General features: G+C 61.9%; 33 protein-coding genes and 1 pseudogene. 22 read left to right on the top strand and 12 right to left on the bottom strand.

The annotated features are described in order from the left end of the window. Nucleotides 1–2,980, bottom strand: a 2,980-nt coding sequence (locus tag QZL63_RS01840; RefSeq protein WP_290585565.1) for a ligand-binding sensor domain-containing protein, incomplete at its 3' end; no start/stop codon positions are given. A 290-nt stretch (nt 2,981–3,270) separates the two neighbouring features. On the opposite strand from QZL63_RS01840, the gene QZL63_RS01835 reads away from it, so the two are divergent. The 13 genes from QZL63_RS01835 to QZL63_RS01775 all read left to right on the top strand — a co-directional run bounded on the left by QZL63_RS01835 (nt 3,271) and on the right by QZL63_RS01775 (nt 27,158). Beyond that, a complete protein-coding gene (locus tag QZL63_RS01835; protein WP_022307653.1) occupies nt 3,271–3,984 on the top strand; it encodes a GDSL-type esterase/lipase family protein in 714 nt (237 codons plus the stop codon). A gap of 36 nt (nt 3,985–4,020) precedes the next feature. Beyond that, nucleotides 4,021–5,211, top strand: a complete 1,191-nt coding sequence (locus QZL63_RS01830; RefSeq protein WP_022307652.1) for a glycoside hydrolase family 76 protein — start codon at nt 4,021–4,023, stop codon at nt 5,209–5,211. A gap of 49 nt (nt 5,212–5,260) precedes the next feature. Next, nucleotides 5,261–6,784, top strand: a complete 1,524-nt coding sequence (locus tag QZL63_RS01825; protein ID WP_022307651.1) for a glycoside hydrolase family 125 protein — start codon at nt 5,261–5,263, stop codon at nt 6,782–6,784. 73 nt (nt 6,785–6,857) lie between these two features. After that, nucleotides 6,858–8,798: a glycoside hydrolase family 97 protein gene (locus tag QZL63_RS01820; protein WP_022307650.1), complete on the top strand. Its 1,941-nt coding sequence runs from the start codon at nt 6,858–6,860 to the stop codon at nt 8,796–8,798. Between the two features lie 142 nt (nt 8,799–8,940). Continuing rightward, complete coding sequence (locus tag QZL63_RS01815; RefSeq protein WP_290585559.1) at nt 8,941–10,362, top strand: ligand-binding sensor domain-containing protein; 1,422 nt, start codon at nt 8,941–8,943, stop codon at nt 10,360–10,362. Further along, complete coding sequence (locus QZL63_RS01810) at nt 10,352–12,985, top strand: hybrid sensor histidine kinase/response regulator transcription factor (RefSeq protein ID WP_290585555.1); 2,634 nt, start codon at nt 10,352–10,354, stop codon at nt 12,983–12,985. Before QZL63_RS01815 ends, QZL63_RS01810 begins: the two co-directional genes overlap by 11 nt. A 423-nt stretch (nt 12,986–13,408) precedes the next feature. Further along, a complete protein-coding gene (locus QZL63_RS01805; RefSeq protein WP_290585550.1) occupies nt 13,409–16,267 on the top strand; it encodes a SusC/RagA family TonB-linked outer membrane protein in 2,859 nt (952 codons plus the stop codon). 20 nt (nt 16,268–16,287) lie between these two features. Next, nucleotides 16,288–17,694 carry a RagB/SusD family nutrient uptake outer membrane protein gene (locus QZL63_RS01800; protein ID WP_290585547.1) on the top strand — a complete coding sequence of 469 codons (1,407 nt, stop codon included), beginning with the start codon at nt 16,288–16,290 and terminating at the stop codon, nt 17,692–17,694. 21 nt (nt 17,695–17,715) lie between these two features. After that, entirely contained in the window at nt 17,716–18,954 is a 1,239-nt protein-coding gene (locus QZL63_RS01795) for a basic secretory protein-like protein (protein ID WP_022307645.1), read from the top strand. A gap of 18 nt (nt 18,955–18,972) precedes the next feature. Further along, nucleotides 18,973–21,249, top strand: coding sequence for a hypothetical protein (locus tag QZL63_RS01790; protein WP_022307644.1), 2,277 nt, complete (start codon nt 18,973–18,975; stop codon nt 21,247–21,249). 66 nt (nt 21,250–21,315) lie between these two features. Beyond that, nucleotides 21,316–23,655, top strand: coding sequence for a GH92 family glycosyl hydrolase (locus QZL63_RS01785; protein ID WP_441293884.1), 2,340 nt, complete (start codon nt 21,316–21,318; stop codon nt 23,653–23,655). A gap of 64 nt (nt 23,656–23,719) precedes the next feature. Next, complete coding sequence (locus QZL63_RS01780; RefSeq protein WP_290585596.1) at nt 23,720–26,014, top strand: GH92 family glycosyl hydrolase; 2,295 nt, start codon at nt 23,720–23,722, stop codon at nt 26,012–26,014. Between the two features lie 28 nt (nt 26,015–26,042). Further along, complete coding sequence (locus QZL63_RS01775; RefSeq protein WP_022307641.1) at nt 26,043–27,158, top strand: basic secretory protein-like protein; 1,116 nt, start codon at nt 26,043–26,045, stop codon at nt 27,156–27,158. A gap of 147 nt (nt 27,159–27,305) precedes the next feature. On the opposite strand, the gene rnr is transcribed toward QZL63_RS01775, so the two are convergent. The 5 genes from rnr to QZL63_RS01750 all read right to left on the bottom strand — a co-directional run bounded on the left by rnr (nt 27,306) and on the right by QZL63_RS01750 (nt 36,194). Then, entirely contained in the window at nt 27,306–29,597 is a 2,292-nt protein-coding gene (gene rnr, locus QZL63_RS01770) for a ribonuclease R (RefSeq protein WP_022307640.1), read from the bottom strand. Next, nucleotides 29,594–30,709 carry a M20 family metallopeptidase gene (locus QZL63_RS01765; RefSeq protein WP_022307639.1) on the bottom strand — a complete coding sequence of 372 codons (1,116 nt, stop codon included), beginning with the start codon at nt 30,707–30,709 and terminating at the stop codon, nt 29,594–29,596. Before QZL63_RS01765 ends, rnr begins: the two co-directional genes overlap by 4 nt. Before the next feature lie 18 nt (nt 30,710–30,727). Further along, nucleotides 30,728–31,684: a methylenetetrahydrofolate reductase gene (locus QZL63_RS01760; protein ID WP_022307638.1), complete on the bottom strand. Its 957-nt coding sequence runs from the start codon at nt 31,682–31,684 to the stop codon at nt 30,728–30,730. Between the two features lie 71 nt (nt 31,685–31,755). Beyond that, entirely contained in the window at nt 31,756–35,373 is a 3,618-nt protein-coding gene (gene metH, locus QZL63_RS01755; RefSeq protein ID WP_022307637.1) for a methionine synthase, read from the bottom strand. After that, nucleotides 35,370–36,194: a glutaminyl-peptide cyclotransferase gene (locus QZL63_RS01750; RefSeq protein WP_308653971.1), complete on the bottom strand. Its 825-nt coding sequence runs from the start codon at nt 36,192–36,194 to the stop codon at nt 35,370–35,372. Before QZL63_RS01750 ends, metH begins: the two co-directional genes overlap by 4 nt. 147 nt (nt 36,195–36,341) lie before the next feature. On the opposite strand from QZL63_RS01750, the gene QZL63_RS01745 reads away from it, so the two are divergent. From QZL63_RS01745 to QZL63_RS01710, 8 genes are all read left to right on the top strand, one after another. Then, complete coding sequence (locus QZL63_RS01745; protein ID WP_022307635.1) at nt 36,342–37,637, top strand: S28 family serine protease; 1,296 nt, start codon at nt 36,342–36,344, stop codon at nt 37,635–37,637. A gap of 193 nt (nt 37,638–37,830) precedes the next feature. Further along, complete coding sequence (locus QZL63_RS01740) at nt 37,831–39,156, top strand: trigger factor (RefSeq protein WP_022307634.1); 1,326 nt, start codon at nt 37,831–37,833, stop codon at nt 39,154–39,156. Nucleotides 39,157–39,239: 83 nt separating this feature from the next. Then, a complete protein-coding gene (gene clpP / locus QZL63_RS01735; protein WP_022307633.1) occupies nt 39,240–39,911 on the top strand; it encodes an ATP-dependent Clp endopeptidase proteolytic subunit ClpP in 672 nt (223 codons plus the stop codon). A gap of 11 nt (nt 39,912–39,922) precedes the next feature. After that, on the top strand, nt 39,923–41,194 hold the full coding sequence (gene clpX / locus QZL63_RS01730) for an ATP-dependent Clp protease ATP-binding subunit ClpX (protein ID WP_022307632.1): 1,272 nt from the start codon (nt 39,923–39,925) through the stop codon (nt 41,192–41,194). Between the two features lie 53 nt (nt 41,195–41,247). Further along, complete coding sequence (locus QZL63_RS01725; protein WP_022307631.1) at nt 41,248–43,281, top strand: transketolase family protein; 2,034 nt, start codon at nt 41,248–41,250, stop codon at nt 43,279–43,281. Between the two features lie 343 nt (nt 43,282–43,624). Continuing rightward, entirely contained in the window at nt 43,625–44,929 is a 1,305-nt protein-coding gene (metK, locus tag QZL63_RS01720) for a methionine adenosyltransferase (protein WP_022307630.1), read from the top strand. A 174-nt stretch (nt 44,930–45,103) separates the two neighbouring features. Continuing rightward, nucleotides 45,104–46,591 (top strand): Do family serine endopeptidase, encoded by a 1,488-nt coding sequence (locus tag QZL63_RS01715; protein ID WP_022307629.1) that lies wholly within the window; start codon nt 45,104–45,106, stop codon nt 46,589–46,591. A 168-nt stretch (nt 46,592–46,759) separates the two neighbouring features. Beyond that, nucleotides 46,760–47,620, top strand: coding sequence for a sigma-70 family RNA polymerase sigma factor (locus QZL63_RS01710; RefSeq protein WP_022307628.1), 861 nt, complete (start codon nt 46,760–46,762; stop codon nt 47,618–47,620). Between the two features lie 175 nt (nt 47,621–47,795). On the opposite strand, the gene QZL63_RS01705 is transcribed toward QZL63_RS01710, so the two are convergent. Next, a complete protein-coding gene (locus tag QZL63_RS01705) occupies nt 47,796–48,293 on the bottom strand; it encodes a flavodoxin (protein ID WP_022307627.1) in 498 nt (165 codons plus the stop codon). A 178-nt stretch (nt 48,294–48,471) separates the two neighbouring features. Beyond that, on the bottom strand, nt 48,472–49,134 hold the full coding sequence (gene ung / locus QZL63_RS01700) for a uracil-DNA glycosylase (protein ID WP_022307626.1): 663 nt from the start codon (nt 49,132–49,134) through the stop codon (nt 48,472–48,474). A gap of 83 nt (nt 49,135–49,217) precedes the next feature. On the opposite strand from ung, the gene QZL63_RS01695 reads away from it, so the two are divergent. After that, nucleotides 49,218–50,309, top strand: coding sequence for an alkaline phosphatase (locus QZL63_RS01695; protein WP_290585541.1), 1,092 nt, complete (start codon nt 49,218–49,220; stop codon nt 50,307–50,309). Nucleotides 50,310–50,400: 91 nt separating this feature from the next. Here the strand turns inward: QZL63_RS01695 and QZL63_RS01690 are convergent, their stop codons facing one another. The 4 genes and pseudogenes from QZL63_RS01690 to QZL63_RS01675 form a co-directional block, all read right to left on the bottom strand. Then, nucleotides 50,401–52,725, bottom strand: coding sequence for a M56 family metallopeptidase (locus QZL63_RS01690; protein ID WP_022307624.1), 2,325 nt, complete (start codon nt 52,723–52,725; stop codon nt 50,401–50,403). 27 nt (nt 52,726–52,752) lie between these two features. Next, nucleotides 52,753–53,142: a BlaI/MecI/CopY family transcriptional regulator gene (locus QZL63_RS01685; RefSeq protein WP_022307623.1), complete on the bottom strand. Its 390-nt coding sequence runs from the start codon at nt 53,140–53,142 to the stop codon at nt 52,753–52,755. Between the two features lie 155 nt (nt 53,143–53,297). Continuing rightward, nucleotides 53,298–54,044: a tRNA (guanosine(46)-N7)-methyltransferase TrmB gene (trmB, locus tag QZL63_RS01680; protein ID WP_022307622.1), complete on the bottom strand. Its 747-nt coding sequence runs from the start codon at nt 54,042–54,044 to the stop codon at nt 53,298–53,300. A gap of 81 nt (nt 54,045–54,125) precedes the next feature. Next, nucleotides 54,126–54,398, bottom strand: a pseudogene (locus tag QZL63_RS01675) (hypothetical protein); the annotation flags it as partial.

Here is a 54,398-nt window from a genome sequence, read left to right as displayed (position 1 = left end):
GCTCGAAGTAGTCGAGGGCCCGATGGCGGTCGAAGATCATCTCGATCTCCTCGAGATTGACTCCCGCACTGTCGTTGGTCGTCGCGATGAGCAGCATGCCGCCCTCGCTGCGGACGGTCAGGTGTACCGTGCCGTTGTAGGGCGTGTGCTTGAAGGCGCTGGCCAGCAGGGTGTCGAGGATCGTCGAGAGCGCTTCGCGACCCGTCGGCCAGACGAGGTTTTCCTCGATTTCGGCTCGGTCGTGGAGGCTGTTCTGCCGGGCGTACTCCTCGTATCCCTTCAGGATGTTGCGGGCCATTTCGGTTACCTGCACCAGCTCGATATGCTCCTGCTCGTCGTTCTGCGAGTGGGTGCCGCGAAATTCGTGGAGCATGTAGATCAGGTTGTGGAGCCGGGAGACGTTCTGGCGGATCATCCGGGCGTAGCGGAGGATGTAGGCATCCGAGCGGTCGTAGGCGATGATCTGCTGGCAGGGGCCCGAGATCATCGTCAGCGGCATCGACAACTCCTGGGTGATGTTCGAGAAGAAACGCAGCTTGGATTCGTAGATCTCCTCCCGGCGGCGGGTCTTCAAGCGCTGCTGCTCCTCGTCGCGGCGGCGGCGGTACTTGCGCAGGTAGTGCAGGACAAGCCCTGCTGCAAGGGCTGCTCCCAGCAGCACGTAGAGCACCCGGGCGGTCACCGTGGCATACCATGCCGGCCGGAGGTGGATCGGAAGCGTGTAGACGGGGCTCACTGCTCCGGTGATGTTGTTGCGGTAGCGGACCTCGAGGCGGTAGTGCCCGGCCTTCAGGTCGGCGAACGTGAGGTCATTGCCCGTCACCGACCATTGGTCGTTGTAGTTCTCGAGCCGGCTGGAGTAGGTGTAGTTGCTGCCGTTGATGTAGTCGAACGCGATGAAACTGATTCCCCGGAGCCGCTGTCCGGGCCCGAGCGTCAGCTCCCCGTCGTCCGAGAGCAGGGCATCGACGCTGCGCAGCTCGTCGCCGAGGCGCACGTCGCGAAAAAGAACCGGCGGAGCGTAGGGCTCCTCCTCGAATCCGGTTTCCTCGACGGTCACCAGTCCGTCGATGCCGCCGAAATAGAGCATTCCGCTCCGGGGGTCGGCAAAGGCGGCTCCGTCGCTGTATTCGATGGTGCTCAACCCGTAGGAGTAGCCGTAGGTCACCACGTCGCCCGTGCGGGGGGTGTATTGCTTCAGTCCGCGGTTGGTGCTGACCCACAAGTCGCCGCGGCGGCTCTCGAGGATGCTGTGCACGGAGCCCTCCATCCCCTCGACGAAGGTGACCGAGTCGCCCGCGAGGCGGATGAGCCCGCGGCTTGTGCCGAACCACAGCGTGTCGGGCGAGCTGCAGTGGATGGCGAAGACGTCGTTGGCGATGGCTTCGCCGCCCTGGTCGAAGCGGTAGATGCGCGACGTGTCGCGTTCCACATCGTAGCGCACGGCCCCTTCGCCGCGGTTTCCGAACCAGATGGTCCGCTCGTCCTCGGGGCAGAGCGCGAAGAAGAAGTTCTTGATCTCCAGTACGTCGTTGAAATGGAGCTTCGTGCAGTCGCGGATCGTGGGGCAGGGTCCTTCGCCGCCGAGCACGAGGCGGAAGACGCCGCAGCCCACCGTGGCCACCCACAGCGTGTCGGGCGAGCTCTCGTAGAGGGCGTGGACGTATTTCAGTTCGTCGGGCGTGCGGAGCGTGTGCAGCGAGCGGTCGCGGTAGGAGTAGTAGTTCAGCCCCGAACCTTCGGTGCCGATCCAGAGCAGGTCGCGCCGGCTCCCGGCGAAGACGTAGACCGAGTTGTCGATCAGCTGGCTGTTGCGGGTGGTGATCTGCGAGGTGTGGTCGGAGCCGAACCGTTTGCGGGCATGGAACTCCTCGATGCGGAGGATGCCCTCGCCCTTGGTGCCGATCCAGAGCGTCCCTTCGCGGTCGCAGTGGATGGCCCGGACGGGTTTCGAGAGGTTGTAGGGCAGGGCTGAGAAGGGAACCGAGCGGAACGAGTGTGCGTTGCGCGTACGCTGGAAGAGCCCTTGTCCGTCGGTGCCGATCCAGACGATCTCCTGTCGGCTGTCGCGCAGCAGCGAGAAGACGCCGCAGTCGATGTTGATGTGTTCGGAGATGAACTTCTCGCGCTGTTCGGGGGTGGTGCGCAGACGGATGACGCCGTTGGTCTGGAACGAGACGATGTAGTCCCGGCCGTCACGGATGATGCTCGACACGCTGCCCATCCCGGCGATCTCGTCGTGCATCTCCTTGAGATAGACCGACTGGCACCCGTCGGGAAGGAACTCGTAGAGTGTTCCGGCCTGATCGATGTAGTAGATGCGGCCGCAGTCGGTAAAGGCGTATTCGGGAAGGCCGGGTGTCGGGATCCGTTCGGGGAGTCCGAATCGGAGCGCACTGTCGCCCGTGGCGAAGTGGGTCGGAATGCGGAAGATGCCCCGGCGGGAGAGTAGCCAGAGGTTGTCCTCTGTGTCGAACTGCAGGGCGAGCAGCTCCTCGTAGCGGATGCCTGCGGGCATGCCGACCCGCACGAAGCGGTGCTGCACGGGATCGTAGGCGTTGCACAGCTCTTCGGGCGAAAAGACGACGATCTCGTCGCTGCGGCGCGTCACGATGCGGTACAACCCCTGGAAATCGGGATGCCGCTCGACCCGCTTGGTATCGGGATCGAACAGGTCGAGTCCGTAGTTGGTGCGGAGCCAGAAGAGCGAGTCGGTCGTCACGGCGATCTCCTCGATGAGGTTTCCCGAGAGCGGCTCGTTGCCGCTCCAGTCGTTCGGGTACAGGTGCATCCGTTCGCCGTCCCACATGTTCAGTCCGTCGCAGGTGCCGACCCAGACGTATCCGTGACGGTCTTGTGCCAGTGAGAGTATGGCGTTGTTCGAGATACCCTCGCGGCTTGAAATCTGACGGAGGTTGTCGGCGGCCGCAGCTGCAGCCGACAACAGCAGACAGGCGGAGAACAGGATTTTCCGTATCATGTGCAGCGGTGTTGGTTCGAGTTGGTTTCGGATAGTGCAAAAATATGAATTTTTACCCGAAAAACGGACAAACATCCGCGAAAATGGTCCTGAATTCAGACACGATGATCCGGCCGTCTGCTTCGGTTTTGTGTGTTTGAGCGTCTTGAAAGGCCTTTTTTTGTCTTCAGGATGTCCAATTGACGGGTTTGGCATAAAAACATACTATTTCTTCATGGATACGGACTGCGGTTTCTCCGGGGTTTCCTACTTTTGTTCTCGCAAAACCTGAAACCGACAAACAACCTGATATGAAGAAAATCCTTTTGTTGTCGCTGGCGCTTTTCTGCGCCGCGGCGCTCCCGGCTCAGGAGAACCGGGACTGGGCACAGTACGGACGCTACGAGCGTCAGAACGCCGAACTGGCGGGACAATCCGTCGAGGCGGTCTTCATGGGCAATTCGATCACCGACAACTGGGCTTCGATCGATTCCGAATTCTTTACCCGGAACAACTTTGTGGGACGCGGCATCAGCGGCCAGACGACGCTCGAGATGTTGGCCCGTTTCCGCCGCGACGTGATCGACCTTCACCCGCGGGCGGTGGTGATTCTGGCCGGCATCAACGACATTGCGCAGAACCAGGGCCCGATCTCGCTTGAGAATACCTTCGGAAACATCGTTTCGATGTGCGAGCTGGCCAAGTACAACGGCATCCGCGTGGTGCTCTGCTCCGTGCTGCCGTGCGACCGTTTCTCGTGGCGGCCCGAGATCGCGCCGGCCGAGAAGGTCCGCGCGCTCAATGCCCTGCTCAGGGAGTATGCCGCCCGACAGGGAATCGTCTACGTCGATTACCACTCGGCGTTCGATAACGGACAGGGCGGCCTCGACGCACGTTTTTCGGAGGACGGATGCCATCCGACCCTCTACGGCTACACGCTCATGGAACCGATGGTGGTCAAGGGGATCAACAAGGCGCTCCGTACGCGCAAGGAGCGCTATACGACTCCGACCCCTGCCCTGTAGCAAATCCGGACATAATCCCAATATCCCATAGAACCGATGAAGCAATCTCTATTTCTGGCTGCTGCGGCAGCCTGCCTGCTGACAGCCTGCAACGGTACGGCCACGCAGGATGCGGCTTGTGAACTGGAGCGCGCGAAGGCGACGCTTGACACGATCTACGCCCGCTACGGGGTCCCCGAAAACTGTCTGCTGCGTGAGAACCACCCGTTCAACGCCGATTACAAGGCCGGTTACCTGGCCTCGGAGGATCAGGCCCGTCCGAATCCCTATTCCTATTTGTGGCCCTTCTCGGGCACGCTGTCGGCCGCGAGCGCCATTCTCGAATCCGACCCCTCGTACCGTACGGTAGTCGATGAGCGGGTGCTGCCCGGACTGGCCGAGTACCTCGATACGGTGCGCATGCCCGCGGCCTACTCCTCCTACATCCATTCGGCTCCCGCTTCGGACCGCTTCTACGACGACAATGTCTGGCTGGGCATCGACTTCTGCGACCTCTACGCCACTACGGGTGACGAGCGGTACCTCGAAAGCGCACGGATGATCTGGCGTTTCATCGAGAGCGGCATGGACGACGTGCTGGGCGGCGGCATCTACTGGTGCGAGCAGAAGAAACATTCGAAAAACACCTGCTCGAACGCTCCGGGCACGGTCTATGCGCTCAAGCTCCATGCCGCGACAAAGGACCCGCACTACCTCGAGCAGGGCAAGGCCCTCTATGCGTGGACGCGTGAGCGGTTGGAGGATACCACCGACGGCCTCTATTTCGACAACGTGTCGCTCGACGGCAACATCTCCCGGGCGAAGTACGCCTACAACAGCGGACAGATGGTCCAGGCCGGCGTGCTGCTCTACAAGGCTACGGGCGAGGAGCACTTCCTGAAAGAGGCGCAGCGTACGGCGGCGGCCTGCTACGACTTCTTCTTCGAGGAGTTCACGCCCGAGGGCGGCGAGGCGTTCCGCATCCTCCGCAAGGGCAACGTCTGGTTCTCGGCCGTGATGGTGCGCGGTCTGATCGAACTTTACGGCGTGGACGGCAACGCAACCTATGTCGATGCCGTGCGTCGGAGTCTCGACTATGCGTGGAACCATGCACGTGACGAATACGGGCTCTTCGAGACCGACTTCACGGGTGCCGACCGACAGTCGGAGAAGTGGCTGCTGACGCAGGCGGCGATGGTGGAGATGTATGCACGCATCCACCGCCTCGGACTGACGTCCGGCAAGTGACGGACAGAACAGAAACTAAGAAAACCGATAAAAACCAAAAAGCAAAACGATGACGAAAACCGATTTATCCCGGATTTGCATGGCAGCCGCCGCGCTGCTTGCCGCCGGAACCGTAACGGCTTCGGAGCCGGCCCCCCGCCGCATGGCGGAGTGCACGCAGGTTATGATGGAGGCCGACAATACGCGGGTGGCCCGTCCTGCGGCGAAGAAGTATGCCAAGACAAACCGTCCGGCCAAGGGCGACCGTCTCTTTACGTCGAAGGCCGTCGAGGCCGAGATCGCCCGCGTGAAGAGCGTGCTGACCAACGCCCGCCTGGCGTGGATGTTCGAGAACTGCTTCCCGAACACGCTCGACACGACCGTGCGTTGGACGCGCAAGGACGAGAACGGCAAGGACGACTCGATGGTCTACACGGGTGACATCCATGCCATGTGGCTCCGTGACTCGGGCGCCCAGGTGTGGCCTTACGTGCAGCTGGCCAACAAGGACGAGGAGCTGCGCCACATGATCGCCGGCGTGATCCGCCGCCAGTTCAAGTGCATCGAGCTGGATCCCTACGCTAACGCCTTCCTCGACCCCGAGGACCTGAATCCCGATCACCAGTGGATGAGCGACCAGACCGACATGCGCCCCGAACTTCACGAGCGCAAGTGGGAGATCGACTCGCTCTGCTACCCGATCCGTCTGGCCTACGAGTACTGGAAGGTGACCGGTGACACGTCGATCTTCGACGAACACTGGATGGCCGCCATCGAGAACATCCTCCGCACGTTCCGCGAGCAGCAGCGCAAGGAGGGCGTGGGCCCCTACACCTTCCTGCGCGTGACCGACCGGCAGCTCGATACGGTCTGCAACGCCGGCAAGGGCAATCCGGTGAATCCCGTGGGACTGATCGCCTCGGCGTTCCGTCCGTCGGATGATGCCACGACCTTCCTGTTCCTCGTGCCGTCGAACTTCTTCGCCGTGACGTCGCTGCGCAAGGCCGCCGAGATCCTGACGGAGGTGAGCGGCAAGCCCGAGATGGCCGCCGAGTGCACGGCCCTGGCCGACGAGGTGGAGACCGCGCTCAAGAAGTACGCCACCTACAACCACCCTGAATTCGGTACGATCTATGCCTTCGAGGTGGACGGCTTCGGCAACCGCTTCCTGATGGACGATGCCAACGTTCCGAGCCTGCTGGCCATGCCCTACCTGGGTGATGTGGATGTCAATGACCCGATCTACCAGAATACGCGCCGCTTCGTGTGGAGCGAGTCGAACCCCTATTTCTTCCGCGGTACGGCGGGCGAGGGTATCGGCGGCCCGCATGTGGGTTACGACATGGCCTGGCCCATGAGTATCATGATGAAGGCCTTCACGTCGCAGGACGATGCCGAGATCAAGCGCTGCATCGAGATGCTCATGACGACCGATGCCGGCACGGGCTTCATGCACGAGTCGTTCAATGTCAATGATCCTGCTGATTTCACCCGCGCCTGGTTCGCCTGGCAGAACACGCTCTTCGGCGAGCTGATCCTCAAGCTGGTGAACGAAGGCAAGGTCGATCTGCTGAATTCGATCGAGATCGAGTAGCCTGCCTTGATACGGGGGCCGCGGCATTGGCTGCGGCCCCTTTTTCATACAACCGAAAAACGATATTCCGAAGATGAAGAGACTTGTTTGGATGTTGGCCTGTACGCTGGCCTTCTGCGGTGCGGTGCATGCCCGGGAGCTTGAACTGGCTTCGCCCGACGGCTCGCTGCATTTGACCGTACATGTCGGCGAGCGGATCGGCTGTACGCTGCAGGCGGGCGGGCGGACGCTCATCCCCGATTGGGAGGCGGCCCTCTCTCTGGCCGACCGCACGCTGGGCGAGAACCCCCGGCTGCGCCGCGTGAAACGCTCCTCCGTAGATGAACTGCTTCCGCGGACGAACCCCACGAAGGGGACCGAGGTCCGCAACCGCTACAACGGGCTGCTGCTCGAATTCGCGGGCGATTATGCCCTGGAGTTCCGTCTGTTCGACGATGGCGCGGCCTACCGTTTCGTTACCTCGCTGCCGGGCGAGATCGAGGTCCGGGACGAGTGCTGCCGCATCGGCCTGGAGCCGGGTGCCGAGGCGTGGGTCTCCTCCGTCGGCGGTTTCCGCACGATGTATGAGGAGCCTTATACGCGGGTGGCACTCTCCGAAGCGGACGATGCGGAGCGGATGACCTACCTGCCGGTGCTGGCCTCGCTCGGCGGGGATTTCAAGGTGCTGCTGGCCGAGGCCGACGTGCGCGATTACCCCTGCATGTTTCTTCACCGCGACGGACAGGGGACCTTCGAGGCCCGTTTCCCGCGAGTGCCGGCCGAGTACGGCCCCGATGGTGACCGGAGTCTGAAGATCCGTTCCGAGGAGCCTTTCATCGCCCGCACGCAGGGTACGCGGAGTTTCCCGTGGCGTCTGGCCGTGGTGGCCGACGAGGATGCCGACCTGGTACGCAACGAGCTGGTATGGCTGCTCTCCGAACCGGCTGCCGCGGAGGACTGGAGCTGGGTGAAGCCCGGGCAGGTGAGTTGGGACTGGTGGAACGGCATGCGCCTGACGGGTGTCGATTTCCGGGCTGGCCGCAACACCGAGTCGTACCGCTACTACATCGACTTTGCCGCCCGTTACGGCATACCTTATATTATTATGGATGAAGGGTGGTCGGTCTCGACGACCGATGTCTTCCATCCCAATCCGGAACTCGACCTCAAGGAGCTGATCGCCTACGGCCGGGAGCGCAACGTGCGGATCATCCTCTGGTTCACGTGGCTCTCGGTCGAGCAGGAGATGGAACGCCTGTTCGCGACGCTCGAGGAGTGGGGTGTCGCCGGTATGAAGATCGACTTCATGGACCGCAGCGACCAGTGGATGGTCGGTTTCTACGAGCGGGTGGCCCGGTGTGCTGCCGAACATCACCTGCTGGTGGACATGCACGGATCTTATACTCCGAAGGGACTTTACCGCACCTATCCGAACCTGCTCACTTACGAAGGGGTGCTGGGTCTCGAGCAGGGCGGCCGCTGCCGCCCCGAGAACAGCAATCTGCTGCCCTTCATCCGCAATGCCGTCGGACCGATGGATTTCACGCCCGGGTCGATGTTCTCGTCGCAACCCGAGGAGAACCGCTCGACGGGAGCCAATCCGATGGGCTCGGGAACACGGGCCTACCAGATGGCGCTTTACGTCGTTTTCGAAAGCCCGCTTCAGATGCTTGCCGACAATCCGGTGCTCTATGAGCGTGAACATCCCTGCACGGAGTTCATCGCTTCGGTACCTACGACGTGGGACGAGCTGCGCGTGTTGCATGCCGTAGCGGGAGAGCAGCTGGTCGTGGCGCGCCGCAAGGGCGACCGCTGGTATATCGGCGGCATTACGGCCGACAAACCTTTCGAGATGAGCCTCAGCCTCGACTTCCTGCCCGCCGGACGACAGTTCCGGATGACCTCGTTCGAGGACGGTGTGAATGCCGACCTGCAGGCCATGGACTACCGGCGCCGGGTCCGTCAGGTCGATGCTTCGGAGCGGATCGACATCCGCATGACCCGCAACGGAGGCTGGGCTGCCGTGATCGAATAGCAGGCCTTCTGTCCGGACGGTCCGAAACCGCGATGCTGGCGCCGTCCCTCGCTGAGGGGGACGGCGCATTTTGCGCTTTTCCGAAATCTTCGTACCTTTATAGGGTAAATGGTCTTTTATCGTTTGAATTGAATTCGCTTCGATGAACCGTATCCGACGATCGCTTCTTTTCGTGTTGTTGCTTCTGTCGCTCCTGCCTGCCGATGCGGGTGTCGCGACAGGACGTAAGCTTGTGGCCTCGAGCATGCAGCTTGCGAACAATGCTGTGCTGGCAATGTATCAGGATGAGATGGGCAACATGTGGGTCGGTACCTATGACGGCCTGCATCTTTACGACGGTAAGGAGACGTTCGTCTACCGCATGGAGCTCGATAACGACCTTTCTCTGTCAAGTAATATTATATTGCGGATCGTTCCGGCCGAATCGGGGTTTCTGTGGATTGCTACTTCTTTGGGAGTCAATAAGTTTTCGCTTGACGAGCGGCGTGTGACCGAGAGCTACATGATGGAGGCGGTCGAGGCGGACAACATCGTCTCGGACGGGGAAGGCAATACGCTGCTCTTTTCCGGTGACGGGTTTGTTGCCTGTTATCGCCCTGGTGGCGGAACGTTTGTCGAAATACCGATGTCTGGAGTCCGCAGGGCTGATGTGGTCGCCGTCTGGGCTGAATCGGTCGGCTCGTTCGCGATGCTTGCGCGAGACGGGATGCTGACCCGCTATCGGATGGAATTGACCGGGGCTGTCCATTTGGTCCAAGAATCCGCAGAGCGGATTTCGGAAACTTTGGTTCGGAAGGCCTCTTGGTCCGGAGGTGAACTCTGTTTTGTCGATGATGCGGGGCTGTTGTGGCGTTATGATTGCCGCAAGGGGAGGGCGGTTTATCTCTCCGACCTTTCGACTCTCGGAGAGCGGGGGCTGACCGCATCGGCCGTCCGGTCCTTTGATTCCTATGTTTATGTCGGTTTTTTCGGCGGAGGACTGGGCCGTGTGCCCCGTGCGGGAGGTCCATGCGAGATGATCGCTCCCGACTACCGGGTTTTCTGTCTCTGGCCCGATCGCTATCAGGATATCCTTTGGGTAGGAACCGATGGTTACGGAGCTTTCATGTATTGCGACAAACAGGCCTCTTTTACGACGTTGCTCATGTCCGATCTGCCAGAGAAGGTGTTCAACCCCGTACGGGCTCTCCATACGGACCACGAAGGCTCGCTCTGGATTGGGACGAAGGGCGGCGGCGTGATCCGTATCCGCGACTATGCGGCTTGCGGTGCGATGGGGCGTCCCTTGCGCGATTTTGCAGCGGCCATCACGCGGTTTGACACTCGCAACGGGCTTTCGAGCAATGAGGTTTTCGCGTTTTGTCCCGGAGTAGGCGATCTGTTGTGGATTGGGTCGTCAGGGCCCGGAATTTCCTGTTATGATTACCGCGACGGCCGGATCCGGACGCTTCATGCTCCGGAAGGGATGTCCGAGATCAGACACGTGCACGAGATTTGCCAAACCGATCAGACACGGCCGCGAGATTTGCCAAACCGACTCCTCGGCGCTCTTCGTGGCAAGTGATACCGAGGCGTTGATCGAATTGACACTCGGTTCGGAAGACCGGCCCGTCATCCGTTCAATGCGTCGCTACCGGTTCCGCATGGGAAGCCGCGACTGCAATGGGTTTTACGCGATGATCCGCGAGAGCGATTCGACCCTGCTGCTCGGTCTGCGCGGCGGTTACGGACTGATACGTTTCAACATCCGTACGAAGGACTATGATTTCGTGGACATGCAACGCTTGCAGCGTCGGGCTTTGGGCGATCTGCTGAGCCTGTGCCGCAGCCGCAGTTCGGGGCTCTATTGCGGAACCAGTTCGGGGCTGATCCATCTGACCCCCGGAGGCGATATCCGGCAGTTCGATCGGCGCAACGGAATTGCCAACGACATGGTTCACGGCGTTTTAGAGGATGCATACGGCTGCATTTGGCTCAGTACGAACAAGGGCCTTACACAGTACAACCCCCGAACGGACTTCTTCCACAACTATGCGGCGGCGGATCTCGATGTGACGGAGTTTTGCGACGATGCCTATTGGAAGTGCCCCTACACGGGACGTCTGTTCTTCGGCGGCGTGAACGGGGTCGTGTGGATCGATCCGTTGTCTGAACCGCAGGCGGATTATCGTCCCCCGTTGCAGTTCATCGGAGTGGAATTTCCTGACGGAACCTCGCTCCCGATTCCGTGCCGTGATACGTTGTCCGACCTTCCGCCCGTGCGTATTGGACCGGGAGTCGCCGGATTTACGGTGTCGTTCGTTGCGGTTGATTACCTGAACGGTGAAAATTTTGAGTATTCGTATCGTCTTGGCGGCGACGAGAGTAGTTGGATTGAATTGCAGAAGACCAACCGTGTGACCTTCACCGATCCGGCCCCGGGTACATACAGGCTTGATGTACGTTACAAAAGCCATGTCCTGGATGCTGCCGATGCGGTCTATTCGCTGCCGATCGTCGTTCTGCCGCCGTGGTATGGCACGACCGTGGCACGGGTGATCTACCTGCTTTTGGCCGCCGGTTGTGTGATGCTTGTAATCGCGGCCGTGCGTAGACACTACAAGCGTCAGCAGCAGATTGTCAGGCGGGTCGAAGAGGAGGCGCGCGAAAAGCTCACTGAAGCGCGGGTGAACTTCTTCGTCAATATCTCGCATGAATTATGCACGCCGCTGACTCTCATCAATGGTATGAACGAGCGCATTGCCGGGGCCATCCATGATCCCGAACTGCTCAAATATACCGAAGTGATGCGTGAGAATGTTCGCAGTCTGAACGACCTGATCCAGGAGATCCTCGATTTCCGCAAGATTGAGGAGGCGGGGTTCGGGCGGGTTCGGATCCTTCCGGTGGATATTGGCGGACTGCTTTCGCCGCAGGTGCGGTCGTTTGCCGATGCGGCCGCCCGCAACGGGATCGAATTGCTACTGGAGGTGTCGCCGGGGTTGGTGTGGAATACCGATGCTTCGTTCCTGAAGAAGATTGTACTCAATCTACTATCAAATGCCATGAAATACACGCCCCGCGATGGTCGCATCCGGATAACGGCCGTTGTGGAGGACGATACCTTCTTGCTGCGGGTGTGGAATTCGGGACGTGGCATTGAACCCGCACGGCTTGCCCATGTGTTCGACCGTTACCGGATTTTGGACAGCATGGACCGCAACATGTATACCGACTCGGCGTCGCGGAACGGTCTGGGTCTCTTCATTTGCCATGGTTTGGTGCAGGCGCTCGAGGGTGAAATATCGGTTCGCAGCGAGGTCGGCTCATTTACCGAGTTCTCCGTGCGGCTTCCGTATCGGGAGCCGGCCGAGGAGCCCGTGGCAGTCGAGGAGACTGCATCTGCAACAGAACCGGTTGCCGGGCTTACCGCCGTGCGCCGTGATGACAAGGCCTCCGTATTGGTTGTCGATGACAACCGCGATATCCTCTGGTTGATCGAATCCGCGCTTTCGGCCGACTACCGTGTACGCTCGTGCTGCAGTGTTGATGAAGCGCTCTCCGCACTCGGCGAGATGATCCCTGATCTGATCGTGACCGATATCGTGATGGCCGGTCACGACGGTCTGGACCTGATTGCCCGGGTTCGCGGCGACCGTTTCCTGCGCAGCGTGCCGATCATCGTCGTTTCGGCCAAGGTAACCGAAGGTGAACAGATCGAGGGGTTGGAGGCCGGGGCTGACGCCTACCTGACCAAGCCTTTCTCGGTTCAGGTCCTCGGTGCCACGGTCGCGCGACTGATCTCCAGCCGGCGGATGCTCAAGGAGTATTACAATGCTCCCGAAAGTGCCTATACGGTGGTCGAGGGACTGGCGATGCATCGTACCGACAAAGAGTTCATGGATGCGGTCGTCGGAGCCGTTTGCGAGCATCTCGAACGTGAGGATCTGCGGATCGAACTGATTGCCGAGCAGCTCGGATTTACGCCTCGGGCCTTTTCTCGCAAGTTCAAGAAAGTTTCGGGGCGCACTCCCAGCGAGTTCATCAAGGAGGTGCGCTTCGAGCAGGCAGCCCGGCTGCTGAAGACCACTACGCTGACGGTCCAGGAGGTTATGTACCGGGTCGGCATCTCAAACAAGTCCTATTTCTATCGCGAGTTCCAACTCAAATATGGCGTCAAACCCAAAGAGTATCGTCAGCAGCCATAGGAGATTTCCGGATTGCAGCCTTTAGGGGAAAAAGGTATCTTGATTTGCATAAAAAGGGTCTGAAAAGGCCATTTGCAGATCAAGATACTTTTTTTGTCCGGCCGATCCCGGTATTCGGACAAAGGTTCCTTAAACTTGCATCAAACCGAAGCGAACTTTAATAATATCGAGCCTATGCCGAAAAAGTGCGTTGGGCAGGGCGGACTAAATCCGGCCTTTACGACGCATGACACAGCCAGTTGATCTCTTGTTTATCTATTCTGAAATTATTAACCTAAAACTGCTTTTCATGAAAAAACTTTACACGCTTTGTGCGGCCCTACTTGCCCTGTTGCCTGCATTGACTTTCGCGGCACAGCCGGAAGAGGTGCTCCGGACGGTCATCGTCTCGGATGCTGCAGGCCCATCATCGGGGCAAGCGTCGTGGTTAAGGGTACCACGACCGGATCGTCCACCGATATTGACGGGCGTACGACCATCTCCTGTGCGGATGATGCTGTACTCTCTATTTCTTACATAGGCTATGCCTCCCAGGAGGTGGCCGTGCATGCACGTACGCAGATCGAAGTGCGTTTGGAAGAGGATGCCCAGCGGCTCGACGAGGTTGTCGTGGTCGGTTACAATACGGTACGCCGCGCTCAAATGACCGGCGCTCTGTCGCAGGTAGCCGGCGAGAAACTCGAATTCCAGTCTTCGGCCACGCTTGAGAACCGCTTGCAGGGACAGACCCCCGGTGTGATGATCGCCAGTGGTTCGGGCCAGCCCGGCAGCGACGACTTGACGATCCGTGTACGCGGTACGGGATCGATCAACGGCAGCAACACACCGCTCTACATCATGGACGGTGTGATGGTAGAATCGGCTGATTTCGCGGCACTTAATACGAACGACATTGCCGATATCCAGGTGCTCAAGGATGCCTCGGCCACGGCGATCTACGGATCGCGCGGTGCCAACGGTGTGATCGTCATCACGACCAAGAGCGGACAGAGCGGGCGTACGAACATCAACTACCGCAACCAGTTCGGATTCTCGTTCCTGGTCGATTACCTCGACATGATGAACAGCGAACAGAACCTCCAATATCAGCTGCAATGCGTGCAGTCGGAGCCCAACAGCGACTTCTACCCGATGATGCAGATCCTCAAACGCGAGATGGAGGGAACAGCCACCGAAGCCGATCTGGCCAAGCTGGCTTCGGCTCGCTCCACCGATACGGACTGGATGGACCTGATGACCCAGACGGGATTCATGCAGGAGCACAGCGTCTCGATTTCGGGCGGAAACGACAAGACGCGCTTCTTCATATCGGGATCTTACCTCACACAGCAGGGAATCCTCAAAAAATCGAGTCTCGACCGTTATTCGGCCCGCTTCAACATCGACCACAAGGCTACCCGGTGGCTTGATGTCGGTTTGAAGGCGACCGTGGGATACAGCACGACGAGCTTCTCCGACCCCGAAACGGGCGATAACCGTCAGGGCTGGACCAACCCGTGGTTCACAACCCTGCTTGCATACCCCTATGAGTCCCCCGACAGTTGGTACAACAAGGACAACCCGACGCTCATCACCAAATACTACGACAATATCGCAGGACGGCTGAAAAACGTGGCGTCGACTTACGTGAAGGCTTCGATTACCGACTGGCTTTCGGTGAAGAGCAACTTCGGTCTGGACTTCATGTACAACCGCAACACCGCAACCCTCCACCGTGACCACCCCGAAGCACAGCTCAACCACGGATACTACTCCGAAACCGCTTCGGAACTCTTCCGCTACACTTGGACCAACACCATCAACGTGAACAAGGAGTTCGAGGGCGGGCATTCGCTCAATGCCGTAGCCGGTATGGAGATGTTCCAGGGCCGGTGGTACACGAGCAGCTTCACGGGATACGACCTCAATGCCGACATGATGGAATCCCCAGCCGGCATCGGCGACAAAACCGGAGCCTCGCAGTATCCGCCCTCGATCGGCGGCGGCCGCACCATGAGCAACCTCCTCTCGTTCTTCATGCAGGCCAGCTACTCCTACAAAAACCGGTACAACTTCTCGATGTCGCTGCGTAACGACACCTCGTCGAAATTTTATGAAAAGAACGCCAGCGCCACTTTCTGGTCGGTCGGCGCCAGCTGGCTGATTTCATCGGAGCCCTGGATGCAGAACATCGAGTGGCTCAACCAGCTCAAACTCCGCGCCAGCTACGGTACGACCGGCAACCAGGACGGCGTGAGCGACTTCGGGACCTTCGACGGTTATTCGAACTCCTCCTACAACGGCGAATCGGGATATGCCCACAGCCAGCTCGGAAACAGCGAGCTCCGCTGGGAAACCTCCGCGCAGACGAACGTCGGTATCGACTTCGGAGCCTTCGATTCGCGCTTCAACCTCACGCTCGACTTCTACAACATCAAGACCAAGGACCTCTACATGTCGAAGAATATCTCGCTGACCTCTGGATTCGGATCCATCCTGGCCAACGCCGGGTCGATCGTCAACCGCGGTATCGAGATCGGTGTCAATACCACCCCCATACGCACGCAGAACTTCCAGTGGGACCTCGGATTCAACTACACCTACAACAAGAACAAGATCACCGATCTCGGCACGTGGTCCAATGACGAAGGTCGCTACATAAACGGCTATTCCATCTATGAGTTGGGCCGTCCGATCGGGACCTGGTACATGGCCTACTATGCCGGTGTTAGCCCCGAAAACGGCATGCCGGTCTTCTACGACGACTACGGGCAGCTGACCACCGACATCAACAAAGCCTATATGGGCAGCCATTACGGATCCTATGAGGTGCCTGTTTTCGGCGGGATTTCGACGCGCCTGCGTTACAAGGGGCTGCAGCTCGATGCCCAGTTTACCTATGCCTACGACTACACGGTGATGAACTGCTCGCGCTGGTACCTGGACAACCATAAGTTCAACGGCAACAAACCCACCTACATGCTCAACATGTGGATGAAGGAGGGCGATGTGACGAACGTTCCGGCTTTCCGCGACGGCATTCAGCCGTCGCCCATGGCCTCGCAGTTCCTTGAGGATGCCTCCTACCTGCGTCTGAAGACGCTGCGTCTCTCGTGGACCCTGCCCGAAACCTGGATGCGCAAGACGCGCTTCATCCGTAACCTGACGATCTATGCGCAGGGCGAGAACCTCTACACCTGGACCGGATACCGGGGTGCCGACCCCGAGGTCAATGGCGGCTATGACATCATGGCCTATCCGAAACCCAGAACCATCACGTTCGGTCTGGACATGAATTTCTAACCTAATCAACGAATCCGACAATGAAACGATACAAAACCATTCTCGCAACGATGCTCTCCGCCGCCGTGGCTCTCGCTTCGTGCGACTACACGGATCTCGAGCCTACCGACATGGTCGGTCCCGAAAAGGCGTTCGGAACGGTGGAGAACGTCCACAAGGCCGTCGTGGGCATCTACGGAAAGGTCAGCCTGCGGTCGAAACTTGCCATCACCGAATACATCGCCGACGACTGCGTGCAGGGCGGCGACTCGGGCGGTGCCGGAACCGACCTGACAAACTGGGTCTACACCGCCACATCGGGCGACGTCAGCGGCATTTGGAGCCACTATTACGGAATCATCAATCAGGCAAACCGTGTTCTCTATTACGGTCCTGAGGTCGAACCGGCCAACGAATCCGAAGAGGCCTCGCTCCAGGAGTCGTTCGGAACCGCCTACTTCTTCCGCGCCTACGCGCACTTCGAATTGTTGTGCTTCTTCTCCGACTTTATGGACGATGAGGCCAAGGGAATCCCTTATGTCAGCCATTACCACGTCGTGGGAAATCCTTCCCGCGAACCCGTGGGCGACTGCTACGAGCAGATCATGACCGACCTGAACCGTGCCTACGAGATGCTCTCCGTCGAGGCTCCCGACCTCTCGGCCGATCTCACCGCCTCGAACTCCACGGCCTACATTTCGCGGGCGACCGTCGATGCACTCCGCGCCCGCGTCGCTCTCTACCACGGGCTCTACTCGCAAGCCTACATCTACGCGACCAATGCCCTGCGGGCAGTTCCCATCGCCAAGAAGGACGAGGTCCAGAACGTCTGGCTCGACAAGTCGAATGCAGGTGTGATCTTCCAGCTCTCCCGGCCGGCTGGCTCGGCAACCATCGGCACGCTCTTCGTTGGCGGAGATTATTCGAGCATCTTCCGTCCGAGCAGTGACCTGCGGGAGCAGTATGCTGAGACCGATATCCGAGCTTCGGTCTTCCTCGAATATGGACGTGACCGCGCCGGATCCCCCGTCTGGATGGTGAAAAAATGGTTCGGCGACGCTTCGGACATCGGGCGTGTGGATGAAAAGATGTTCCGCGCCGAGGAGATGCAGCTTATTGCCGCCGAGGCCCTGGCCCGCCGAGAGAATCCCGACATGACGGAGGCAAACCGCCTGCTCAACGAACTGCGCGCCCAGCGTCATGAGGAGTACACCTCGCAGGACTATCCGTCGCAATCGGCCTTCATGACCGAGATCGCCAAGGAGCGCCGTCTCGAACTGGTATGGGAAGGACACCGGATGTTCGATGCCCGGCGTCTGAACCTGACGATGTCGCGCGAGGGCAAGAGCATCACCGGCGACGACTACCGGTTGACGCTTCCCATTCCGCAGGCCGAAATCGACGCCAACTCGGGCATCTCGGAGAGCGACCAGAACTACGGATACTAATCGACAAACACGTTATCAGTCATGAAAAAGTTCATATATCTGCTCGTTGCCGCCATGCTCGGCAGCGCCTGCGCCGATGAAAAACCCCATTTCCTGCCTCTGCCGGGCGGCAGTGTGGAGATCGGCGGCATCGGAGCTACAGCCTCCTCCGAGGCTTCGTCCCTCACGGACAGCGATTTGACGACCTACTTCTCGGCCGAAACCGGCGACGACAACACCGTCGAGGTCATCGTTCCCTGCAACGCAGGGGAGATTGTCGCCTATACGCTGGTTTCGTCGGGCGAGATCCATCAGGACGAGTCGTTCGGAACCGTCGAAGCCCTCTACGACCCCGCATCGTGGAGCGTCTCCGGATCCAACGACGGAACCTCGTGGATCGAGGTGGATAGCCGCTCGAATGAGAAATTCATCGCCCGCTTCCAGAACCACATCTACTATTTGGAGGCCCCGGCCAACTACACGCAGTACAAGTTCGTCTTTCACGGCAACGGCGGCGACCGCGTGACGCTTTCCGACATCCTCTTTCACACCGAAGACCCCTATGCCGACTGGCAGAACTTCGAATATCCGACGATCACTTTCATCGATACGGCCGAGGACGACGGGTCGCAACTTTACGACGTACTCGTACAGGACAAGCAGGCCTATCTGAAATGGCACGCCCGCGAGATCTGCACCTTCCTCTATTTCAACGATCAGGACGAGCGCTATCCGATCACCGACATCGAGTACTATCTCGACCCGATGCCCGACCAGGTATCCTACAAGGGTGGTTCCTCGCCGAAGATCAACATCCACTACTCGACCGACTGGATTCAGAAGTCGGCCAACGAGTCGCTGCTCAAACTCAATCTCGAAACGCGCGGCGTACTGTTCCACGAAATGGTCCACGGCTTCCAGCTTGAACCCCAGGGCATCCCTGCTTACAGCGAAGGGAATGTCTCCTGGGCGGCCATCGAAGGCCTGGCTGACGCCGTGCGCACGATCGCCGGATACCACGACTACTCGACGCGTAACGTCAACGGAGGTCTGATGTCCGGTTACCAGACGACGGGCTTCTTCTGCTACTGGCTGACGCGTACGAAGGATCCCGATGCCGTCCGCAACATCAACGCTTCGATGCGGACGATCAATCCCTGGAGCTGGGAGGCAGCCCTCAAGTATGCCCTCGGAGAGGATGCCGACGAGCAGACCCTCTGGGCCGAATACAAGGCCGATACCAAAAACTATCAGGAGGATGACCCGAATTACAAACTCTAAATAATCCGACACTTCACCATGAAACGAATCACGATATTGCTGACGACGCTCCTGACGATCGCGTTCGCTGCGGGTTGCCGCGACGAGGCTTCGCTCGATGGATTGGAGTCGCAGACCAAGGAGGACGGTACGTCGGCCGGCGAAACAGCCGAATCGAAGGCCGTCAAGGAGATGCTGACCTATGAAAGCGATCTCGAATACAACTGGGTGACCGAGTATGCTCCGGCCGAAGGGTTGAGCTACACGATCCTCTTCAACTTCCTGTCCGACGGTTCGGTCACCTCCGACTCGCCCGTATCGGAGAACGAGCAGGCCCTGGCTCTCTTCACCGTCTCGGGACTCGACGAGGGTGGCATCGCCTCGATCAAGTTCGACGGCGCCACGATGCTCAACGATGCGATCATCGACCCGGCCTACCGTGAGCGGCGGCTGATCGTCGAATCCTATGACGACAATACGGTGACGTGTGTCGGTGCTGAATCCGGAACTTCGTTCGTGTTGCGCAAGGCCACGTCGGGGGATGTGCTCCAATTGGGCGAGAAACTCGTCTGGACAGCCCTCTCCGGCGCCGACGCCATGAAGGCCATCGTTCGTGACGCCAACGGACGCTTCGTAGCCCGCTACGCTCTCGAACGCGCCACGAAGAGCATCGAATTCACGTGGATCGACGCTACGACCTCCGATGCCAAGCATGAACGCGGAACGGTCGAAATCGAGACCTCCGAATCGGAGTACACCCTGACATGGGCCCCCGTCTCGATCAACGGAAGTTCGTTCGAGTCGCTCTCCTACCGCATTGCAGACCGGAGTGTCGCGCTGAATGTCGCCGACACGAAGCTCGACGAACCGATCGAGGCAAACGGCGGATTCGTCTCCACGAACACCAAGCAATACAACCTCGGCGGACGCACGGAGACCGGTGCGGCTCACCCCACGCTGTGGGAGGTGCTTGCCGTGGATGACTTCCGCAGCATCCTCTTCTATCCCTATGCGGACGACATTCCGCTGCGCGTGGAAGTCTACTCCGAGGAGGGCGGCAGCGACGCTTCGGGCAACTACCTCTTTGTCAATGACTATACGGACAATCCCAAGACGGCCCGATACGATTATGATGGCGACTGGATCCGCTTCTACGCCAGCACGCGCGGCGACTTCCTGAAAATCGCAACCGGATCGGAATTTGCACACTACACGCTCGAACAGATGGGCGAAAACCTGAAACCTTTCAGCGATTTCTACTTCCATACCGACGGTCTCTACATTGTCACGGAGCAGGATGATGCCGGCAATGCCTGGTATCTGATCAGCGCCACATCGAACCTTTGGGTCAAGGTCCGTCAGGGAATGATTCAGGAGCCGGGCGGTGAGGTGCCTGACGAGAACTTCATGCCGGAACTCGTTGCAAAGGGCATGCCGCGCTACGGCACCTTCTTCGACAACGATAACCGCTACTTCCGACTCCACTATACGCTCAACGCTGATGCCGGTACGGCCGATCTGATCTGGATCACCGATACGGAGCAGGTCTATGCCGACGGCAACTACAAGGACATGGCTATGAACCGCGCACAGTATGCCACGGTGGAAGTCAGTGCCACGGAAACGGGCGTCATCCGGTTCAAGACCCCGATCGAGGTCGGCGATGTGACCTACAACGGCCTCACATGGTCGGAGGGCGGTAGCCCGCAGCCGATGGTCACCGGTCTGGACTGCACGATTCGTACTCCGCTGACTGCTGAAGGACACCCGCTGGATTACTTCTACACCTATCCGGTCAACAAGTACGAAGCCGGTAAGAAGATCTTCCTCTCTCATACGCAGTTCTGCCTGCCGACCTCGTCGGACAACATTGCGGGAATGACTGGAACCGACAGCTACATCTTCCGCCCGGAAAAGAGCATGTCGAACGGATGGCCGCTGGGTATCAACAGCCTGGAAATCTATCCGGTAAGCAAGGGTGAACGGATTTATATCAAGTCCTGGAAATCCAACACAGCCGGCGACAGTGTTGAAGAGATCGGAGTTTCGCTGCCCATCACCTCCTACAAGGTCGAGGACGACCGCATGATCTTCACTCTCGGCGAGGCTTCGGGCGGATTCTACGATGCCGACGGCAACGACATCTCGCTTGACGATGCCCGCAAGCTGACGGCCCCGATCGAAAAGCTGCTTTTCAACGAGCGCGGGTTCCACGTCTACAAGTCCGAAGGCATGTCCTACGATGACAAACCCTATTTCTATCTCGTCAGCCCCGATCCAGAATATCCCTACTGGATCAAGGTGCGCGAAGGTTAGTTGGTATGTTCTCTGGGTGCGCCGCTCTGCGGAACGGCGCACCCTTTTTTCTTCTGATCCGATATGATGATTACCCGAATCCTTTTCACCGCCGCCATGCTGGCGGCCTCTGCAACCGGGATCCGCGCCCAGGAGCGTGCGGCCGTCGATTACGTCGATCCCTTCATCGGGACCCGGAGCATGGGACATGTCTTTCCCGGGGCGTGTGTGCCGCACGGTATCGTGCAGCTGAGCCCCGATACGGAGATGGTGCCCCACAACATCGACGGGGCTTATGTCCCCGATACCTACCGCTATTGTGCCGGGTACCAGTACGACGATCCGACGATTGTCGGTTTTTCGCACACGCACCTCAGTGGCACGGGCCACTCCGACCTGGGCGACATCCTGCTGATGCCGACCGTCGGCGAGGTGCAGCTCGACCGCGGCACGGCTGAAAATCCCGAAACGGGATACCGCTCGCGCTTCTCGCACGACCGGGAGCGGGCCTGTGCCGGCTACTACGAGGTGATGCTCGACGACTACGGCATCCGCGCCCAGCTTACGGCCACCGAACGGGTCGGCGTACACCGCTATACCTATCCCGAGGGGCGGGAGCAGCACCTGATCCTCGACCTTACGCACGGCATCTACAACTACGAGGGCAAGGTGCGTTGGGCACAGGTGCGGGTCGAGAACGACACGCTCGTCACGGGCTATCGCATCACCAGCGGCTGGGCCCGGACCAACTATACCTATTTTGCCATGAGCTTCTCGCGGCCGATCCGCAACTACGGCGCCGTGGACAAGGCTCCGCTCGACTACCGGGGCGGCTGGGGCAAGTTCGACACGTCGCACAATTTCCCCGAGATCGGCGGGTGCGGCATCGTCATGCACTTCGACTTCGGCGATGATCCTGCGCCGCTGGAGGTCCGGGTGGCTCTGTCGGCCGTCGGGACGCAGGGCGCACGGGCCAACCTCGAGGCCGAGACGGCCGGCCGGACATTCGACGAACTGGTCGCCGAGGCGCGCGGCCGATGGAGCGACGAGATGGCCCTTATCGAAGCCGAGGGCGACGAGGGTGCGCTCCGGATGCTCTACACGTCGCTTTACCACACGATGATCAACCCGTCGGTCTATCAGGATGTGGACGGACGTTACCGCGGCCTCGACCACGAGATCCACGAGGCGGAGGAGGGACGCACGAACTATACGATCTTCTCGGTGTGGGACACTTACCGGGCCCTGCATCCGCTCTTCAACCTGATCTGTCCCGAGCGGAGCCGCGACATCGTCGCCTCGATGCTCGACCACTACCGCCAGAGCGTACACCACATCCTGCCCGTCTGGTCGCACATGGCCAACGAGAACTGGTGCATGATCGGCTACCACGGCGTCTCGGTCGTGGGCGACGCCCTCGACAAGGGGATCGGCATCGACCGTCGGACGGCCCTCGAGGCGATGGTCCGCAGTGCCAACTGCGACTACTACGATGCCACGGGCGTCTACAAGCGCCTGGGGTATGTCCCCTATGACGTCAAATCGACCGGGTCGTCGATGACGCTCGAATATGCCTACGACGACTGGGTGATCTACGATGCGGCCCGCAAGGCGGGCGATACGGCTCTGGCCGAAGAGTACCGGCAGCGGGCGCTGAACTACCGCAATGTCTTCGATCCCGAGACGGGGTTCGCGCGCGGAAGGATGAGTGACGGCTCGTGGAAACCCGATCCCAATCTCTATGACACCCACGGGCAGGGCTTCATCGAGGGCAATTCGTGGAACTACTCGATGTATGTGCCGCACGATCCCGACGGGCTGATCGGACTGATGGGCGGCGACCGGAAGTTCGTGGCGCGGCTCGACAGCCTCTTCACCGAGTATCTGCCCGACCGTTATTTCGCACAGACCGAGGACGTGACCCGCGAAGGGCTGTTGGGCATGTATGTCCACGGCAACGAGCCGAGCCACCACGTTCCGTATCTCTACATGTGGACCTCGCAGCCGTGGAAGACGCAGTACTGGGTGCGCGAGATCATGGACCGGATGTACCGGCCGGTGATCGACGGGTTGTGCGGCAACGACGACTGCGGGCAGATGTCGGCCTGGTACATCTTCACGGCCATGGGATTCTATCCCGTCTGCCCGGGTTCGGACCAGTATGTGCTCGGGGCCCCCTACTTCCCCTACATGAAGGTCCGTGTCGGCGAGGACTGCTACCTCGAGATCAAGGCCCCGAAGGTCAGCTCGAAGAACCGCTATGTCCATGGCGTGCGGCTCAACGGCAAGCCCTGGACGAAGGCCTACCTGACCTATTCGGATCTGTGCAGGGGCGGGGTGCTCGAGTTCGACATGCGCCCGACACCCGACAAGCGCCGCCGCTTTACGGGCGACGAGCGTCCCTATTCCCTGAGTCGCGAACTTTAACCCGACAGACAAGATGAATATCCTGATTCTGAGACATGCGACGTGCTGCGCCGCCCTTTTCGGAATGTCGGCGGCCCTTGCCGCGGCTCCTGCTTCCGCTGCGGGAGGTGAGGCGACCGACACGTTGCGCCGCATCGACTACGTCCGCCCGCTGGTCGGGACCGACGGCTACGGCAACGTCTATCCCGGAGCCCAGGTGCCGTTCGGCGGCGTCCAGCTGAGCCCCGATACGGACCGCGACTTTTACGATGCCGCGGCCGGATACAAGTACAACCGTCCGACGCTGCTCGGCTTTTCGCTCAACCACCTGAGCGGTACGGGAATCCCCGACCTCGGAGACTTTCTCTTCATGCCGGGGGTGGGTGAGATCCACCTCGAACCGGGCACGCACGAGGAGCCCGACGGAGGTTACCGTTCGCGCTACAGCCACGACCGCGAGTGGTGCTCGCCGAACTACTATGCCGTCGATCTGCTCGACTACGGCGTTAAGGCCGAGATGACCGCGTCGGCTCGCAGCGGGATGTTCCGCTTCACCTATCCCGAGTCCGATGACGCCTTCATCCTGCTCGACATGGACCACACGCTGTGGTGGAAGTGCCGTTGGGCCAACCTCCGCCTCGAGGACGACCACACGCTCTCCGGCTACAAGTTGGTGCAGGGCTGGGGTCCCGAGCGACACGTCTATTTCACGGCCGAGTTCTCGGTGCCGATCTCCGATTTCGGCATCATGCAGGGCGGCAAACGCGTCTGCTACGACACGTCGCGCTTCCGCAGCGACCGCGAGGCCTGGGGCGAGGATTTGAAATTCTGGGTCCGCTTCGCCACCCGCGAGGAGGAGCAGGTGACCGTCCGTGTGGCCATCTCGTCGGTCGATCCCGACGGAGCGCGGGGCAATCTCCGCGAGACGGACGGTCTTTCGTTCGACGAGATCCGCCGCCGCGGCGAGGAGCTCTGGGAGACGGAGCTTTCGCGTTTCACGGTCGAGGGCCCGGCCCGTACGAAGGAGACCTTCTATACGTCGGCCTACCGCTGTTTCCTCTCGCCGTTCCTCTTCCAGGATGCCGACGGCCGTTTCCTCGAGCACGACAAGAGCATCGGCCGGGCCGAGGGTTTCACCAATTACACCACCTTCTCGCTGTGGGATACCTACCGGGCCTACCACCCGCTGCTGAACCTCATCCGTCAGGACATGAGCGCCGACATCGCCAACTCGATGCTCCGCCACTATGACCGCAGTGTCGAGCACATGCTGCCGATCTGGTCGTTCTACGGCAACGAGACGTGGTGCATGATCGGCTACCACGCCGTGTCGGTCCTCGCCGACATGATCGTCAAGCAGCTCCCCGGCTTCGATTACGAACGAGCCTTCGAGGCCATGAAGCGCACGGCGACCAATCCCCACTACGACTGTCTGCCCGAATATACGTCCCTGGGATGGGTGCCCTTCGACAAGGAGCGCGAGTCGGTCTCGAAGACCCTCGAATATGCTTACGACGACTATTGCATCGCCCAGGCGGCCCGCGCCCTGGGCAAGGAGGAGGATTACGACTTCTTCCTGCGCCGTTCGCTGTCGTACCGCAACCTGATCGATCCCGAAACGAAGTTCATGCGGGGCCGCGACAGCGAAGGCCGCTGGCGGACGCCCTTTGCCCCGGTAGCCTACCAGGGTCCGGGGTCGGTGCACGGCTGGGGCGACATCACCGAAGGCTTCACCCTGCAGTACTCATGGTATGTGCCCCACAACGTTGCGGACCACATCGAGCGTGTGGGCCGCGAGCTCTACGGGCAGCGGCTCGACTCGCTCTTCGTCACCGAGCTGCCCGACGACATTCCGGGGGCGCACGACATTCAGGGACGGATCGGCGCCTACTGGCACGGCAACGAACCCTGCCACCATGTGATCTACCTCTACAACTACCTCGGGCGTCCGTGGGAGTGCCAGCGCTGGATCCGCCGGGTTTCGGATTCGTTCTACGGCAACGAGCCCGGTTCGCTGAGCGGCAACGACGACTGCGGGCAGATGTCGGCCTGGTACCTCTTCAACACGATGGGATTCTATCCGACGGCCCCGTCGAGCAACATCTACAACATCGGCTCGCCGACGGTCGAGGGGGTCGAGGTGCGCCTCTCGAACGGCGGGACGATCCGGGTGACGACCGAGAACTGGTCGCCCGAGAATGTCTACGTGCGCAAGCTCTACGTCGATGGCCGGGAGTGGGACAAGTCCTACCTGACCTATGCGGATATCCGCGACGGCGTGCACCTGCACTTCGTCATGAGCAGCCGACCGAACCGCCGCCGGGCCGTCTCGGCCGATGCGCTGCCCCCGTCGCTTCCGGTGTCCGTGGAGTATCGTTGAGAATCAGAATCCAATTAACCCCTGAAACATGAAAAGACACACTCTTTCTGCTCTTTTAGCCCTGCTTCTTTGCGGGTGTGCACAGCCCGACCTGCCGCGCAACGTGGCGGCGCTGTGTGATGCCGATCCTTCGACCGAGGCCTGTTTTCCGGCCTCCGGGGCCGCCGTCCTCTTCGACGGATTCACTGCTCCGATGGTCAATTACAGCGTCTACTCTTCGGGTGCGGATCCCGACTGCGATCCTGCCGGCTGGATCCTGAGCGGTTCGCACGACGGTCGCAAATGGACCGAGCTCGACCGGTGTGACGACTGTTCGTTCTGCTCGCGGTTCCAGGAGATCTCGGGCGAAATCTCCGCACCGGATGCCTATGCCTGCTACAGATTGGAGTTCCTGCCCCGCACGGGGGCCGATACGGTTGCCGTGGGCGACGTGCGTTTCTCGGCACAGAACCTTGAACAACAGTGGCGGGGATTCGTCTATCCGGAGATCCATTTCGAAGTGCTCGACCCCGATACCGAAGGTGCTGCCATCTACCGGCGCCTGGTGCAGGATCCCGAGTCCTATGTCCGCTACCACACGCGGAAGGTGGCCGAGATCCTTTTCTATTCGGCTGCCGACACGATGAACACCGTCGGGCGGATCGATTACACGCTCAAGGATTACGAGGGCGTCTCCGCCAAGTCGGGAACCCCGGCCGAGACGGCCATCGTCTACAGCACGCGGCACATCGAGCGGTCGGCCGGCGAGTCGATGTATAAGCTCGATTACGAGACGCGCGGCGTCCTGTTCCACGAACTGGTGCACGCCTACCAGTTCGAGCCGAAGGGTATCGGCAGCTACGGGACGAACCGCGAGTTCTGGGCCTGCATCGAGGGCCTTGCAGATGCCGTACGTGCCGAGGCGGGGCTCTTCGACATCGCGGCCCTGCGTAAGCCGGGCGGCCATTGGCTCGACGGATACAAGACGACGGGCTTCTTCCTGCAGTGGCTCACGACGAAGGATCCCGATGCGCTGCGCAAGTTCCACGTGACGGTCCGTGACCTCGATCCGTGGAGTTTCGATGCGGCGATGCAGTCGATCTTCGGCCGGGGCATCGCAGAGATGTGGGCCGAGTACCAGCAGGCGCTTGCCGGCGAGGCGTGAGGCACCGCGTCGGCCGTTGCATACAGAAGATCCCCGCAGGATTGCCTGCGGGGATCTTTTTTCGGGGTGTCGGACGGTATTGTGCCCGTCAGGAGAATGCGGAAGTATCTCTTTCAAGCCGGGACGGATGCGTTTTGCTCCGGCGGCTTACCGGCCCCGGCGGTGCGACGAGTGGCGCACCTCGGGACTCTTGCTGCGTGATCCGGAGCTGCCTCCGTTGGCCGTGTGGCCGCCGCGTGATCCGTGGAAGTCGGGGTCGCCGCTGCGGTGGCACGCCGGCATTCCGGGCAGCAGCAGTTCGAAGTCGAGCTGCCGCTTCTGGAGGTCGGCGCGCTTGACGCGGATCCGCACGGGATCGCCCAGCGTCATGCTCCGGCCCGTCGAGCGTCCGACGATCTCGTAGTTCGCCTCGTCGAAGGCGAAGAAGTCGCCCTCGATGTCGCGCAGGAAGGCCATGCCCTCGATGTGGGTCTCTTCGAGCTCGACGTAGACGCCCCACTCCGTGAGTCCCGAGATGTGACCGTCGAACTCCTCGCCGAGGTGCTCCTTCATGAACTCGACCATCTTGTATTTGATCGAGGCGCGCTCGGCCTCGGCGGCGATGACCTCACGCTCCGAGGCGCGCTCGCACAGCGCCTCGATCTCCTCCTTGGGCAGCGACTTGCCTCCGTCGAGGTAGTGGGCCAGCAGGCGGTGGACCATCATGTCCGGATAGCGGCGGATGGGCGAGGTGAAGTGCGTGTAGTAGGGGAAGGCGAGGCCGTAGTGGCCGATGTTGTCGGTCGTGTAGAAGGCTTTGGCCATCGACCGCACGGCCATCGTCGAGACGGCGTTCTCTTCGGTCGAGCCCTTGATTTTCGCGAAGAGCTTGTTGAGTTCCTTGGCTACGGCGCGGCCCTTCGTGGCCTTGAAGACGTGGCCGAAGCGCAGGATGAACTGCCGGAAGCGGTCGAGCTTCTCCTCGCTCGGCGAGTCGTGCACGCGGAAGACCATCGTGCGCGGCACGGCGCGTCCCTTCTCGTTGCGGCGGTGGGCGCAGAACTCCGCGACGCGGCGGTTGGCCAGCAGCATGAACTCCTCGATCATCTGGTTCGACTCCTTCTGCTCCTTGAAGTAGACGCCCAGCGGCTTGCCGTTCTCGTCGAGGCGGAACTTCACCTCCTCGCGGTCGAACGAAATGGCGCCGTTGCGGAAGCGCTGGCGGCGCAGCTCCTGGGCCAGACGGTTGAGTGTCAGGATCTCCTCGGCGAAGTCGCCGCGGCCGGTCTCGATCACCTCCTGCGCTTCGGCATAGGTAAAGCGGCGGTCGGAGTGGATCACCGTGCGGCCGAACCACTCGTTGAGGATCTCCAGGTTCTCGTTGAGCGTGAAGACCGCCGAGAAGCAGAGACTCGTCTCGTTGGGGCGCAGCGAGCAGAGCTCGTTCGAGAGGCGTTCGGGAAGCATCGGTACCGTGCGGTCCACCAGGTAGACCGACGTGCCGCGCTCGACGGCCTCGTCGTCGATCGTCGAGTGGGGGCGGACGTAGTGCGTCACGTCGGCGATGTGTACACCCACTTCCCAGACGCCGTCGCCGACCTTGCGCACCGAAAGGGCGTCGTCGAAGTCCTTGGCGTCGGCCGGGTCCACCGTGAAGGTCGTCGTGTCGCGGAAGTCGCGGCGCGAGGCGATCTCCTTGGCCGTGATGCGGGCGTCGATCGCTGCGGCGGCCTGCTCGACTTCGGGCTCGAAGCGGTAGGGGAGTTCGTATTCGGCCAGGATGGCGTGCATCTCCGTGTCGTTGTTGCCCGCCATGCCCAGCCGTTCGACCAGTTCGCCCGCGGGGCTCTTGCTCCCGGGCTGCCAGTCCACGATGCGCACCACGACCTTCTCGCCGTCGCGTACCTCGGGACAGGTGCGTTTCGAGAGGTAGATGTCCATCGGCATGCGGCGTGAATCGGCCTTGACGAAGATCTGGTGGGCACCGACCTCCGCCACACCCACATAGGTCCGGCGGTTGCGCTCGACGATGCGGGTTACCTCGCCCTCCATGCGTCCGTCGCGTCCGCGGTACGTGACCACGACCTCCACACGATCGCCGTCGAGGGCGTTGGCTGTTGCGCGCTGATTGACGAAGATGTCCTTCTCCAGCCCCTCGATGCGCACGTAGACGGCGCCCGACGAGGTCATGTCGGCCACGCCCTCGTAGTGGGGCAGGTGTTTTTGCGTGAGGCGGTATTTCTCGCGCGAGCACTCCTCGACGACCCCCTGCTCGAAGAGCCGTCCGAGGATCTCGAGCGTCTCGCGCCGCCCCTCCTTCGAGGCGCCGCCCGAGACCGAGGCGAGTTGCTTGAGCGAGAACTTGTTGTTGGGGAACTCGCGGAAGAGGTTCAGGATGATCGATGCCCGGTCGGTCGTCTTTGCGCTCCGCGGAGCGCGTTGTCTGGTTTGCTTTTTCATAGCTTGTTGAGTATTTGCAGCGCGAGGCGGCTCATGAAATCGATGCCCGTATCGATGGCCCGTTCGTCGGGAGCGAAGGTTGCCGTGTGGGTCCGGCCGGCGGCCGAGCCCACGCCGAGGCGGTAGAACAGCGACGGATAGATCTTGCAGTAGAATCCGAAATCCTCGGCCGTCGTGCGCAGGGGCAGCATCTCGACCTTCAGGCCGAGCGTCTTGGCCAGGGCCGCGGCCCGCTTGACGAGGATCTCGTCGTTCACCACGCACGGGTAGCCGCGGCTGACGGCCACTTCGGTGCGGATGCCGTGGCGGGCGTCGATGTCGGCGGCGATGATGCCGATGCGGCGGTGGATGATCTCCCGCTGGCGTTCGTCGAAGGTGCGGAGCGTGCCCTCCATGCAGACCTCGTCGGGTACGATGTTCGTGGCGCCGGCGGCCTCCACGCGGCCGATCGACAGCACGCACTCCTCGCCGTTGAGGGCGATCAGGCGCGTGAGCAGTTCGGCTCCGGCTGCTACGGGATCCTTGAGCTGGGCGCGCATGGCGCCGTGGCCGCCTGTGCCGTGGAGGCGGAAGCGCAGTTCGTCGCTGGCGGCCATGTACTGCCCGGCGCGGAAACCGAGCGTGCCGACCTCGAGCTGGGGCTCGACGTGTTCGCCGATCACGGCGGCGACGTCATAGCCTTCGAAGGGCTTCTCTGCCAGGACGAGCGAGGCGCCGCCGGGGTTGCACTCCTCACCGGGCTGGAAAAGTCCGATGACCGTGCCGCCGAAGTCGGGGTTCTCCGCCAGGCGGGCAAGTGCGCCGAAGAGCACTGCGGCGTGGACGTCGTGGCCGCAGGCGTGCATGACGCCGGCATTCTGCGAGGTGTATCCGAGCCCGGTCTGTTCGGTGACGGGCAGGGCGTCGATGTCGGCGCGCAGGACGACGGCGCGGCTCTCGGCGCCCTGCGCCCTGCGGCCCGGGATCGTGGCCAGCACGCCGGTTCCCGCTACGGGGCGGTGTGCGATGCCCAGTTCGTCGAGCTGCCGGGCGATGAAGGCCGCCGTATCGTGCTCCCGGAACGAGAGTTCGGGATGCGCGTGCAGGTGGCGGCGGAATTCGATGGGAGTCATAAGTTCGTTTTTTGTTTGTCAGAAGAGCGTACGGACGATCTGCTGGATGTTGTTCGTGCGGCTCATCGTATAATAATGGAGTACGGGGACCCCGGCGGCCATCAGCTCGCGGCTCTGGGCCACGGTCCACTCGATGCCCACCTCGCGGACGTTGTCCGGATGGGCCCTGGCTTCGCGGACCAGCTCCCCGGGCAGCTCCACGCCGAAGGTCTCGGGCAGCACCTCGAGGTGGCGGAGCGTCGAGATGGGCTTGATGCCCGGGATGATCGGCACGCGGATGCCGGCCTCGCGACAGCGGCGCACGAAGTCGAAGTACTTGCGGTTGTCGAAGAACATCTGCGTGACGACATATTCGGCCCCGGCGTCGATCTTCTCCTTGAGGTGGAGAATGTCGGTGGTGATGTCGCGGGCCTCGAAATGCACCTCGGGGTAGCCGGCCACGCCGATCGAGAACTTCGAGTGGTGGCACTCCTCGACCTCGCCGTCCACGAACTCCCCGCGGTTCATCGCGGCGATCTGCCGCACGAGGTCCACGGCGTGGGCGTGTCCCTGGGGGTGGGGCATGAAGCGGCGCTCGTTCTGCGACTTGTCGCCGCGCAGCGCCAGGACGTTGTGCAGGCCGAGGAAGTCCATGTCGATGAGCGTGTCCTCGATGTCGTACTTCGACAGCCCGCCGCAGATCAGGTGGGGGACCACCTCGACCCCGTAGCGGTGCTGGATGGCGGCCGATATGCCCACCGTGCCAGGGCGCCGCCGCACGACGTGCCACTCGATGCCGCCGTCGGGCCGCTCGGTCTCCTTGATGCCCTCGCGGTGGAAGGTGATGTTGATGTAGGCCGGATCGAAGGGCATCAGCGGATCGATGGCCGCGAAGATCTTCTGCATGCCGTCGCCTTTGAGCGGGGGCAGCAGCTCGAAGGCGAACCGCGTGCGTTTCGATGCGATCGCTTCGTTGATTATGTCTACGACGTTCATGTGCCGTTTTTCTCTTCTTCTGCAGCATACCCTCCGGGCGGCGGCTGCCTCCGGGAGGGGCTTCGTTGTTCTCAGATGTTGTTCGGTATGAGTTTCTTCACCTGTTCGACCTCCATGCCCCGGCGCCGGGCGTAGTCGAGCAGCTGTTTGGTGTCGATCTTCCCGACGCTGAAGTATTCGGCGTCGGCGAACATCAGTCCGCAGAGCGCCTCGCCCGGGTCGATCATCCAGTTTTCGGTCAGGCGCATGCCCGTGGTGATCTCGGCGGCCAGCAGGTCGAATGCTTCGCGCTTGAGCGAGTGGTCGGGCGATGCCGGGTAGCCGAAGGCCATGCGGCGTCCGCGGTAGTCGCCGCGGATGACGGCCGCCGGTGCGGGCGGCTCGCCCTGCTCGTAGCCCCACATCTGCCGCCGCACGAAGGAGTGCACCACCTCGGCGAAGGCCTCCGTGAGGCGGTCGGCGAGCAGCTTGGCCATGATGGCCGAGTAGTCGTCGCCCTCCGAGCGGAAGCGCTCCTCCAGCTCCCGGAGCCCGATGCCGGCCGTGACGGCGAAGCATCCGATCCAGTCTCCGGCCGGAGCGATGAAGTCGGCCAGCGAGCGGTTCTCCTCGCCGCGCGTCTGGTTGCGGAGCATCGCGAAGCGCCGTTCGCGTCCCCGCGAGTCGGCCACCCAGATGTCGTCGCCCTCCGAGCGGGCCGGGAAGATGCCGACGGCGGCCTGCAGCGTCAGTAGCCGCCCGTCGCGGATGCGGGCCAGCATCGCCTGTGCGTCGTCGAAGAGTTTGCGGGCCTCGGCACCCCGTTCGGGGTGGTCGAGGATGTCGGGATAGCGTCCCTTGAGTCCCCAGGCCGGGAAGAAGAAGTTCCAGTCGATGTAGGGTTCGACGTCGGCCACGTCGAAGTCGGGGAAGACCATCCGTCCCGGGTGCAGCGGTACGACGGGCGTGTGGTGCGGCGCCTCCTTGCGGGCCTTGCGGACCTCGACGATCGGGATGAGGCGGCGCGACAGCTCTTCTTTCTCAAACTGCCGGCGGAGCTCCTCCTGCGCGGCCCGGACTTCGGCGGTGTAGCTCTCGCCGTCGGGGCCGAGCAGCCGGGCGAGGATCTGCGCGTTGCGACTGGCGTTGGGCGAGTGGACGACGGCGCCCGAGTAGACCGGGGCGATCTTCACCGCCGTGTGGAGTTCCGAGGTCGTGGCCCCGCCGATGATGACCGGGATGCGGAGCCGGCGGCGTTCGAGTTCCTCGCAGACGTGGATCATCTCGTCGAGCGACGGGGTGATCAGCCCGCTCAGGCAGATGCACTGTGCACCCCATGCCACGGCTTCATCGACGATGCGCTGCGGTTCGACCATTACGCCCAGGTCGCGGATCTCGTAGCCGTTGCAGGCCATCACCACCGAGACGATGTTCTTGCCGATGTCGTGCACGTCGCCCTTGACCGTGGCGATGAGCACCTTGCCGGCCGTGTGGGCGCTCTGTCCGGCGCCCTGCTCGATGTAGGGCGTCAGGGCCGCTACGGCGCGCTTCATCACGCGGGCCGTCTTGACCACCTGCGGCAGGAACATTCGGCCCTCGCCGAAGAGCCTGCCCACCCGCTCCATGGCGGGCATCAGCAGCCGGTCGATCACCTCCATCGGGCTGCCCAGCGTGCGGTAACCCTCGAGGGCATCCTCCTCGATGCAGTCGGCGATGCCCTTGAGCATCGCGTGGTCGATCCGCTCGGCGAGCGTTCCCGTGCGCCAGGCGTCGGGGGCCTGCGCCGGGGCTGCCGCAGCCTCTTCGCGGATCGCATGGGCATACTCCGCGAGCCGCTCCGAGGCGTCGGGCCGGCGGCAGAGAAGCACGTCTTCGACCCGCTCGAGCAGTTCGGGTTCGATCTGGTCGTAGACGCGCAGCATCTGCGGATTGACGATGCCCATGTCCATGCCGGCGCGTATGGCATGGTAGAGGAATGCCGAGTGCATCGCCTCGCGTACGGCGTTGTTGCCGCGGAAGGCGAACGAGAGGTTCGAGACGCCGCCCGATACCTTTGCGTGGGGCAGGTGCTCCTTGATCCAGCGTGTGGCGTCGATAAATGCCTTGGCATAGCCGTCGTGTTCGGGAATGCCCGTGGCGACGGCCAGTACGTTGGGGTCGAAGATGATCTCCTCGGGCGGGAATCCGTTCCCGGTCAGCAGGCGGTAGGCGCGCTCGGCCACCTCGATCTTGCGCTCAAAGGTGTCGGCCTGCCCCCGCTCGTCGAAGAGCATGACCACCGCGGCGGCACCGTAACGCCGGATGGCGGCGGCCCGGCGCAGGAACTCCGCTTCGCCCTCCTTGAGCGAGATGGAGTTCACGACGGCCTTCCCTTGAGTCACCTCGAGTCCGGCTTCGAGCACCTCCCACTTCGACGAGTCGATCATCGTCGGCACGCGGGCGATCTCGGGTTCCGAGGCCATCAGGTTGAGGAACGTGCGCATGGCCGCCGGCCCGTCGATCAGACCGTCGTCCATGCAGACATCGACGATCTGCGCCCCGGCCTCGACCTGGGCGCGGGCCACCGAGAGGGCCTCCTCGTAGCTGCCTTCGCGGATGAGCCGTGCGAAGCGGGCCGATCCGGCGACGTTCGTGCGCTCGCCGATGTTGATGAAGTTGGCCTCAGGAACGATCCGCAGCGGCTCCAGACCGCTCAGCACGGTCTCGTGGCGTGCCTCGGGGAGCGGACGCGGGGCGTAGTTGCCGACGATCTTCGACAGTTCGAAGATGTGGGCCGGGGTGGTGCCGCAGCAGCCGCCCACGATATTGACCAGTCCGCGGCGCATGTATTCGCCCACGTCCTCGGCGAACATCGCCGGGGTCTCGTCGTAGCCGCCCATGACGTTCGGCAGTCCGGCGTTGGGGTGTGCCGAGATGCGCGTTTCGGCCACGGCGGCCAGCCGCTCGAGGTAGGGGAGCAGCTGCCGGGCCCCGAAGGCGCAGTTGAGTCCGATGGAGAGCAGCCGGGCGTGCGACACCGAGACGGCGAACGCCTCGACGGTCTGGCCCGAGAGCGTGCGGCCGCTGGCGTCGGCCAGCGTGCCCGAGACCATGATCGGCACGGAGCATCCCCGCTCGGCGCAGAGCGCATCGACGGCCCACAGGGCGGCCTTGGCGTTGAGCGTGTCGAAGACGGTCTCGATGAGCAGGATGTCCGCCCCGCCGTCGAGCAGGCCGCGGGCCTGTTCGCGGTAGGCGTCGGCCAGCTGGCGGAAGGTCACCTCGCGTGAGGCGGGGTTGGCCACGTCGGCCGACATCGAGGCCGTGCGGTTGGTGGGGCCCATCGATCCGGCCACGAAACGCGGCTTCTGCGGGTTGCGGGCCGTGAAGGCGTCGGCTGCGGCGCGGGCCACGGAGGCTGCGGCGCGGGCGATCTCGCAGGCGTAGGGCTCCAGCCCGTAGTCGGCCAGCGAGACGGCGTTGGCGTTGAACGAGTCGGTGGTGATGATGTCGGCCCCGGCCTGCAGGTATTTTTCGTGGATCTCGCGCACCGTGTCGGGGCGCGTCAGGGCCAGCAGGTCGTTGCAGCCCTTGAGCTGCACGTTCCAGTCGCGGAACCGCTCGCCGCGGTAGTCCGCCTCGTCGAGGCCGTAGCCCTGCACCATCGTGCCGAAACCGCCGTCGAGCAGCAGGATGCGCGCGGCGAGAAGGTTGCGTATGTCGTTCGTCATTTTCGGATGATCTCGATTTCGAAAAGTTTGCTCCAGTTCTTGCCCGTCACGAAGATGCGTTTGGTCGCCGGGTCGTAGGCGATGCCGTTGAGCACGTCCGTCGAGGGGGTGATCTCCTCCTCGGGCAGCAGTCCCGAGAGGTCCACGACGCCCTCGACGACTCCCGTCCGGGGGTCGATGATGGCGATCCGGTCCGAGGTGTAGACGTTGGCCCAGATCTTTCCCTCGATCCACTCCAGCTCGTTGAGGAACTGCACCGGTTCGCCCTTGTAGGTGACCGTCGTGGTGCGTTCGCGGCGGAACGTCTCGGGGTCGATCGTGCGGATCGAGGCCGTGCCGTCGGACATGTAGAGCTTCTCGCCGTCGGTGGTCAGCCCCCATCCCTCGCCCGCGTAGCGGTGGTCGCGGATCTTGCGCCGCGTGGCCAGGTCGTAGACGTGGGCCGTGTTCGACTGCCACGTGAGCTGGTAGAGGCGCCCGTCGAGCAGCGTGATGCCCTCGCCGAACTCCGAGCGGGGCAGGCTGAAGAGCACCTCGCCCTCGCCCGTCTCGATCTCCACGCGGCGGACGACCGATTCGCCGTATTGCCCGGTGCCCTCCCAGAGGTATCCGTCGGCGTACTGCAGCCCCTGTGTGTAGGCTGTGGTCGAGTGGGGGTGTACCGCCTTGACGCGGTAGGTGTATTCGACGGGCTCGGCCGTCGTGGCGGAGGCTGTCGAAGCGGTGTCTTTCGCCGCCGTGCGACCGGTCCGGGCCGCCGTGCCGCCGCAGGCTGCCGAGAGCAGCGCGGCGAGCAGAAGTATGGGATATTTTCTCATCATGGTATCGGGAATCGCCTCCCCGGAGGCGGATACAAGCACGCAAAGATACGGATTTTGTACCATTAATCCGCGCCTGAGGGCCGTTTTGTATTGCGGGACGGCGAAAATTTTCTATCTTTGTATGTTCAACCAACGACCTTATCCGCTATGCTGAAACGATTGACTCTGCTGAGCCTCGCCCTTGTGGCGTCGCTGACCCTCGCCTTCGGGGCGCCCGACGGCGAGATCGAACGGCGCATCGCCGCGCTCGACGGCGTGTGCGAGACCAAACCGCTGCCTGCCGGCCCGTTTGCCGGAAAATACGAGGTGATGCTCACGCAGCCCCTCGACTGGCGCCATCCCGACAAGGGGAGTTTCGAGCAGCGTGTTCTGGTGATGCATGTGGGCTGGGACCGCCCGACGGTGCTCATCACGCAGGGTTACGATGCAGGCTTTGCCCTGCCGGAGCGTTACCGCGACGAACTTTCGGAACTTTTCGACGCGAACATCGTCTTCGTCGAGCACCGCTATTTCGACCGTTCGACGCCCGAACCGCTCGACTGGAAGTACCTGACGGCAGAGAACTCGGCCTGCGACCTGCACCGGATCAAGACGCTCTTCGAGACGCTCTATCCGGGCAAGTGGATCGCTTCGGGCATCAGCAAGGGCGGTACGACGACGATGCTCTACGCCGCCTATTTCCCCGATGACGTGGATATCTACGTGCCCTATGTCGGCCCGGTGTGCGACAGCCGCGAGGACAAGCGTTTCGGCCCCTACCTCGCGCAGGTGGGCACGGCCGGGGAGCGTGCGGCCGTCAAGGCCTTCCAGACGGAGGCGTTCCGCCGCAAGGCGGAGCTGCTGCCCGGATTCGAGGCCTTCTGCAGGCAGAAGGGCTACACGTTCCGCATCCCCGTCGAAGAGGTCTTCGACTACTGCGTGCTGGAGTTCGGCTTCTCCTACTGGCAGTGGGGACAGGAGGTGTCGGTCCTTCCGGCCGCGGACGCTCCGGACGAAGAGGTGCTCCAATGTCTGCTGGCCAACGCCGGACCCGACTACTTCTCCGAGGGCAATGCCCAGGCACCCTTCTTCGTGCAGGCCGCCCGCGAGTTGGGCTACTATCCCTACGATGCGGAGCCCTTCCGTGCCTACACGTCGGTCGATACGGAGGACTACCTGCGCCGCATCTTCCTCTCGGAGCAGCTGCGTGGCGAGAAGTTCTCGAAGCGGCTCTACCGCAAGATCGTACGCTACCTGAAGAAGAACGATCCCCGCATGATCATGATCTACGGCGGCGACGATCCGTGGACGGCTCCCGGAGCTGCGTGGCTCGTGACGCCCGACAAGCGCAACATGAAGACCTTCATCCAGCCGGGCGGCAGCCACCGCACGCGGATCGCCACGCTGCCCGAGGCGATGCGTGAGGAGGCCGTGCGGACGCTCGAGGGCTGGCTGGCCGAATAGCGGGCTCCCGGCGGGTGTGTCCGCGGGAGTGTGTCTGCCGGGCTTGTGCGTGCCTGCCGGAGCATGCGCGCGGCGTTGGAAAAGGACGGGTGCGGAAAAATTATGTGCCGCAGGCATTGCCGTTCGCGCATAATTTCGTATCTTTGCGCTCCGATTCCACGCGATTCAGAACAAAATACATAACACATTCAATATGAATATCGTAAGAGAACAACGCGAACAGAACACCTCGCTCATCCGGGTGACCGTGGGCGAGCAGGATTATGCGCAGGAGGTCGAGAAGGCGCTGCGCGAGTATCGCCGCAAGGCCAATATCCCCGGTTTCCGTCCCGGCATGGTGCCGATGGGCATCATCAAGAAGATGTACGGCAAGGGCGTCGTGGCCGAGCAGTCCTACCGGAAGGCTTCGAACTCCGTGTTCGAGTACCTCCAGAAGGAGAACATCGACTACCTGGGCGACGTGATTCCCTCGGAGGAGCAGGGCGCCTTCGACTTCGAGAACGGCACCGAGTTCGAGTTCGTGTTCGAGATCGGCGAGGCTCCCGAGATCAAGCTGGAACTTTCGGACAAGGATAAGATGACCTACCACTCGATCAAGGTGGACAAGAAGATGCACGACGACTACCGCTCGAACTTCCTCCGCCGTTTCGGCCGTCTGGTCGATGCCGAGCAGGTTGCCTCGGACGAGGCGCTGACCGTGACGCTTGACAACGGCGACATGAAGGTCGAGGATGCCTACGTCGGGCTGATCTCGATGTCGGAGGAGGAGCGCAAGCCCTTCATCGGCCAGAAGGTCGGCTTCAAGACGAAGGTCAATATCAACGAGCTCTACAAGAACCCGTCGCAGCGTGCCGCCTGCCTGCAGGTCAAGGAGAACGAGCTGGAGGGCATCAATCCCGAGTTCGAACTGGAGATCACGAAGATCCGCAAGTTCGCCGAGCCGGAGCTTACGGAGGAGTTCTTCAAGATGGCCTTCCCGGCCGGCAACGTGAAGACGGCCGAGGAGTTCGAGCAGTTCATCGACGCACAGATCCAGTCGGAGCTGCGCCGCGAGAGCGACTACCTCTTCACGCTCCAGCTGCGTGACTTCCTGCTCAAGAAGGCCGACCTGAAGATGCCCGAGGCATTCCTCAAGCGCTGGCTCTATACGATCAACGAGGGCAAGTTCTCGATGGAGGAGATCGAGAAGGATTTCGACCAGTTCCTCAAGATGTTTACGTGGAACTACCTCCAGAAGCACTTCATCAAGGCCGACAACCTGAGCGTGTCGAAGGAGGAGGCCGAGGCCGAGGCCAAGGCGCTGGCCGCCGCGCAGTTCGCGCAGTACGGCATGCCGTCGGCTCCCGACGAGATGCTGGCCGGCTATGCCGAGAAGATCCTCGCCGACAAGGAGCAGGGACAGAAGATCTACGAGAAGCTCTACGAGACGAAGGTGGTCGAGGACATCAAGTCGAAGATCAAGGTTTCGGAGAAGGCCGTCTCCTCGGAGGATTTTGCCAAAATGGCCCAGGCACTGTAAAAATTGCGGAAAAATCCGTATCTTTGGACTTTGCAGGCGTGATGTTTGCAAAGTCCTTTTTTTGAGCAAAACACACCAACGACATGTCTTCGGAATTTGAAAAATACGCACGGAAACACTGCGGGATCAGTTCGCTCTGCCTGCACGATTTCCAGTCGGTGAGCGCGTCCTATGTCTCGCCGACGATCATCGAGGAGCGCCAGCTGAACGTCGCCACGATGGATGTCTTTTCGCGGCTGATGATGGACCGCATCATCTTCCTCGGGGCGCCGATCTACGACGATGCCGCCAACATCATCCAGGCCCAGCTGCTCTTCCTCGAGTCGGTCGATCCCGACAAGGATATCCAGATCTACATCAACTCGCCGGGCGGATCGGTCTCGGCCGGTCTGGGCATCTACGACACGATGCAGCTCGTGGCACCCGACGTGGCGACGATCTGCACTGGGCTGGCAGCCTCGATGGGCGCCGTGCTGCTGACGGCGGGCGCCCGGGGCAAGCGCTCGGCGCTGCCCCATTCGCGGGTGATGATCCACCAGCCGCTGGGCGGTGCGCAGGGCCAGGCCTCCGACATCGAGATCACGGCCCGCGAGATGATGAAAACCAAACGCGAGCTCTACGAGATCCTTGCGGCGCATTCGGGGGTTCCGATCCGCAAGATCGAGAAGGATGCCGACCGCGACTACTGGCTCACGGCCGCCGAGGCCCGTGACTACGGTCTGATCGACGAGGTGCTCGCCAAACGTGAAAAATAGGAAGAAACCGCATGGCAAATAAGAACAACAACCGGAACGGCGGCGACTGCTGCTCGTTCTGCGGTGCCGGCCGCTCGGAGGTGGAGATCATGTTCCAGGGGGCGGACGGCGCCTCGATCTGCAACAAGTGCATCGAGAACGGCTACAAGATCCTGCTCGACAACGACGTGGCTGCGGCCGCCGGGGCGGGGCGCGCGAAGAAGCCCGCGCCGCTGAAGATGGACGAACTGCTCAAGCCGGCCGAGATCAAGTCATTCCTCGACCAGTACGTCATCGGTCAGGACGCCGCCAAACGCTATCTGTCGGTGGCCGTCTACAACCATTACAAAAGGTTGCTCTACGCCCCGAAGGAGGATGAGGTCGAGCTCGACAAGTCGAACATCGTGCTGGTGGGCCCCACCGGTACGGGCAAGACGCTCATGGCCCGCACGATCGCGCGGCTGCTCAAGGTCCCCTTCACGATCGTCGATGCCACGGTGCTGACCGAGGCGGGCTACGTGGGCGAGGATGTCGAGAGCATCCTCTCGCGGCTGTTGCAGGTGGCCGACTACGACGTCGAGCAGGCCGAGCGGGGCATCGTCTTCATCGACGAGATCGACAAGATCGCCCGCAAGGGTGACAACCCCTCGATCACGCGCGACGTCTCGGGCGAGGGCGTGCAGCAGGCGCTGCTGAAGATCCTCGAGGGTACGGTGGTTAATGTGCCGCCCCAGGGCGGGCGCAAGCACCCCGAACAGAAGTTCATCCAGGTCAATACGCGCAACATCCTGTTCATCTGCGGCGGGGCGTTCGACGGCATCGAGAAGCGCATCGCCCAGCGGCTCAACACCCGTGCGATGGGCTACGGCCGGGTGAATGCCGACCCGATCGACCGCGGCAACCTGATGCAGTACGTCACGCCGCAGGACCTCAAGTCGTTCGGCCTGATTCCCGAGCTGGTGGGCCGCCTCCCGGTGCTGACCTACATGCAGCCGCTGGACCGTGCGGCCCTGCGCTCGATCCTCACCGAGCCCAAGAACGCCATTGTCAAGCAGTACGAGCGCCTGTTCGAGATGGACGGCGTAAAGCTCACGTTCGACGATGCCGTGCTGGACTACATCGTGGACAAGGCCGTGGAATTCAAGCTCGGGGCGCGCGGACTGCGCTCGATCTGCGAGGCGGTGATGATGGATACGATGTTCGAGCTCCCCTCGACCGACCGCAAGAAATTCACGGTGACGCTGTCCTATGCGAAGAAAAAGATCGAAAAAGCGAATTTTTTGGATCTCAAAAAAGTAGGATAAGCGGAAGATTCTGCTAATTTTGTGTGCTGGAACGAACTTTAACCTTAAATGATATGTCTACCAATACCAAACTTACGCGCGTAGCCGACAACGTCCGCATCCTGTCGGCCGCCATGGTCGAGAAGGCGAAGTCGGGGCATCCGGGCGGTGCCATGGGCGGCGCCGACTTCATCACGGTGCTCTATGCGGAGTTTCTCCGTTACGATCCCGACAACATGGCATATCCCCACCGCGACCGGTTTTTCCTCGATCCGGGGCACATGTCGCCGATGCTCTATGCGACGCTGTCGCTGGCCGGCCACTACAAGACCGAGGACCTGCAGTCGCTGCGTCAGTGGGGCAGCGTGACGCCGGGACATCCCGAGACGGACGTGCTGCGCGGCGTGGAGAATACCTCGGGCCCGCTCGGACAGGGACATGCCATGGCGCTGGGCGCCGCGATTGCCGAGCGCTTCCTCGCGGCCCGTTTCGGCGAGTGGATGGCACACAAGACCTATGCCTACATCTCGGACGGCGGCATCGAGGAGGAGATTTCGCAGGGCGTCGGCCGCATTGCGGGCCATCTCGGGCTCTCGAACTTCATCATGTACTACGACGCCAACAACGTGCAGCTCTCGACCAAGGTCGATGAGGTGGATACGGAGAACGTGGCGATGAAATACGAGGCCTGGGGCTGGAACGTCCTGACCATCGACGGACACAACATCAACGCCATCCGCGAGGCGCTGGTCGCCGCCGACAGCGAGACGGAGCGCCCGACGCTGATCATCGGCCGCACGGTGATGGCCAAGGGGGCCATGGCCGCCGACGGCACGAGCTTCGAGGACAAGGTATCGACGCACGGACAGCCCCTCTCGGCCGCCGGAGCTGACCTGGCTGCCACGGTGAAGAACCTGGGCGGAAACCCCGACGATCCGTTCGCCGTCTTCGACGAGAGCCGCGAGGTCTTCGCCGAGCGTCGCGAGCAGCTGCGCGAGTGGGCTGCCCGTCAGGCCGCCGTCGAGAAGTCGTGGCGTTCGGAGCACAAGGACCTGGCCCGCAAGCTCGACGACTACTTCTCGGGAAAACTCCCCGAGATCGACTACAAGACGATCGAGGTGAAGCCCGACGTGGCGACGCGCGCCGCTTCGGCCGCCGTGCTGGGCGTCTACGCCGAGAAGGTGGGTAACATGATCGTTTCGTCGGCCGACCTTTCGAATTCGGACAAAACCGACGGCTTCCTCAAGAAAACCAGACCCATTGTGAAGGGCGACTTCACGGGGCAGTTCCTCCAGGCCGGCGTCTCGGAGCTGACGATGGCCTGCGTGATGAACGGCATGGCACTGCATGGAGGCGTAATCCCCGCGTGCGGCACCTTCTTCGTCTTCTCGGACTACATGAAGCCGGCCGTCCGCCTGTCGGCGCTCATGCGCCTGCACGTGATCTACGTTTGGTCGCACGATTCGTTCCGCGTGGGCGAGGACGGTCCGACGCACCAGCCTGTCGAGCAGGAGATGCAGATCCGGCTGATGGAGCACCTGAAGAACCACCGCGGCGAACGCTCGATGGTCGTGCTGCGCCCGGCCGACGGTGACGAGGCGGTGATGGCCTGGAAACTGGCTCTGGAGGAGCAGCGTCCCGTGGCGCTGGTTCTCTCGCGGCAGAATATCCGCAGCCTCAAGGCGATGGGCTCGACGAGCCGCCGCGAGGAGGCCGTGCAGGCCGCCAAGGGAGGCTATGTCGTGATGGATGCCGCCAAGCCGGCCGCCATCCTGATTGCATCGGGTTCGGAGGTATCGACGCTGGTCGAGGGGGCCGAACAGCTTGCGGCCGAAGGAATCGCCGTGCGCGTGGTCAGTGTTCCGAGCGAGGGGCTGTTCCGCGACCAGCCCCGCTCCTACCAGGAGAGCGTGCTGCCGGCCGGAGTGCCGCGCTACGGCCTTACGTCGGGTCTTCCCGTGACGCTGCGGGGTCTTGTCGGCGAGAACGGCACGATCCACGGACTCGACCATTTCGGCTACTCGGCTCCCTTCAAGGTGCTCGACGAGAAGTTCGGTTACAACGGAGCCACCGTGGCCGCCGAGGTGAAGAAGATGCTGGGCCGCTGAGGCGTGCTTCAGCCATGAAACGGGAACGGACTGCCGGCTGCCGGCGGTCCGTTCCCGTTTTTCGGGGGTGGCATGCCGGCATCCCGTCCCGGTATGTCCGGTGTCGGAGCCGGCTGCGGGATGCGGGGAACCCGAAACCTGCGGTGCGGGACGAAAAAAAACGGGCCGATGGTGCGAATCCGGAAAAAATGCGTATCTTTGCGGTCCCGTCTGTCACGCGGGAAATGTGGAAAGATTTGGACTGATTGCAAACCACAGTAAAAAATCGCTAAAACAGCACATTTTTTATTCCAACAGCCAATTTTTCCCATTTTATACGTTTAACCCTAAAAAACGGATAACAATGGGCTTTTTGTTTACATCGGAATCGGTGTCCGAGGGACACCCCGATAAGGTCTCGGATCAGATTTCCGACGCCATTCTCGACGAATTCCTCCGCCACGACCCCAACTCGAAGGTCGCCTGCGAAACCCTCTGCACGACGGGCCTCGTGGTCGTCGCCGGCGAGGTGCGCTCGGAGGCCTATGTCGATGTGCAGGACGTGGCGCGCCGCGTCATCAACCGCATCGGCTACACCAGGGGCGACTACCGCTTCGACGGCAACTCGTGCGGCGTCGTCTCGGCCATCCACGAGCAGTCGTCCGACATCAACCAGGGCGTCGTTCGCGAAGCCGAGGAGGAGCAGGGGGCCGGCGACCAGGGCATCATGTTCGGTTACGCCTGCAACGAGACGCGCGAGTTCATGCCCGCGACGCTCATCCTCTCGCACGTGATCCTCAAGGAGCTGGCCGTCATCCGCCGTGAGGGCAAGGTGATGACCTACCTGCGCCCCGATTCGAAGTCGCAGGTGACGATCGAGTACGACGAGCAGACGAACCGTCCGCTGCGCGTGCACACGATCGTCGTCTCGACGCAGCACGACGAGTTTATCCTCCCGGGCGAGGGCCTCTCCGAAAAGGAGGCCGAACGGCAGATGCAGGAGCGGATCCGCGAGGATGTGCGCACGATCCTCATCCCGCGCGTCAAGGCGCGCCTGGAGCGTGCCGGCGACAAGCTCGCCGACCTGATTACGGGCGACTATATCCTGCACGTGAACCCCACGGGCAAGTTCGTCATCGGCGGCCCCCACGGAGACACGGGTCTCACGGGCCGCAAGATCATCGTCGATACCTACGGGGGGCGTGGCGCCCACGGCGGCGGCGCCTTCTCGGGCAAGGACTCCTCGAAGGTGGACCGTTCGGCCGCCTATGCCGCACGCCACATCGCCAAGAACCTTGTGGCTGCGGGGGTTGCCGATGAGGTGCTCGTCGAGCTGTCGTATGCCATCGGCATCGCCCAGCCCCTCTCGATCTATGTCGATACCTACCGTTCGCCGCGCCCGGCAGCGCTTGCCGGCATGACCGACGGCGAGATCGCCCGCCGCATCGGGAAGCTCTTCGACCTGCGTCCTGCCGCAATCGTCAAGCGTTTCGGCCTGAAGAACCCGATCTTCGAGGCGACGGCCTCCTACGGGCATTTCGGCAACCGGCCCTACCGCAAGAGCGTGAAGGTTTGGGAGCACGGCGTGGAGACCGAGCGCGAGGTGGAGTTCTTCGGGTGGGAGAAACTCGATGCCGTGGACGACATCCGCCGCGAGTTCGGACTCTGACCGATTCGGAAAATCAAGCAATTGGGGCATTCTCTCGGGGAATGCCCCAATTTTTGTACTTTCGGACATACTAATTGAACCTTCGAGCCCGTTTGTCCTGCGTAACGAATCGAAAACGAATGCTTATGCAATGAAGTAGCCTCGGATTAATAGAACTTAAACACCGTATTTATTATGAAAAAGGCATTTTTTGTTTTGGGTATTGTTGCCGTTTCCGCAGTGGCAGGCGGTCTGACGGCTTGGAGCATGGGGGCCGGAAAGGGGACTCCCGAGGTGCAATATATCGAACGCGAGGTGGAACGCAATCCTTCGTTGGGAACTCACTTTACGGCCTATGAGGCCGACAAGTATCCCGACCTGACCTACGCTGCAGAGAATGCGGTGAAGGCCGTGGTCAATATCGAGGCCATCCAGCAGATCGAGGTGCCGCAGCGGCGGAGCTACGACCCGTTCCTCGAGTTCTTCGGCATTCCGCAGGAGTACGGCAACGACGGTTCGCGTCCGCAGTACCGTGAGGCCCGTGCGGGCGGTTCGGGTGTCATCATCTCGAAGGACGGCTATGTGGTGACCAACAACCACGTTGTGGACGGCGCCACGAAACTGCGCGTGAAGCTCAACGACGGACGGACGTTCGATGCCAAGCTCATCGGCAAGGATTCGGCTACGGATGTGGCCCTGCTGAAGATCGACGGCGACGATGACCTGCCGACGCTGCCCTTCGGGTCGTCCGACGCGCTGCGTCTGGGCGAGTGGGTGCTGGCCATCGGATCGCCCTTCGACCTGCAATCGACCATCACGGCCGGTATCGTGAGCGCCAAGGCGCGCAACCTGGGAGCTATTCCCAACGACTTCCGCATCGAGTCGTTCATCCAGACCGACGCAGCGGTGAACCCCGGCAACTCGGGCGGGGCGCTGGTGAACACGCGCGGTGAACTGGTGGGCATCAACACGCTTATCAAGTCGCAGACGGGCAGCTACATCGGTTATTCGTTCGCCATTCCCGAGGCGATCGTCCGCAAGGTGGTGGTCGATCTGAAGGAGTACGGCGTTGTGCAGCGCGCCATGCTGGGCATCATGTTCCGACCGGTGGATCAGGACTTCCTCGACAGTGAGGGCAAGGAACTGGGCATCAAGGAGCTGGGCGGTATCTACGTGGCCAGCGTCGTCGAGGGCGGCTCGGCTTCCGAGGCCGGCATCCGCAAGGGGGACATCATCCTCTCGATCGACGGCGTGAAGGTAAACGATTCGGCCACGGTGCAGGAGCTGATCGCGCGTCGCCGACCCAACGATAAGGTGAAAATCTCGGTAAAAAGAGACGGTGATGTGAAACAAATTGACGTCACTTTGCGTAATAAGGCTGGTAAAACGGAACTCATCACCAAGGAGGACGTCGATGTGGTCGAGGCGCTGGGCGGAAAATTCGCCGACGCCGGGACGAAGTTGTGTCGCGAACTCGATATCCGTGGCGGAGTGCAGGTTGTGGGCGTGAAGTCCGACGGTATTCTGGCCCGTGCCCGGGTAAAGCAGGGATTCGTGATCACCCACATCAACGACCGCCCGGTCTATGCGGTCTCCGATCTGGAGCGCATGACCGAGAAGGTTCGCTCGATAGACGGGATCTATCCCAACGGACGTTCGGCAAGCTATATGCTGGTCGAATAGCCGGGGACCCGGGTCCAGCGCAGCGGGTATTGTCCGGAGTCGCTTCGGGCAGGTGACGGATCGGTCCGGGAAAGCCTTTTCCCGGACCTTCTGTTCGAAATCCCGGGACCGGTTCGAGGGGGCCGCAAACGCGAAGAGTATATTTTGATATTAGGATAGATTTAGGAAATGCGTCAGTTAAAGATTACGAAGTCCATCACCAACCGTGAGAGCGCTTCGCTGGACAAGTATTTGCAGGAGATCGGCAAGGAGGAGCTCATCACGGTCGAGGAGGAGGTGGAACTCGCCCAACGGATCAAGAAGGGAGACCAGGAGGCACTCGAGAAACTTACCAAGGCGAACCTCCGGTTCGTGGTTTCGGTGGCCAAGCAGTACCAGAATCAGGGCCTGAGCCTTCCCGACCTGATCAACGAAGGCAACCTCGGCCTGATCAAGGCGGCCGAGAAGTTCGACGAAACCCGCGGTTTCAAGTTCATCTCCTATGCGGTGTGGTGGATCCGTCAGTCGATCCTCCAGGCGCTGGCCGAGCAGTCGCGCATCGTGCGTCTGCCGCTCAACCAGGTGGGTTCGCTCAACAAGATCAACAAGGCCTTCGCCCGCTTCGAGCAGGAACACGAGCGCACTCCGTCGCCCGAGGAGCTTGCTTCGGAGCTGGAGCTGCCCAAGGAGAAGGTGACCGATACGTTGCGGGTTGCCGGACGTCACGTTTCGGTAGATGCCCCGTTTGCCGACGGCGAGGACAACTCGTTGCTCGACGTGCTGGTGAATCCCGATTCGCCCAATGCCGACCGCGGGCTGATCAACGAGTCGCTCGCTACGGAGGTCGATCGGGCCCTGGAGACCCTGACCGAGCGTGAGCGCGACATCATCAAGTATTTCTTCGGCATCGGATGCTCGGAGATGACGCTCGAGGAGATCGGCGAGAAGTTCGACCTGACGCGCGAGCGTGTACGCCAGATCAAGGAGAAGGCGATCCGCCGCCTGCGCCACTCGTCGCGTTCGAAACTGCTGAAGTCCTATCTCGGATAAGAGAGGATGAGTAAATAAGATTTGTGGGGCCGGGGGAATCGAGATTCCCCCGGCTTTGCGTGTGTTGGGACGGATGCACAGCTCTCCTTTGGAAGGATTAGTCGAGAGAGGGTGTTGTATGGTTCGGCGGTGCAGTCGGTCGGGCGAGTGGGCGACGTGAAGTCCTTCCCCGTGCTCATTGCCGTTCGGATACCAGTTGGCGACACCACGCTGCAACCCGCGCATCGGTCTTTTCGGGGGCGCTTTCGTCGATGGCCAGCCCGAGAAACCGCCCCTCGGAGCAGACCAGCGACGAGGTCGCGGCATAGCCCTGCGGTTCGAACGATCCGATGAAGGTGCATCCGCATCCCTGCAGCCCTTCGTAGAGCAGCCCGATGGCGTCGCAGAAGGTGTCGGGGTAGCAGCCGCTGTCGCCGCAGCCGAACAGTGCGACCTGTTTGCCCCGCAGGTCGCGTTTCTTCAGGTCTTCGAGAAAGCTGTACCAGTCGTCCTGCAGTTCGCCGCAGCCCCAGGTCGGGGAGCCGAGCAGCAGCAGGTCGTATTTGTCCGCCTCGTCGGCCGAGGTGTCGGCCACGTTGTGCAGGTCGCTTTCGGCCACGCCCAGCAGTCGGGCGATGTCCTGCGCCACCGCTTCGGTCGAACCGGTGGTGCTGCCGTAAAAAATTCCGGTCATGTTTTTCCTTGTTTTGGTTCGGGACAAAGTAACACGATCCGCCGGTTTGCGGCAATACCGATTTCTGGGGGTTTGCATCCGGCGGGCTACCGTCTTTCGGGGATCGGCGGTGTCCGCGAAAAAGCCCGCTCCACGGATGGAGCGGGCGCGTTACGGGCGGATGTGCGTGCCGGTTGGGCTACCAGACGATCGGTTCCTTGCCGATCGAGCGCAGGTAGTCGTTGGCCCGCGAGAAGTGGCGGCAGCCGAAGAACCCGCGGTAGACCGAGAGCGGCGAGGGGTGCACGGCCTTGAGTATGAGGTTGCGCTGCGGGTCGGCGATGGCGCCCTTCTTCTGTGCGTAGCTGCCCCAGAGCATATAGACGATTCCCTCCTTGCGTTCGGCGATGGCGCGCACCACGGCGTCGGTGAAGGTCTCCCATCCGCGGCCGGCATGCGAGGCCGCTTCGTGTTCGCGGACCGTCAGCACGGAGTTCAGCAGCAGCACCCCCTGCTCGGCCCACCGGTCGAGGTTCCCCGAGGCGGGGATCGGCGTCCCGGTATCGTCGGCGACCTCCTTGAAGATGTTCTGCAGCGAGGGCGGGAAGGGAATGCCGTCGGCCACCGAGAAGCAGAGTCCGTTGGCCTGCCCGGGTCCGTGGTAGGGGTCCTGTCCGATGATGACGACCTTCAGCCGCTCGAACGGACACTTGTCGAAGGCGCGGAATATGTTGCTGCCCCGGGGATAGATGCGGCGGGAGGCATACTCCTGGCGCACGAAGTCCGTCAGCGTGGCGAAATAGGGCTTCTCGAACTCGGGAGCGAGCACCTCTTTCCAGTCGGGAGCGATCTTTACGTCCATGTGAAATGCGGATTAAATTCGTGTAAAAGTAGTAAAAAGTCGTTTTTTTCATGTTACTTTTGTCCGAGAAATTTCTTTGCGATATGAAAAAGTGGCTTTTGCTCGTGGTCCTGTCGTTGGGTATGGCGGGGCTGGCATCGGCAGCTGAGCCGGTGCGCAATCTGATTCTGATGATCGGCGACGGCATGGGGCTCTCCCAGGTGTCGATGCTCAAGATCGAGAACGGTTATGCTCCGACGGCTTTCGACCGGGCACAGGGTGTGGCCCTGATCTCGACCTACTCGGCGAACAACCGGGTGACCGACTCTGCGGCTGCCGGTACGGCGCTGGCCTCGGGCTGCAAGACCAATAACTCTGCCCTGGGGGTCGATCCCGACGGGCAGCCCCTCGAGTCGATGATGGTCAAGGCGCATTCGGCCGACCGGCCGACGGGCATCGTGGTGACCTGCTATCTGCAGCACGCCACGCCGGGGGCGTTCTACGCCCACTCGAAGAGCCGGAGCCGGACGGCCGCCATTACCGACGACCTGCTCGAGAGCGGCATCGATGTGTTGTTCGGCGGCGGGAGCAAGTGGCTGTCGCGTCCCTGTGGCGATGAGGGTACCTATTTCGACGCCTTCCGCAGCCGGGGATATCTGGTGGCCGACAGCCTCGGGGCGATTCCCGACACGTATACGGGCCGGGTGCTCTGCTCGGTAGCCGACGAACACCTGCCCGAGGCCTCCGAGCGGGGTGATTTTCTGCCAGAGGCGACCTCGCGCGCCCTGTCGCTGCTCTCGGCCGGGGCTGCCGGCCGTGACAACGGGTTCCTGCTCCTGGTCGAGGGTTCGCAGATCGATTTTGCCGGCCACGGCAACGATGCCGGTGAACTGCTCGACGAGATGCGCGATTTCGAACGGGCCGTGGCCGTGGCGATGGACTTCGCCGACCGCACGCCCGGAACGTTGGTGGTCGTGACGGCCGACCATGAGACGGGCGGACTGACGATCCCGGCCTGCGACGAGGACTTCACGCAGGCCGAGAACGGTGTCGAGTATCGCTTCTCGACGGGTGGGCATACGGGTATGCTCGTGCCGGTCTACCTCTATGGCACCGGCGCCGACCACATCAGCGGGGTGATGGACAACACCGACCTTTCGAAACGGCTCATGCAGCTGCTCGGGCTTGCGGAGTGATCCGCTCTTTGGGAGGGCGAAATACGAACGGCGCCCGCTCCCGTAAATGGGGGCTGGGCGCCGTTCTGCCGTTTATGGTAAGAGAATGCGGCTATTTCCGTGTTGATTGTTCCTGCTCTCCGAAGCTGACGGCAACGATCGGTTCGACGGTCGAAGGGGTGCGTTCGATCTCCGGTTCGACCGAAGCGTCGGGCTCTCTTCCTGCCATGCGGAAGTTCACCGGAAGGGTGTATTTCAGGCGGACCTTCTCACCCTTCTGCTCAGCGGGCGACCAGAGTCCGCTGCTCGACCTCACGATGCGGAGCGCCTCCGTCGTGAGCAGCTGGTGCGGGGACTGGAGCACCGAGGTCTCCGTGACCGATCCGTCCCGTTCGACGACGAACGTCAGCACGACCCTCCCCTGGATGCCCTGTTTGCGGGCCTCTTCGGGATAGCGGAGCCGGGTTTGGATCCACTCCCGGAATTTGATCAGGTCGCCGCCCTGGAACAGCGGCATGTGTTCGGCGATCAGAAACGGTGTGTCGTCCTCCTTCCCGGACGGAGTCCCGGCCTGCTTCGCGGAGCGTTTCCCCGCCTCGGTCGTGATCTCCACGACGCCGTATTTCCCGCGCTCGCCGTACTTCTCCACGGCCTCCTCCTTCTTGAGCAGTTTGATCTCCGCGATGTCGTTGGTGACCAGCGTCGGGGCTTCCGAAGCCTCCGTCCCGTCGATCATGTAGAGCGGCGCCTGGCGGACGCCGTATTCGTCGCGGCTGTAGATCGGGCCGTCGGCCGCGTCTGTCCCTTCGGGGTAGAGGATGACGACCCGTTCGGTCTCGCCGGCACTTACGACTAGCGAAAGACTTCCGTATCCCGGGTAGGAGACCTCCAGCACGCTGCCTTCGGGTGCTTCGATCGATGCTTTCCCGTCGTCGCCGGTCGTTGTTCCCCTGTCCGTCCCCACGATGTGTACGATGGCTCCCGGGGCCGTGTTCTCCGTCGAGAAGTGTTTGCTGTCTTTGGTGTAGAAGACCCTCAGCGAGGTCCGTACCATGTCGGGGGTGCCGGCCGAAGAGTTCCGGCCTTCGGCTTTGCCGGCGTCGATCTCAATGGATATCGTGTAGGGGTCGGCACCGTTGCTTGAATAGGTGTGCAGTCCGGCCATGCGGTCCGAACCGCTATAGGCCAGGATTCCCTGCTGCGGACCTTCGATCGAGAAACGTCCTTCGGAGTCGGTGCGGCCGCCGGACTGCTCCATCTCCTCCTGTGAGAGGGGTTGCGTGAAGGGTGCACCGGCATAGACGGCGATCCCTTTGGCCGGAGTGCCGTCTGTGTAGTGCAGTTCGCCCTCGATGCGGATCGGGGTGTAGTCGCGAAGGGGCTCCTCGGCCGTGAAGAGGAAGACGAACTCGGCGTCGCGCTGCCGGTACTCGGCGGGGATCTGTTCACCCTGCAGCGCCTTTTCGAGGGTGAGCTGTTCGGGATCGATCTTCCGGATCCGTTCGGGGGCGATCTCCGTGCCGTTGATCAGGTAGACGGCGCGGTCGGTGGAGGGGGTGTCGGTGCGTATCTGTGCGGCACGGGAGGTGAACGAGAAGGCGCAAAGGAGGCCGGCGATCGCGGGGAGTGCTCCCGCGAGGCGGAGCAGGGCGTACCTGCCCGGTTTCTGCGAAGTCATCATCTTGAATCGTTTTTTTGTGAGTGAGTCCCGCAGCCCGTTGGCTATTTCCGGACTATAGCCGAAGAGTTGTCGGAATATGGCGTTCATGTAGAGCTCCCTGTCGTATCCGCCCTCGAGCACGTCGCTGTCGGCCTCGAACTCCTCGGCTTCGATCAGCCGCCGTGCGGCGATCCAGGCGAAGGGGTTCCACCACAGCAGCGCCTTGAGCGACTCCATGACGATGTGCTCGATCGTGTGGCGGTGGGCGATGTGGCTCGCTTCATGGCGCAGGATGGCCTCCATCTCCTGCGCGGAGGTCTGCTGCCAGACGTAGATCGTGTTCAGGAACGAGAACGAGGCGATACGCTGCGGGGTATGCACCAAGGTGTAGCGCGGCGTGCGCACGATCTCGGCACCTCGTTTCAGGCGGCGGATGCGGAGAACCTGTACGGCCATCAGACCGAGCAGGAACAGCGTGCCGAGTGCCCAGACGGCATGGACGAGCCATTCGGCCGGCATGGTTTGCGGCGCCGCGGCTGTCGGGACTGCTGTCGGGACGAACCCCTCCACAGGGGTTGTGGCGGCGACCGTAATCACCTCTCCGGGCCATACGGGAATCCGCAGCAGGGGAATGATGGCGGCGAGCAGGGTAGTTGCAAGCAGGTAGATCCGGCACCAGCGGAAGCGGATCCGTCGCTCGAGCAGCAGCGAGTAGACGGCCTGCAGGATGCCGCCGCATACGGCGACTTCGAGCATGTAGGTGGCGAGGTGTCTCATGACGGTCGTTTTGGGGTATTGAACCGGTTATTTCTTTGCCTGGCGCATGATCTCGAGGATCTCGTCCATCTCGCGCATCGGGATCTGTTCGTGCCGCGAGAAGAACGAGACGAGCTGTGCCAGCGAGCCGTCGAAATAGGTCGAGAGCATCGACGACATCACACCGCGGGCGTAGGTCTCGCGGCTGACGACGGGAAAGTAGCGGTGGCTCTTGCCTTCGGCCTCGTGGCGGACGTAGCCCTTGTTCTCGAGGATCTTGAGGAAGGTGGCCACGGTAGTGTATTTCGGGTGCGGCTCGTCGGTGCGGGCGATGATGTCGTTCACCACGCCGTTGCCCAGTTGCCAGAGAATCTGCATGATCTCCTCTTCGCCGCGGGTCAGTTCCGGAATCCGGTTGTTCGTTTCGTTGTTTTTCATGTGGTCCGATCTTTTTTTCGTCTGGTGCAAGTTTACTACTAAAACTTTAGAAAAGCAAGTTTCTCTTCTAAAAAATTAGTAGTATATGCAAAAAAAAACTCCCTCCGGGATTTCCCGAGGGGAGGTGTGTGCGCGATGTCCGCTCCGGCGAGGGGTTACCCGAGCCGTTCGGCTTCGTTGTCCTTCTCCAGCTTCTCGTCCTCCTCCCAGTCGAACCAGGGGAAGTCGCGGCGTCCGCCCAGCGAGAAGCGGGTGTAGGTGATCGGCAGCCCCTTGGCCAGGAACATGCGTTCGTAGGCCGTCTTGACCGAGAGCACCTCGTCGGCGAATCCCGATCCGTAGATGTCCGGTTCGGAGACCTCGCACGGCAGACCGAAATGGCGGATCACCTCGTTGGTGTAGGCGTAGAGGTGCTTCGAGTCGGTCTTCAGGTTGATCATCCCGTCGGGACGGAGCAGGCGGGCATAGTACTCGAGGAACAGGGGCGAGGTGAGCCGCTTCTTTGCCCGGCGGGTCTTCAGCTGCGGGTCGGGGAAGGTGATCCACAACTCGTCGATCTCGCCCTCGGCGAAGAGCGAGTTGATGAACTCGATGCGGGTGCGCAGGAATCCCACGTTGGCCATCCCGCGCTCGGTTGCGGTCTTGGCGCCGCGCCACATGCGGGCCCCCTTGATGTCGATGCCTATGTAGTTGCGCTGCGGGTCGCGCTCGGCCAGCGCCACGGTGTATTCGCCCTTGCCGCAGCCCAGCTCCAGTATGATCGGCCGGTCGTTGTGGAAGAAGTCCGTGCGCCAGTGACCCTTGAGCGGGTGGTCGCAGCGGAACACTTCGTCGAATTCGGGCTGCACGAAGCAGGAGAATGTCAGGTTCTCGCGGAATTTGCGGAGTTTGTCTTTTCCCATAGTCTTGTTGCGGACCGTCCGGGGCGATGCCGCCGGAATCGTCCGGCTGCAACCGCTCCGACGGCGGAGTTCGTGTTTCGGTTATCGGTCCTTGTGTATCGTCAGCCCTACGGCTTCGACCCCGCGTATCGGACGGGTCGGCGTGACGGTGAACCGGTAGTCGCCCGTCCGCCCGAGGCGGATTGCGCGGCGGTAGGGCACGGCAGCCTCACGGATGAGGGCCGCCGGGCTCGGCGTGCGGGGTATGGCCAGCAGGAAGAGCTCCTCGCTGCGCAGCGAGTCGGGGGTCGTGACGGCGATCCGCACCGTGAGCGTATCTTCGGCAAAGCGGTCGTTGCAGCGCAGGAAGAGCGT

This window comes from Alistipes sp. CAG:268 (assembly GCA_000434235.1).
Taxonomy (GTDB): domain Bacteria; phylum Bacteroidota; class Bacteroidia; order Bacteroidales; family Rikenellaceae; genus Alistipes; species Alistipes avistercoris.
The sequence above is the reverse complement of the archived record's forward strand: the minus strand, read 5'-3'. Positions and strand labels throughout refer to the sequence as shown.

Coding starts and splice junctions, on each gene's coding strand:
- QZL63_RS01835 (WP_022307653.1), top strand. CDS start 3,271: ATGAAGAAAATCCTTTTGTTGTCGCTGGCGCTTTTCTGCGCCGCGGCG.
- QZL63_RS01830 (WP_022307652.1), top strand. CDS start 4,021: ATGAAGCAATCTCTATTTCTGGCTGCTGCGGCAGCCTGCCTGCTGACA.
- QZL63_RS01825 (WP_022307651.1), top strand. CDS start 5,261: ATGACGAAAACCGATTTATCCCGGATTTGCATGGCAGCCGCCGCGCTG.
- QZL63_RS01820 (WP_022307650.1), top strand. CDS start 6,858: ATGAAGAGACTTGTTTGGATGTTGGCCTGTACGCTGGCCTTCTGCGGT.
- QZL63_RS01815 (WP_290585559.1), top strand. CDS start 8,941: ATGAACCGTATCCGACGATCGCTTCTTTTCGTGTTGTTGCTTCTGTCG.
- QZL63_RS01800 (WP_290585547.1), top strand. CDS start 16,288: ATGAAACGATACAAAACCATTCTCGCAACGATGCTCTCCGCCGCCGTG.
- QZL63_RS01795 (WP_022307645.1), top strand. CDS start 17,716: ATGAAAAAGTTCATATATCTGCTCGTTGCCGCCATGCTCGGCAGCGCC.
- QZL63_RS01790 (WP_022307644.1), top strand. CDS start 18,973: ATGAAACGAATCACGATATTGCTGACGACGCTCCTGACGATCGCGTTC.
- QZL63_RS01785 (WP_441293884.1), top strand. CDS start 21,316: ATGATTACCCGAATCCTTTTCACCGCCGCCATGCTGGCGGCCTCTGCA.
- QZL63_RS01780 (WP_290585596.1), top strand. CDS start 23,720: ATGTCGGCGGCCCTTGCCGCGGCTCCTGCTTCCGCTGCGGGAGGTGAG.
- QZL63_RS01775 (WP_022307641.1), top strand. CDS start 26,043: ATGAAAAGACACACTCTTTCTGCTCTTTTAGCCCTGCTTCTTTGCGGG.
- rnr (WP_022307640.1), bottom strand. CDS start 29,597: ATGAAAAAGCAAACCAGACAACGCGCTCCGCGGAGCGCAAAGACGACC.
- QZL63_RS01765 (WP_022307639.1), bottom strand. CDS start 30,709: ATGACTCCCATCGAATTCCGCCGCCACCTGCACGCGCATCCCGAACTC.
- QZL63_RS01760 (WP_022307638.1), bottom strand. CDS start 31,684: ATGAACGTCGTAGACATAATCAACGAAGCGATCGCATCGAAACGCACG.
- metH (WP_022307637.1), bottom strand. CDS start 35,373: ATGACGAACGACATACGCAACCTTCTCGCCGCGCGCATCCTGCTGCTC.
- QZL63_RS01750 (WP_308653971.1), bottom strand. CDS start 36,194: ATGATGAGAAAATATCCCATACTTCTGCTCGCCGCGCTGCTCTCGGCA.
- QZL63_RS01745 (WP_022307635.1), top strand. CDS start 36,342: ATGCTGAAACGATTGACTCTGCTGAGCCTCGCCCTTGTGGCGTCGCTG.
- QZL63_RS01740 (WP_022307634.1), top strand. CDS start 37,831: ATGAATATCGTAAGAGAACAACGCGAACAGAACACCTCGCTCATCCGG.
- clpP (WP_022307633.1), top strand. CDS start 39,240: ATGTCTTCGGAATTTGAAAAATACGCACGGAAACACTGCGGGATCAGT.
- clpX (WP_022307632.1), top strand. CDS start 39,923: ATGGCAAATAAGAACAACAACCGGAACGGCGGCGACTGCTGCTCGTTC.
- QZL63_RS01725 (WP_022307631.1), top strand. CDS start 41,248: ATGTCTACCAATACCAAACTTACGCGCGTAGCCGACAACGTCCGCATC.
- metK (WP_022307630.1), top strand. CDS start 43,625: ATGGGCTTTTTGTTTACATCGGAATCGGTGTCCGAGGGACACCCCGAT.
- QZL63_RS01715 (WP_022307629.1), top strand. CDS start 45,104: ATGAAAAAGGCATTTTTTGTTTTGGGTATTGTTGCCGTTTCCGCAGTG.
- QZL63_RS01710 (WP_022307628.1), top strand. CDS start 46,760: ATGCGTCAGTTAAAGATTACGAAGTCCATCACCAACCGTGAGAGCGCT.
- QZL63_RS01705 (WP_022307627.1), bottom strand. CDS start 48,293: ATGACCGGAATTTTTTACGGCAGCACCACCGGTTCGACCGAAGCGGTG.
- ung (WP_022307626.1), bottom strand. CDS start 49,134: ATGGACGTAAAGATCGCTCCCGACTGGAAAGAGGTGCTCGCTCCCGAG.
- QZL63_RS01695 (WP_290585541.1), top strand. CDS start 49,218: ATGAAAAAGTGGCTTTTGCTCGTGGTCCTGTCGTTGGGTATGGCGGGG.
- QZL63_RS01690 (WP_022307624.1), bottom strand. CDS start 52,725: ATGAGACACCTCGCCACCTACATGCTCGAAGTCGCCGTATGCGGCGGC.
- QZL63_RS01685 (WP_022307623.1), bottom strand. CDS start 53,142: ATGAAAAACAACGAAACGAACAACCGGATTCCGGAACTGACCCGCGGC.
- trmB (WP_022307622.1), bottom strand. CDS start 54,044: ATGGGAAAAGACAAACTCCGCAAATTCCGCGAGAACCTGACATTCTCC.